The following is a 54,249-nucleotide window of genomic DNA, read 5'->3' as shown; positions in this document are numbered from 1 at the left end:
CGCCTGCAGCCGATCGTTACGGACGACGCCGGTGACGCTGGTCTTTGCCGAGATGGTCTTGATGAGATCGGCAAGGCCGGCGGACTTGATATCACCCGCAATCTTGTAAGAGTGATCGTCCTCGATCTGAGTCAGGAACGCGGCACGCGCGATCGGCAGGCCGGCCAGCGTTACCCGGTATACCGTCTGATGCTGGACCTCGGCCGCCGATGCCGGTATGGCAAGGAGTGCGGCGATAGCCGAAATGAAAATGCGTCTGCCCGAATGAGCCATGAGTGAAGCCTTGTCTTGCCGCGGTCGGCAGCCTTGCCGAGTGCTCTATACTCCTGCCGCAAAGGGAAGAAAACAGCAGCTTTTTGACAGAATTGCGGGAAAGGCCAAGGATTGGCTTGACGCGCGCAGGCTCTCTGACTATAGAACCGCAACTTTCCAATCATGCCTGTTGGATTGCGAGCCCGGTTTTGCCGGGGATGGCAATTCGGTGGCCCGAGAAAAACAAGAATAGGTGTTCCATGTCCCGCGTGTGCGAATTGACCGGCAAGGCCGTCCTGACTGGTAACAATGTCAGCCATGCCAACAACAAGACCAAGCGCCGGTTCCTGCCGAACCTGTGCCAGGTAACGCTGATTTCGGACGCTCTCAACCAGCGTTATCGTCTTCGCGTTTCGGCTGCTGCTCTTCGCTCTGTCGAGCATCGTGGCGGCCTCGATGCCTTCCTGATCAAGGCAAGCGAAAACGAACTGTCGATGCGCGCGCGCCTGCTGCGTCGTCAGATCGTCAAGAAGACCGCCGAAGCCGCTGCTGCGTAAGCTTCTGCACTTCTTTCATACGGCTTCAAAAGGCTTGCACGGATAATACCGGTCAAGCCTTTTGCTTTGTCGGTCCGTCTCTCCAACTGGTGGCATCACCCAGGATAAAAAAATGCTGACGACGCGCTATACCGTTGCCTATGTCGCTCTGATGACGCTTGTCGTCGTCGCGTCAAACTTCCTCGTCCAGTTCCCGCTGAACGTTGAAGTCGCCGGCATCAATCTCGCAGACATCCTGACCTGGGGCGCCTTTTCCTATCCAGTCGCCTTCCTGATCACCGATCTGACCAACCGCCAGTTTGGTCCGCAGGCTGCGCGTAAGGTCGTCTTTGCCGGCTTTGTCGTCGGCGTGACGCTGTCCTTCTTCACTTCGGTGCCACGCATCGCCATCGCCTCCGGCTCCGCCTACCTTGCAGGACAATTGCTCGATATCGCCGTCTTCAACCGCCTGCGCCGCCAGGCCTGGTGGCGCGCGCCGCTCTTGGGCTCGCTGGTCGGCTCGGCGCTCGACACGGTGATGTTCTTCTCGCTGTCCTTTGCCGCGTTTTTCGTCTTCCTCGGTCCGAACGAACCCTTTGCGCTGGAAGCAGCTCCTGTCCTCGGCATCTTCGCCGCTGAGGCGCCACGCTGGATTTCCTGGGCGATCGGCGATTTCGCCGTCAAGATGATCGTCGGCCTCGTCATGCTGCTGCCCTATGGCGCGCTGATGAACGTGCTGCGGCCGATGCAGCCCGCACGCGTCAGCTAAAGCCTTCAACGCTGCCGGACCGCGCCGGTGGCGATTGCAGGATGCAGCAGAACCTCTGCAACCAGATCATCGATATCCCTTGACGAATCGAGCCGCAAAACCGGGGCCTTCTGCGTTTCCAGCCATTGCTCATGCGCTGCAAGACTGCGGCGTTCCGGACCGGCCGTATCGTAACTTGCCGCCCATTCCATGAATTCCCCGCTTTTGATTTCCATATCGCCGCCTGGGCCGATCCTGTCTCCGTAGCGGGCGATCTCCCGCGCGCGGATCCGCGCCATCCGCAGCTCCGGCTCGCTCCTGAGGAACACGATCAGATTGTAGAACGGCTCGATCTGCCTCGCCCATTTGAGCGCCGATCCGGAGAGGACCCAGCCGTCATGCCGTGCCGCTTCCGCAAGCAGCAGCCGAATGCGTTCGTCGGCATCCCGCGGCGTCGTGAATGGCGGGTCGGTCGGCAGCCAAAAGAAATCGTCTGTATCGAGGTGGGCAAGATCGAGCCGTTCGGCAAGTGTATGGCCGAGTGACGTTGTGCCGGAACCGGACGCGCCTGTGATATGAATATGCACCATGATTGTCCCTCCGAAGGCTCCTCTCGATGCGACAATGGGATAGTCGAGGCATGTGACGTCAATCTGACGCCGCGCTGACCATACGGCTATCGGAGAGACGGAATTCCAGCATCAGATTGCGCTGCAGGATCGAGTGGTTGTCGTCCGACACCATAATGATGTGGGTCGTGCCGTCGGCGGCCTGAAACACGTCCAGCCCTTCCATGTTGTCGATCTGCGAGTTGAAATTACCTTCAAGCAGCAATTGGCCATCAACGACGGCACCCGGCCGGATATCGGCGCCTTTGATGCGCCGAAGCCGCATGCCTATGCCTTCGGCCATATTGAACCGCCGCTCCAGGAGCAGCAGATCGCCATTCGGCAGGAAGGCGCCGTCGGTGACGTCGAAGCTGCCGTCGCGTTTGATCGAGAATAGCCCTTTCAGCGGCCCGTTGAGAATTGCCGCCGCGCGGTTGCCCTCGCTGTCGAGGCCGCGCTCGGAGACGATGACCACGCCACTCTTCAACGGACTGGAGGCGGGCGAAACCGCAATGGTTTCGATACCGCGATTGTCTCTCAGCATCTTGCGCGGGACGAGGATGGGCAGGGTAGTAATCGCACGCGAGTCGGCAAAGCCGGGATCGGGATAGACGTCGACCCGATGGGCCTGCTCGAAAGAGACCAATATCCTGTCGCCGTCGAGCGCCACCCCCTCGGCATCCATATGTCCTTTGCCCTCAAGGCTACGACCGGCGCGGTCCTTCAACGGGGTGATCTCGACGGCCGAAAGGCCCGAAAGTCTGCCCCTGCCGTCGCGCTCGATTCTGCCGGTCAGCCACTGGCCGGTATCGAGCACGACAATGAAGTGTTTCTGGTCCTGCCGGAAACGAATGGAGGAAAGCGATCCGAACAGCGCGCGGCTGGAAACCATCTCCAGCCCGCCGAGAAATTCCAGCGATCCGAACTTCGTCTCCGATGACCCGATCCTGAAATCGGTAATTTGCCGGCTAATGACGGGGATCTCGTCGCCAGCGAGGGACGCGGAAACACTCCCCGCGAGGCAGAGCAAAACCGATGCCGCGTGGCAGAGGCGCTTCACCATCATTCCGCGTTTTTCCTTCCAGGAGCGTCAGCCGGCACGGCGTAACCGGCCGCCGCGGGGCTGGGCGGATTGATCTTCGAAGAGTGAGGCAAGCTGTTCGGTCATCGCGCCGGCAAGCTCGTCCGCATCCACGATCGTCACAGCGCGGCGATAGTAGCGCGTCACGTCGTGACCGATGCCGATCGCGAGCAATTCCACAGGCGAGCGCGTCTCTATCTGCTCGATGACGGCACGCAGATGCCGCTCGAGATAGTTGCCCGGATTGACCGACAGCGTTGAATCGTCGACCGGCGCGCCGTCCGAGATCATCATCAGAATGCGGCGCTGCTCGCGACGGGCAAGCAGACGATTATGCGCCCAGATCAGCGCCTCGCCGTCGATATTTTCCTTGAGCAGGCCCTCACGCATCATCAGACCGAGATTAGCGCGCGCCCGCCGCCACGGTGCGTCGGCCGACTTGTAGATGATATGTCGCAGGTCGTTCAGACGGCCCGGCGTCTGCGGTTTGCCGCCGGCAAGCCAGGTTTCGCGTGCTTGGCCGCCTTTCCAGGCTTTCGTGGTGAAGCCGAGAATTTCGACCTTGACGCCGCAACGCTCCAGCGTGCGGGCGAGAATGTCGGCGCAGGTCGCGGCAACCGTGATCGGCCGGCCGCGCATCGAGCCAGAATTGTCGATGAGCAGGGTGACGACAGTGTCTCGGAACTGCGTGTCGCGCTCCATCTTGAAGGAGAGCGGCTGCATCGGATCGATGATGATACGTTGCAGTCGGGCCGTGTCGAGATAGCCCTCCTCCAGGTCGAAATCCCAGGAGCGATTCTGCTGCGCCATCAGGCGACGCTGCAGCCGGTTGGCGAGACGCCCGACCGCGCCCTGCAGATGCGCCAGTTGCTTGTCGAGGAAGGCGCGCAGGCGCTCCAGTTCGGCGGCGTCGCAGAGTTCCTCGGCGGTGATGATCTCGTCGAACTCTTCCGTATAGACGTGATAATCGACTTTCTCGTTGAAATCGGCGAAAGGCGTGTTCGGACGGCGGGTCTCGCCCGGCGTTTCCGAATCGTCCTCACCTTCTTCCATCATGTCGTCGTCGGAGATCTCCGCGCCTTCGGTCTCGCCGTCCTCCATCTGCTCATCGGCGACCTCGCTGTCTTCCACAGGGGCGGCATCGGTGCCGGCATCCTCGTCGACCTCGTCCTGGTCCTGCTCATCGCCGCTCGGCTGGTCTTCCTGCTCCGACTGATCGTCATTGTCGGCTTCGCTGTCGTCGTCGCCGTACTCCTCCGCCATTTCCATGGCCGACAGCATATTGCGGATAACCCTGGCGAAAGCCTGCTGGTCATTAATCGCCTCCGACAGGTTGTCGAGCTCGGAGCCCGCCTTGTCCTCGATGAAGCCGCGCCATAGATCGAGCACCTTGCCGGCGGATGCCGGTGGCCGCTGGCCGGTCAGTTTCTCACGCACCATCATCGCAACGGCTTCGCCGATCGGCGCATCTTCCTGGCGTTCGATACCCGTGAAGTTTGCCTTGGAATATTTCTCCTCTGTCATGGAGCGCAGGTTCGACGCCATGCCCTCCATGCGCAGTGCGCCGATCGATTCGACGCGCGCCTGCTCGACCGCATCGAAAATCGCCCGCGCATCCGAGCCCTGCGGCGCCATCGTCGCATGCACCTTCTCGTCATGGCAGGCAAGACGCAAAGCCATGGAGTCGCCGAGCCCGCGGGTGACCGCCAGCTCATGCGCCGTCGGCCGTTTGGAAAGCTCCGGCAGCCGGATGCGCTCGCCGGTCATGCCCGGCCGTTCATTGGCGAAGGTCACCTCGACGTCGCCGTCGCCGGCGATCGAGCGCACGCAGCCGGTTATCGCCCGGCGCAAAGGCTCCACGTCGACCGGCGCGCCTGGCTTTGCTTTCGAATTGTCACCGCGAGCTGCCATGATCGGTCGGTCTCAGGCTCCGAGAACGATGTTCGCGGCACTTTCCTTCAGCTCGACGCCGAAGGCGCGCTGATAGTGCTCGGCGACCAGCGGGCGCTCCAGCTCGTCGCACTTGTTGAGGAAGGTGACGCGGAAGGCGAAGGCGAGATCGCCAAAGATCTCGGCATTCTCGGCCCAGGTGATGACCGTGCGCGGGCTCATGACGGTCGAAAGATCGCCGTTCATGAAGGCGGCGCGCGTGAGATCGGCAACACGGACCATCTTCGACACGATCTCGCGCCCGTCCTTGTCCTTGCCAAAGCTCTTCACCTTGGCGGCGACAATGTTGACTTCGTGGTCATGCGGCAGGTAGTTCAGCGTCGTCACGATCGACCAGCGGTCCATCTGCGCCTGGTTGATCTGCTGCGTGCCGTGATAGAGGCCTGTCGTATCGCCGAGGCCGATCGTGTTGGCGGTGGCAAATAGGCGGAAGGCCGGGTGCGGCCGGATGACGCGGCTCTGGTCGAGCAGCGTCAGGCGGCCTGAGGATTCCAGCACGCGCTGGATGACGAACATCACGTCGGGACGGCCGGCGTCATATTCGTCGAAGACCAGCGCGACATTGTGCTGATAGGCCCAGGGCAGGATGCCATCCTTGAATTCCGTGACCTGCAGCCCGTCCTTGACGACGATCGCGTCCTTGCCGACGAGATCGATACGGCTGACATGGCTGTCGAGGTTGATGCGCACACAAGGCCAGTTGAGACGCGCCGCCACCTGCTCGATATGCGAGGATTTGCCCGTGCCGTGGTAGCCGGAGATCATCACGCGGCGGTTATGCGCGAAGCCCGCGAGAATGGCGAGCGTCGTCTCGCGGTCGAACAGGTAATCAGGATCGAGATCCGGCACATAGGCGTCACCCTTGCTGTAGGCGGGAACGCGGATGTCGGAATCAATGCCGAAGGTCTCGCGGACCGAAACGGTGGTGTCGGGCAGTTCTGAAATATCGAGGTCGATCTTGCTCATCATGTCTCCAAGGCGGGTGAAGCCACCCGGCCAAACTGTCTCAGGCCATGTCGCAACCGTGACGCCGCGATTTTATTCCGCGCCCGTCCAGGTCGGAACGTCGGCGATACTTCTCCGGGACTGAAACGAAACCTCGGCGGGATGATGACCGCTTGCGAGCATTCTTGAAAGAGTCCCGGACAAGAAACGCCGCGTCCGGAAGGTCGGCCGAGGCGATGTCGGAAAAACACGCAGATAGGAGCCGCGTTTGCCTGCGGCCTCAGCCGATTTGGACCATACCCGATTGAAGCCCAAGAGCAAGGACGGGAACTAACAAAAACCGTTCTGCTTCAACAATTGATAGGCCTGGATGACCGCGCGGAAACGCTCTTCCGAGCCGCGATCGCCGCCATTGGCATCCGGATGGTGCTTCTTGACCAGTTCCTTGTAGCGACTTTTGATCTCCGCCGAGGTCGCATTGGCGTTGAGGCCCATCGTATCGAAGGCTTTGCTTTCGAGCGATTTCAGCTTGCGCGCCTGGGGAAAGCGCGGGCCGCTGCTCTTGCCGCCTTCCTTGACGAAGCCGAAGGGATCGCGAACACGTGTATAGGCACCGGAGCGGACTTCCGAATGCAGCGGACTGTCCTTGGCCGACTTGTTGACGCCGACGGTCCATGTCGGACGATGGCCGGTGATCGCCTCTTTCTGGTAGCGCGCGATCTCGCCGTCCGAAAGGCCGGAGAAATAATTGTAGCCCTTGTTGTATTCCTTGACGTGCTCGAAGCAGAACAAAAAGAACTGGCCTTCCGCATTGCGTCCCACAGGCGCGCGGTGCGAACCTTTTTTGTCGCAGCCGTCCCACTGGCAGGTAGGCGGTGCCTGCTCTGCCTCCTGCTCGCGTTTGCGGCGTGTCCGGATGCGATCGAAATATTTGGAATCAAGTCTCATGACGGCGCTAATTATGGGGCTGTCGCGAGGTGACAACAAGAATTGACAAACGCGAATGTTGCTGGCTTGGTGGGAACCCTTTTCGCGAAGCAGCAAGACCGGATGATGACCCTGCGGACCCGCATCGAAGAAAAACTTGTCGAAGCCTTCGCGCCCGAACGCTTGAGCGTCATCGACGAGAGCCATCTGCATGCTGGCCACCAGCCTGGCATCACGGGCACCGGCGAAACCCACATGCGGGTGCGGATCGTTTCGGCAAGATTTACCGGCCTCTCCCGCCTGGCGCGCCACCGGGCGATCACCGACCTCTTGAAACCGGAGCTCGATGCCGGCCTGCACGCGCTGGCCGTCGAACCGGCGGCGCCCGGTGAACCCACCCGCTGGTAGCGGCACAACAGCCTATATGGATATAGGAAGCAGACAATCCAAGCCGGATCAGGCTGGTTTCTTATCGTCCTCCTGCGCGGGGCGGATGCGCAGCTTGGTGATACGGTTTTTTTCCCGCTTCATGACGACGAAACGCTTGCCGTGGAAGGTGAAGGCCTGGCGCTCTTCCGGGATGGTCATCGATTCATGGATGACGAGGCCGGCGATCGTCGTCGCCTCCTCGTCGGGCAGGTTCCAGTCGAGCGCCCGGTTGAGGTCGCGGATCGGCACGCTGCCATCGACAACGACCGAGCCGTCCGCTTCCTGACGCACGCCCTGCACGTCGATATCGTGCTCGTCGGAAATGTCCCCGACGATTTCCTCCAGAATATCCTCCAGCGTAACGATGCCCTGGACCTCGCCATATTCGTCGACGACAACGGCGAAATGCTGCTTGCGCCGCAGGAAGGCATTGAGCTGGTCCTCGAGATTGGTGCTGTCGGGCACGAACCACGGCTTCTGGGCGATCTTCACGATATCGAGGTTCTGCGGCTCCATGTTCGGCTCGGCAAGCGCCCGCAGGAGATCCTTGGCATGGACGACGCCGATGATGTTGTCGATCGTGCCGCGCCACAGCGGCATGCGCGTGTAGGGGCTTTCGAGGATGCCCCGCACCACCGCTTCCGGCGGATCGTCGGCATTGATCGCCCGCATCTTGGTGCGATGGACCATGATGTCGGATAGTTCCAGCTGGCTGAGGTCGAGCACGCCGCCGAGGCGGTCGCGGTCGGCCTTAACAACCGATCCTTCGCGGTGCAGGAGATCAACGGCGCCACGCAGCTCCTCATGCGCCGTCAGCATCGATACTTCCCGCGACAGATTGATGCCGAAGAGCGCCAGGATCTGCCGCACAACAGCATTGACGAAGGAGGACGCCGGGCCGACGACGGCGACGAAGAGTCTGGCGGGAAGTGCGACAGCAAGCGCGAAGCGTTCCGGCGTCGAGATCGCCCAGCTCTTCGGCAGCACTTCCGCGAAGATGACGAGGATGATGGTCATGGCGAGCGTCGCCAGCGCCACGCCCGAACTGCCGAACAGCCCGAGCAACAGGCTGGTGGCGATAGAGGAGGAGAGGATGTTGGCGAGATTGTTGCCGATCAGCAACGCGCCGATCAGCCGGTCGCGCCGTTCGATCATCTGCCGGACCAGGCCGGCGCGTTCGTCGCCGTTGACCTCGAGCGTATGAATGCGGCTGCGCGAAACGGCGGTGAGCGCGGTCTCCGAGCCGGAGAAGAAGGCAGACAGGAGCACGAGCGCGGTGATCGAAAGAATCTCCGGCCAATAGGCCGCGAGAAATGTCAGAACGCCGTCGATCGTCGTCAAGGATGTTTTTCCCGCAGAAAGCTGATTACTTCGGACGCCGGAACGTCATCGGCGACGAAGGACTGACCGATACCGCGTGTCAAAATGAAGGTGAGCTTGCCGCTTTTGACCTTCTTGTCCTGTGCAATCGCATCCATCAGCGATTCCGCCGGCGGCAGCTCGCCCGGAATATCCGCCATGCGAGTCGGGAGGCCGACCTCCTTGAGGTGCCTTTCGACGCGTTGCGCATCGTCTGGGCTAGCAAGATTCATTCGTGCGGAAAACTCGTGCGCCAGCACCATGCCGATCGCGACACCCTCGCCATGTACCAGGCGGCGGCTGTCATAGCTGGTCGCCGCCTCCAGCGCGTGGCCGAACGTGTGGCCGAGGTTGAGCAGCGCCCGCTGACCGGTCTCACGCTCGTCGGCAACGACGACGTCGGCTTTGGCCCGGCAGCTGGCGGCAATCGCCTCGATGCGGGCGGAGCCGCCGGTAAACACCGACTTCCAGTTCGCTTCCAGCCAGGCGAAGAAACCCGGTTTGTCGATGAGCCCATACTTTGCGACCTCGGCGTAACCTGCGCGGAATTCTCGCTCGCTCAGTGTATTCAGCACATCCGTATCGGCCAGAACCAGGTCCGGCTGATGAAAGACGCCGATCAGGTTCTTGCCATGTCGGGGGGAATTGATGCCGGTCTTGCCGCCGACCGAGGAATCGACCTGCGACAGCAGCGAAGTCGGCACCTGGACGAAGCGCACGCCGCGGCGGACGATTCCCGCCGCGAATCCCGAAAGGTCCCCAATAACGCCGCCGCCGAGCGCGATGACATAGTCGTTGCGTTCGACGCGGGCTTCCAGCACCCTGTCGCAGACATCGATGAGATGTTCGAAGCTCTTCGTCTTTTCACCTGCGGGCAGCACGATCTCTGCCGAGACAATGCCCGCCGCATCGAGGCTCGCGACGAGGGCGCCGAGATAGAGCGGAGCGATATTTTCGTCGGTGACAATAGCCGCCTTGCGGCCCTTGAGGCGCGAGGCGATCTCAGCGCCGGCCCGCGCAATCAGCCCCGGTCCGATAAGGATATCGTAGGCGCGCTCGCCGAGCGGCACATGCACCGTCTGGACGGCGGTGGTGGAGCTTATCGCATTCATGATGCTGCACTTTCTTTCTGTTCGACCACAGCCTTCAGCACCTCGTCTGCCATGATTTCCTTGCGCACATCACGCGAGAGTACGGTGAGGTCTGCCTGCGCATAGATCGGATAACGCGCGTTCATTAGGTTTTCGAGCGTCTGTTTCGGGTTTTCGGTTTTGAGCAACGGCCGCGTGTCACGCTTGTTGACCCGCTCCCACAGCACGTCGATATCCGCCTTCAACCAGATCGAAAGGCCACCCTTCTTGATATGCCTGCGCGTGCGCTCGTTGATGAAGGCGCCGCCGCCGGTGGAGACGACGCGCGGTCCGCTCTTCAAGAGCCGTTTCATCACCCGCGTTTCCAGTGCCCGGAACTCTTCCTCGCCGTAGGCTGCGAAAAGTTCGGCGATCGTCATGCGCGACACCCGTTCGATTTCATGATCGCTGTCGATGAAGGGAATGCCGAGTTGACTGGCGACGATGCGCCCGACGGAGGATTTTCCGGCGCCCATCAGGCCGACGAGGATCAGATTGCGTGAACCGAGCGCGGCGCGAGCTCTGTCTTTCAGGCTGTCAGCAACGGTCAGCAGTGGTTCACTCATCGGTCCATTCACACTTTGTTTGCAAACCGTATCGACAAATGCAGGTGGAGCGTCAAGTCGCGGACAAGGGAATCATTGCTTGAATGGCGCTTCTTGCACTTGCGAATACGCTCTTATAACAGAAGCAGAGCATGAAGGAGTTGCCGGATGCCGACCCTGTTCCGTTTCCTGTTCTTCTGCGCGATCCTCGCCGGGACGGTTTACGGAGCGATGTGGGCGCTCGTGACCTTCGTCGAGCCCGAGCCGCGTGACGTGACGATCCGTATCCCCTCCGAGCGAGTGAACCCGCCGGCGACGGGCACGATCGACACGACGGGGAAGTGAGTGAGATGATGGATCTAAGCCGGGCGCACGTGGAATCCTTCCTGGAAATGATGAGCGCCGAACGCGGTGCTGCCGCCAACACTCTGCAATCCTACCAGCGCGACCTCGACGACATCAGCGCTTTCCTGAAGGGCCGCAGCATAAGGTTGACCGAGGCCGCCTCCACCGATCTGGCCGCCTATCTCGCCTCGCTCGCGCGCCAAGGTTTCAAGCCCTCCTCGCAGGCGCGCCGGCTCGCCGCCATGCGGCAATTCTACAAGTTCCTCTACGCCGAGGGTCTGCGGACCGACGACCCCACGGGCGTGCTTGACGCGCCGAAGAAGGGGCGTCCGCTGCCGAAGACGATGGGGGTCGAGGAGGTCGGCAGGCTGCTGTCGCAAGCGCAGGCCGAAGCCGACGACCCGGCCCCGGGCCAACTGCAGCGCCTGCGCATGCTGGCGCTGCTGGAACTGCTATATGCCACCGGTATGCGCGTCACCGAACTCGTCTCGCTTCCCGCCCGCGTGCTCGACCAGGAGGGCCGCTTCCTGATGATCCGCGGCAAGGGCAACAAGGAGCGCCTGGTGCCGCTGTCGCACTCGGCGATTGCAGCCCTGAAGTCCTATGGATGCCTGCTGTCGGCCGAAAACGCGGCGGCGAAGGAGCCGCAGGAAAGCCCGTGGCTCTTTCCCGCCGCCTCCAAGGAGGGATATCTGCCGCGCCAGGTTTTCGCGCGCGACCTCAAGAACCTGGCGATCCGCGCCGGCCTGACGCCGTCGCTGATCTCGCCGCACGTCATGCGCCACGCCTTTGCCAGCCACCTGCTTGCCAACGGCGCCGATCTGCGCGTCGTGCAGGAACTCCTCGGCCATTCGGACATTTCGACCACACAGATCTACACGCATGTCCTCGAAGAGCGGCTGCAGCAGCTCGTCCAGACTCATCACCCCCTTGCCAAACAGGCGAAAAAGCACGAATAGGACCGGCGACAAGGGGCGGAACCAGGAAAACGCCCTGGGCACAAGGAACGGAAACGCACCTCATGCACAATTATCTCGACTTCGAAAAGCCGATCTCCGACCTCGAAGGCAAGATCATCGAGCTGAAGAAGCTCGCAACGGAAGACGAGAGCATCGACACCACCGATGAGATCGGCAGGCTGGAGGTTCGCGTCCGCGAAGCGATCGTCGAAATCTATTCCAAGCTCAATCCCTGGCAGAAAACGCAGGTGGCCCGGCATCCGCAGCGGCCGCATTTCGTCGATTACGCCAAGACGCTGTTCCAGGAATTCACGCCGCTCGCCGGCGACCGCAAATTTTCCGAGGATGCCGCGATCCAGGCGGGCCTTGCCCGCTTTCGCGGCCAGCCGGTCGCCGTCATTGGCCAGGAAAAAGGCAACGACACCAAGACGCGCCTGAAGCACAATTTCGGCAGCCCCCGCCCCGAAGGCTACCGCAAGGCGATCCGCATCCTTGAAATGGCCGACCGTTTCGGCCTGCCTGTCATTTCGCTGGTGGATACGGCCGGCGCCTATCCTGGCGTCGGCGCTGAAGAACGCGGCCAGGCCGAGGCGATCGCTCGCTCGACGGAGATGTGTCTCGGCGTAAAGGTTCCCCTCGTTTCCGTCGTTATCGGCGAGGGGGGTTCGGGCGGCGCGATCGCGATCGCCACCGGCAATCGGGTCTATATGCTCGAGCATTCGATCTACAGCGTCATCTCGCCGGAAGGGGCGGCCTCCATCCTCTGGCGCGATTCCACCCGCGCCCGCGAGGCGGCAACCAACATGAAGATCACCGCCGAAGACCTGAAATCGCTCGGCGTCATCGACGGCATCATTTCCGAGCCGCTCGGCGGCGCGCATCGCGATCCCGACAGCGTGATAGCGGCAACCGGGGATGTCATCGCCAATGCACTGGGCGAAATGGCATCGCGTTCGGGCGAGCAGCTGCGCAACGAGCGGCGTCAAAAATTCTTGAATATGGGCCGCAATCTCTAAAGCAAGACTTGGCACCGCGTCGATTGCGGCCAAACCTTGGCCACATTAATGTTATCTGTGACATTTGCGCTTGCGGGGGTATTCCGGGCAAGTCATAGGCTGTTAAGAATTTGTGAAGTATAAGCCACTTATGATTCCGCGTCGTGCCCGGACTCGATAGGCGGACCGGGTCGCATCATCTTTATGGGCTAGTTTGAATGCGCATACGTCATTTTGCCTATGTTTCCCTCATGGCGCTGGCTCTGTCCGGCTGCAATGACGCGTTGGAAACCGCGCAGGTCGATCTCTCCAAGGTCAAGAACAAGGTCGAGCAGCCGCTTCCCCCCCATATCCTCGCCCAGATGTCCGCCAAGAGCATGGATCGCAATTCGCCGATCATGATCCGCATCTTCAAGGAAGAAGGGGCGCTCGAGATATGGAAGGCGAAGACCGACAACCGTTTCGACAAGATCGCCGATTACAAGATCTGCGCCTGGTCCGGGCGTCTCGGTCCGAAGATCAAGACCGGCGACCGGCAGGCGCCGGAAGGCTTCTACGAGCTCACACGCGCCAACCTCAATCCCAACTCGAAATATTATCTGGCGATCAACACCGGCTTTCCGAACCGCTACGACGCGGTGAACGGCCGCACCGGCTCCGATCTGATGATCCACGGCGCCTGCTCGTCCTCCGGCTGCTATTCGATGACCGACCAGCAGGTGCTGGAGATCTATGCATTTGCCCGCGATGCCTTCAAGGGCGGCCAGTCGACGGTGCAGCTGCAGGCGTTCCCCTTCCGCATGACCGCGGAAAACATGGTCAAGCATCGCCTCGACCCGAACTACGACTTCTGGAAGATGCTGAAGGTCGGCTACGACAATTTCGAAGTGACGAAGCGTCCGCCAGAGGTGAACGTCTGCGAAAAGAAATACGTCTTCAATCAGCAGGCGACCGATGGCGGCGCCTTCAATGCCGCGGGCAAATGCCCTGCCATGTCGACGCCGCCGGCACTGACGGCAGCGCTTGCCTCCTATGGCAAGACCTATGAAGCCGACTATGCCAAGGCGATGAGCAAATATGAAGGCCTTGCCTGGTACGACCCGTCCGAGGCCGAGCGCAAGGCCGTGGTCGCCAAGCTGCGCAAGGGCCGCGAACTTGCGTTCGCGCCGACCGGCACGTCGCTCGAAGCCGGCCGCATGGTCAAGATCGCGGAACTCGAAGACCTGATGGCCAAGCGCACCGCCCAGAGCCTCACCGCCAACTCCGCTGCAGGCGCGACACCTGCAGCGCCGGCCCAGCCCCAAGCAACGACCCAGTCCCAGGCAACGGCCGTCGCCGCCGCAACACCTGCAGTCGTGCCGGTGCCGATGCAGAATCCGCTCGCCTATACCGCGCCCGAACCGCAGGAAACGGCCGACGCCGCGGCAAAGAAGCCATTCTGGAAGTTCTGGGCGCGGAACTGAACGGCTTGAACCCCGTTCTCTACGATCTTCGCGGCCTGAAATGCCCGCTGCCCGTGATGAAGACACGCAGGAAGCTTGCCGCCATGGCAAGCGGCGCGCTCATCCTAGTCGATACCAGCGATCCCTTAGCAGTGATCGACATGCCGCATTTCTGCAATGAGGATGGCCACGAGCTGGTCGAGACCGAAAAAACTGAAAGCGGCCACCGCTTTCTGATCCGCAAGCGCTAGATATCCATCCCAAAGCGGCTGCCGCCGTGGCGCACCTACAATTTTTCCCGGTCGTGCTCCCGCCGCCGACCATCGCTCGATCGACCTTGAAAATTCATCATACAACTTTCCAGCTTTTGTATGTTGACATTATGTCATGGTGGTTTTAGCCATAATGAGCCGGTTGGAGGAGCGGCAGGATAGGGGAGGCTGGTCGATCCAAGTCTTCTGTTTCCACGGGAAGAGCGAAAGCACCTGCATGTAGATGAAAACAGCCGTGCCATCGGTTCGATGGGCACGATCGATCCGCATCGGCATGCCCGGTTGGCCTCTTCCCACACGCCTTTTCAATCGTACCGACGCCAGTGCCTGATTGTGGAATGGCCGGAAAAGGCGGCGTGTGCAGGGTTCTGTCCTTGTATTCGCAAAGCTGGTGTGCCGATTATGAAAAGTGAATTGTCATGCAATACGGGAGGATAGCATGAAAAACTTCGTTAAGCTGGCAGCAGGTCTGATGGTCGCTGCCGCGTTCATGAGCAGCGCCGCCAGCGCTCAAACCGTGCTGAAATCATCCGATACCCATCCTGACGGTTATCCCACAGTCGAGGGCGTCAAATATTTTGGCGAGCTGGTCAAGGAGCGCACCAAGGGCCGCTATTCGGTCGAAGTGTACCATTCCGCCCAGCTCGGCGAGGAGAAGGACACGATCGAGCAGGTGCGCTCGGGCGTGATCGAATTGAATCGTGTGTCGATGGCGCCTTTCAACGGCACGGTGAAGGAATCGATCGTTCCCGCACTGCCCTATATCTTCCGTTCGGAAGACCACATGCACAAGGTCATGGACGGAGCCATCGGCGATCAGATCAAGAAGGCGTTCGAACCTGCCGGCCTCGTCGTGCTGGCCTTCTACGATGCCGGCGCTCGGTCGTTCTACAATAAGACCAAGCCGATCAATTCGGTTGCCGACATGAAGGGTCTGAAGTTCCGCGTTATCCAGTCCGATATCTTCGTCGACATGGTGGCGGCCCTCGGCGCCAATGCCACGCCCATGCCCTACGGCGAAGTCTATTCGGCGATCGAGACCGGCGTCATCGACGGCGCGGAAAACAATTTCCCGAGCTACGACACGGCCAAGCACGCCGAAGTGGCAAAGAATTACTCGCTCGACGAGCACACGATCCTGCCGGAGGTGTTCGTCATGAACAAGGCTGCCTTCGAAAAGCTGACGCCGGAGGATCAGGAGATCTTCAGGCAGGCGGCGAAGGACAGTGTTGCCAAGCAGCGCGAGCTCTGGGCAGCCAAGGTGGCTGAATCGCGCGCCAATGTCGAAAAGCTCGGCGCGCAGATCACAACGCCGGAGAAGCAGGGCTTCATCGACGCCATGGCCCCAGTTTACGAGAAGCACGTCAAGGACGACGTGCTGAAGAAGATGGTCGAGGATGTAAAGGCTGTGCAGTAACAGCAGCCTGCCTTGCGGACTGCGAGTAAGCTATCGGGGTGGAGCCATCTCCACTCCGGTTCTCCGCCGTTCGTGCCCATCTCTCGATCCGCCCGTTAAGGGCGAGTGAGCGACCAATTTCGACGAGGCCCTTATGTCGAATAACCTGACCCCCGTCGCCAATTTCCTGACGCGCCTGAGCAACGCCGCCCTGTGGCTCGCCGGCATCGGCCTGGTACTGATGACCGTCTTCGTCGCCTGGCAGGTATTTTGCCGTTACGTGCTGAACGACTCGCCGAGCTGGACGGAGCCTGGCTCGGTCATGCTGATGAGCTGGTTCATCTTTCTCGGCGCCGCCGTCGGCATCCGCGAGAACAATCATCTTGGGTTCGACGTGCTGCTCTATGTGCTGCCGAAATCCGGTAAGCGCGTTCTGCGCATGATCTCGGACGTGGTCATTCTCGCCTTCGGCGCCGGCATGATCTGGTACGGCGGCGCGCTCGTGAGCCTGACTTGGAACACCACCTTGCCGTCGCTCGGCATCTCAGGTGCGTTCGACTATCTACCGCTCTGCGCCGGTGGCGTACTTGCCGTGATCTTCTCCCTGGAGCGCATTGTGCTGCGCCTCGCCGGCGAACCGATTGACGATGCGCTGGATGAAGCCCTGCCGACGGAAATCGCTGTCGAGATGGAGCACATCAATGCTGACCCGAACATCAAATTGAAAGTGTAGCGCGATGGAACTCTGGATCCTGTTCGGTGTTTTCACCACCCTGATGCTGATCGGTACGCCCATCGCCTTCTGTCTCGGTGTCGCCAGCTTCGCCACGGTGCTCTACATGGGCCTGCCGCCGCTGGTCGTCTTTCAGCGGCTGAATTCCGGCATGAGCGTGTTTTCGCTGCTTGCCATCCCCTTCTTTATCTATGCCGGCGATCTGATGGTCCGCGGCGGCATCGCAAGCCGCATCGTCGCCTTCGCGGCGTCGCTGGTCGGCCACGTGCGCGGCGGCCTCGGCCAGGTCAACATTGTCACCGCGACGCTGTTCGGCGGCATTTCCGGTTCGGCGGTGGCGGAAGCCGCAGCCGTCGGCGGCCTGATGATCCCGCAGATGAAGCAACGCGGCTACGGCGCTGACTACGCGGTCAACGTCACTTCAATGGCGGCGCTGATCGCGCTGCTGCTGCCGCCCTCCCACAACATGATCATCTATTCGATCTCCGCCGGCGGCAAGATATCCGTCGCGGACCTGTTCACCGCCGGCGTGCTGCCCGGTCTGCTCCTCGCCGTTGCGCTGATGGCGACCGCCTACGTCGTGGCACGCTCGCGCGGTTACCCGACCGAGTCCTTCCCCGGCTTTGCGGTGGCCGCTCATCTGCTCGCTGTCGCTGTGCCCGGGCTGCTGCTGATCGCCATCATCTTTGGCGGCGTGAGGTCCGGCATCTTCACCGCAACTGAAAGCTCGTGCATCGCGGTTATCTATGCGCTGCTGGTAACCCTCTTCGTCTATCGACAGATGGGCTGGAAGGATTTTGTCCACGCCACTCAAGGCGCCGTGCGTACGACGGCGATGGTGCTTCTGATCATCGGCACGGCTGCCGCCTTCTCGTGGCTGATGGCCTTCCTCAAGGTGCCGGCTTCGCTGGTCATCTGGATGAAGTCCGTCGCCGACGACCCGCTGACAGTGCTGCTCCTGCTCAATGTCCTCATGCTCGTGCTTGGCACCTTCATGGACATGGGGCCGACCATCATTATCTGCACGCCGATCTTCCTGCCTGTGGCGCAGGCCTATGGTGTCGATCCGGTGCATTTTGGCGTGATCATGATCCTGAATTTCGGTATCGGGTTGAACACGCCTCCGGTCGGCGCAGTGCAATTCGTGGCTTGCGCAGTCGGCAAGATTTCAGTCTGGGAAGCTATGCGTTCGATCTGGCCGTTCTATGGTGCAGGCCTCGTCGTCCTCGGCTTAGTTACGTATATCCCGGCAATCTCGCTGTGGCTGCCGGCCATGTTCAAATAGGAGACCGACATGGCGGCCGATACAGCCGTTGATCTCAGGATCGAGCGGAAGCCGAAACTTTCCGAAAGCGTGGTTTCGGCCATCCGCACACAGGTCTTGTCCGGGGGTTACGCGCCCGGCGAGAAGCTGCCGACGGAAACGCGGATGGGTGAGCTTTTCGGCGTCAGCCGCACTGTTGTCCGCGAGGCGATTGCAACCCTTGCCGCCGACGGCCTCGTCGAGGCCCGCCAGGGCGCCGGCGTATTCGTCAAAAATCATCCAACGATCGCCTTCGGCGCGATCAGCCTCGATGTCGGCAACAAGATTTCCCATGCACTCAACGTCATCGAAGTGCGCATGGGTCTAGAGATCGAAAGCGCGGGCCTCGCCGCGCTGCGGCGCAATGCCGCCCAGGAGGCGCAGATCCAGGAAGCCTTCTTCGAGTTCGACCGTTTGCTCGAGCGCGGCGAAGCAACGGGCAAGAGCGACTTCGCTTTCCACCGGGAAATTGCTGCTGCCACCAACAATTCATATTATGTCGAAGTTCTCGATGCGCTCGGCATGCGGGCGATCCCCTGCGACATCGCCTCGCCCTGGGGCACGGACAGCACGCTGTCGCGCGACTATCAGGAAGGGCTGCAGCGCGAACATCTGGCCATTCTGAAGGCGATTTCTGCCGGCGACCCGGAAGCCGCCCGCGCCGCCATGCGCGCTCACCTGACCGCAAGCCAGGAGCGCTACCGCACCCTGCTGAGCGGCCAGCAGGCCAGATGGCTTTCAAGCGCCCCTAAACGCAAGGCCTGAAGAAGATCACGTAAAGTTCAGGGCGCTTTAGATCCGCATGCCGGGAATGGCGAGCGGATTGTCGGAGAGCGCCGCACGGTCGGGCGTATCGATGCGCGGCTTGCCGAGGAAGGCGTCGAAGAGATCCTTCACGAAGGCTTCGGGCAGATCCTTGGTGATCAGCACCATGCGCGTGCGCCTGTCGTTCGGGTCAGGCCAGGCGGGAAGCCGCACCGGCGGATGGAAGATGCTTTGCACGCCGTGCAGCACCAGCGGCCGGTCCGGACGGTCCGAAACGGAAACGATCGCCTTCATTCTCAGCAGCTTGTCGCCGTGGGCCGATCGCAGAAGATCGATGAACATGTCGAGCGCCATCGGATCGATCGGCTTCTCCTCGACGATCGAGAAGGATCGGATCGAGGCGTCATGACGGTTGACGTCGTGCGCCTCCTGATGGCCGCGGCCGTGATGATGATGGCCATGGCCAACGTGGTCATGATCATGATGGTGCGCCTCGTGCGCATCCTCGTCCTGCAGCCAGCGGCCGACATCGGCGATTTTCGTCGCCGGATCGTAGAGCCCGTTCACCAACACGGCAGCGCTGCCGGCTTCGGCGCCGTCGGCATCCATCATCGCCGCGCGCGGATTGAGCACCCGCAGGCGCTGCTCTAGCTCCGCCATTGCGCCGGCCATCGATCTCTTCGAAACGATCAGCCGGTCGGCGACGGCCGCCTGCTTGCGCGCTTCCTCGTGATTGTCGAGCGTCTGCAGCCCGTTGACCGCATCGACGACCGTGACGACGCCATCGAGCTCGAAATTGGTGGCGATGATCGGATTGCCCATGATCGCCTGCATGACCGGCGCCGGATCGGCAAGGCCGGTCGTTTCGATGACGACGCGCTTCACCGGCTTGACGCGGCCTGTCTGCACGGCGTCCATCAGGTTCGCCAGCGTATCAACCAGCTCGCCGCGCACGGTGCAGCAGAGGCAGCCGTCGGACAATTCGATGATCGAATCGCCGGAACTTTCGACCAGCAGATGATCGATGCCGACATCGCCGAATTCATTGATGATGACGGCTGCATCCTTCATCATCGGATCTTTCAGGATGCGGTTCAGCAGCGTCGATTTGCCGGCGCCGAGAAAGCCGGTCAGGATGGTGACCGGAATCCTGTTGTTGAGCGCGCTCATCGATCAGACCTTAAAAAGCTGTCGGGCGCGGCATCGGCACCGGCACGTTGGCGATTGCTCCGGCCGTATCGCCCCTCGCCATCTTTTCCGGCTGCTCGGCCGGCTGCGGATCCTGACCCGGGATCAGGCCGGCAAACACGAATCGCGGGTCGTGGTCCATCTCCAGGATATAGGGCGAGTGCACCTTCATGCGGCCGACCTCATCGCGGGTTTCACTGCGCACCTTGGCGCCCTTGGCGCTGCAGATATCGGCGGTCATGTCGGTCACCTGGTCTTGCCCCGGCCCATACGGCTTCAGCGAACCGAGCGTGTCGTTGCCAGAGAACTGCGTGGTGAAGCCCTTCTGCAAAAGGTTCGCCGTCGCATCGGCGCGCGCCGCCAGGCTGTCGGTGCCGAGCACGACGGAGACGAGGGTGCGGCCGTTGCGCGTCGCCGAACCGATCTGGTTGAAGCCCGAGGCGCAGATGAAGCCGGTCTTCATACCATCGGCGCCGGCGAAGCGGCCGATCAGCATGTTGAGGCTCGGCACGTTCTGCTGGCCGGTGGTGAAGCCCTCGAGCGCGAAATAACTGGCATATTGCGGAAAATCGCGGCGCAGCGCCACCGTCAGCACAGCAAGGTCACGCGCCGTCGTATACTGCCCCTTGCCCGGCAGACCATTTGGATTGACGAAATGCGAATCCGTCATGCCGAGCTTCAGCGCGTCGCCGTTCATCCGGTTCACGAAGCCCTCCTGCGTGCCGCCGATGGCTTCGGCAACCGCGACCGCGACGTCGTTGGCCGATTTCACCAGCAGGATCTTCAGTGCGCTGTCGAGCGTCAGCTTCTGGCCCGGCTTGAAATACATCTTGGCGGCCGGCTGCGCGGCAGCGCGCTTGCTGATGACGATTGGCGTATCGAGGCTGATCTGACCGGCGCGGATCGCGTCGAAGACCGTATAGACGGTCATCAGCTTGGTGAGCGAGGCCGGATACCATTTGCGGAAGGCTTCTTCATGCTCCAGCACGCGGCCGGTCTGCACATCGACGAGAATATGCGGATTTGCCTGGGCAAGCGGAACGGAAGCAAGAAAACCGGCAGTCGCGGCGACCAGGAAGCTAAGCGGCCGCACTGCGGCAAATAAACCAAAGTGGCTCGTCGACACGGCTCATCCTTCAGATATCAGGAAATCTCGAAAGCTTCATCTATCTAGCCTATATGGCTATGACATGGCAAAGGTCATTGACGAAGTAATTTGCATGAGCCTCACGCCCTTGTGAAGCGATCAACGATTGTCAGGTTTGATAACAGGAACGCCAGTATGCCGATTTTGAACAGAGCCGCCGAATTGCAGGACGAAGTCGCCGAATGGCGTCGGCATATCCATGCCCGGCCCGAGCTTCTCTTCGCGGTGGAAAACACGGCCGCCTTCGTGGCCGAAAAGCTCAAGGAATTCGGCGTCGACGAGATCGTCACCGGCATCGGCCGCACCGGCGTCGTCGGCCTGATCAAGGGCAAGGGCGAAGGCCGCCGTACGATCGGCCTGCGCGCCGACATGGATGCCCTGCCGCTGACCGAGATATCCGGTAAGCCCTGGGCTTCGAAGACGCCGGGAAAGATGCATGCCTGCGGCCACGACGGCCATACCGCCATGCTGCTCGGCGCGGCGAAATACCTCGCCGAGACCCGCAACTTCAACGGCAATGTCGCCGTCATCTTCCAGCCCGCCGAAGAGGGCGGCGGCGGCGGCAACCTGATGGTGAAGGACGGCATGATGGAGCGCTTCGGAATCGAAGAGGTCTACGGCATGCATAACCTGCCGGGACTGCCTGTCGGCCAGTTCGCCATCCGAAAGGGCGCGATCATGGCGGCGACCGACGAATTCACCGTCACCATCAAGGGTCGCGGCGGCCACGCCGCCCAGCCGCACCGGACGATCGACCCGATCGCGATCGGCGCCCAGATCGTCGGCAACCTGCAGATGATCGCCTCGCGCACCGCCGATCCGATCAGTTCCGTCGTCGTCTCGGTGACCAAGTTCAATGCCGGTTTCGCCCATAACGTCATTCCCAATGACGCGATCTTCGCGGGCACGGTCCGCACCCTGGACGACGAGATGCGCACCCTCGCCGAAACACGCTTCCGGCAGATCGTCGAAGGCGTGGTCGCAGCCCATGGCGCCGAAGCCGAGATCAGCTTCAACCGAAATTATCCCGTCACCGTCAACCACCCCGATGAGACCGAGCACGCGGTCGCCACCGCCAGCGCCATTGCCGGCGACGCGAACGTCAACGCCGAAATCGATCCGATGATGGGCGGGGAGGATTTTTCCTACATGCTGAACGCCCGCCCCGGCGCCTTCATCTTCATCGGCAACGGAGACAGCGCCGGCCTGCACAATCCGGCCTACGACTTCAACGACGAAGCCATCGCCCACGGCATCTCCTACTGGGTCCGCCTCGCCGAACAACGCCTTGGCCTCTGACAAGAATTAAGGCTTGGCTTCGCGCCAAGCCTTTTGTATGCATGGCGTGCAAGTGGTCCCGTAGCTCAGCAGGATAGAGCACCAGATTCCTAATCTGGGGGTCACGCGTTCGAATCGCGTCGGGATCACCACTAATTTCAAGCACTTAGATGTCTTTCGGAGACGGAAAGTCGGAGACAAAAGCGGCTTCGGCTAACGTCGGGCTAACGGAACGGCATTATTACGGTAGCGCGTAATAGTGACGATTCGGCCCCGCTATGGCATTCTTCCCCCATGCCCGTTACCTCGAAAAGAACGCCGTCCTCCGATCCGCATCGCTCATTGCGAGCGGTGACCATCGCGAATCCCTACTACAGCCTTGCGCATGACGGGGAGGCGGGTAACCCCCGAACCATTCCAGCGATCGTCAACATCCGGGAAAGCGCCATCACGATGCTGGCCTCGCGCGGGCGGATCGACGCCGCTCAGCTCGCCGCCGCGACGAGGTTTCGCGCCTTGTGGGAAGCGATGTGCCGGAGCACGCGGGCGATCGACTACGGTCGTGAGCCGGTAGATGGCGGCGGTCATGCGGACCCGATCGGCCATAGGCAGATGCAGGCGGCCGAGGAGCTTAGGCGCGTCCGACCTCTGCTCGGGGAGAAGGGGTATTGGCTGGTGTCGCGGATATGCGGCGAGGGCTACTCCCTCGGTGAGATCGTCGGCCCAGGCGCCAGCAAGCGGGCCAAGCTCAGAGCCGCCCGTGATCTCCGTGAATACCTCGATCTGCTCTGTGAGGTCTGGAACCTGTCCACCCGCCGTTGATGCCCCGCCTTGCCTCCCACAGGGCCGCCAGCGCGGGCCGTCGATCCGGCCGGGGGATTATGCTCCGGACAGAACATCGCGCGTGTGTGGTTCTCTTTTGCCGGCGCCCAGGGAGCTGTTCAAGTATAAGCGGGACGAAGGCGGCTTTACTGGATGGCTTGCAAGCCGCTTGCCGCATCTATCAAAAACGACCGCGTATCGCTGTATCGAGACGTTCAAGGGTATCGATCCTCAAGTGTTTCCGAATTTCGGACACATGAAGACCGGAACTCTTGTCGAGGTCGTCAAGGCCGAGCCGGATGTCCAGGCGCTTATCGCAGAGCGCATCGAGGCCGGCGAAATCTTCACCTCCGCCAAGGTGAAAGAGATGCATGACAGACCGCGCGGTGGCGCTAGCCTTGGGTCTCCGCTCCGTTCATGACGGACTGAGCAAGAGCTTCATCCTGGCGGAGGACGAATCGGGCGCGTCGAACTGATCGTTCAGCAACATCGGCCAATTGGCCGAGGTCTTCTTCGGCCAAGTCTGTTCGACTACCCTGCTTGACATCTCTCGTCAGCATCGCCCGCGCCATAGCCCGTTGACCGGCGGATAGGTTCCGGCGCTCAATCGGTCAAAGATCAGGGGATAATCAAGGGATACACCGTTGCGCGAATCATGCCGGTCACTCAACCTCATGCCGAGGGTGTTGGGTGATCTGAGGCATGGCTGACTTCTACGAATTAGACTTTTTTCCCGTGCACACTTCCAAGAGTGGCGACGCGATCTCCATAAAATATCAACTGGGTAATCGCTGGTCGGTACACGTTATTGACGGCGGCTATACCAGCACTGCCGACGCCTTCGCGAAGCACATACGCTCAAACTACGGCACAAACCGAATCAATAGGATGATTGTAACCCATCCAGATAAGGACCACGCCGAGGGATTGGCTCCATTGTTGGAGACCTTTGAAGTTGAGCAACTCTGGATGCTGCGGCCATGGCAGTACATCGACGAGGTGATGCCGCACTTCGCAAGGTATACCAACCCTGACAACCTCAGGAGGACTTTAAAGGAGGCATACCCTTATATCGATCGATTGGAGCAAATAGCTAATAGACGTGGGATTCCGATTTTCGAGCCCTTCCAAGGAGCGGCTATGGGTCCCTTCACCGTGTTAGCACCTTCTCGATCGCGATATCTGCAGCTGGTCGTGGAGTCAGCAAAGACACCCCAGCAATCTCAAGCTTCGAAATTGTCGTTCGGACTTGACGCCTTCCTGGAGGCGGCCCGAACCTTTATCAAGGCTGGTTGGGGACATGAGAAATTCTCGGACGAACCGACGAGCAATGAAAATGAAATGAGCGTTGTTCAATACGCGCACATTTGCGATCGTAAGATACTGCTAACCGGAGATGCGGGCAGAGACGGATTGGAGGAGGCTGCAAATTATGCACCTTTCGTCGGCTTGCATCTGCCCGGCGTTGATCTGTTCCAGGTGCCCCATCACGGCGGTCGCCGAAACTTATCTACGGCGCTGCTAAATAGATTGCTGGGGCCGACGCTTCCCGGTCTATTGCCAGCGGGCCACGAGCGGTTCGTTGCAATGATTAGCTCTGCCAAAGAAGACATTGTTCACCCGCGAAAGGCAGTGGTCAGAGGCCTTTTGCATCGCGGCGCGATGGTTAGAACGACCGAAGAGTACGCATTCTGCCTCACGGCCGGCGTGACACCTCAAAGGCCGGGCTGGGGCCCCCTTGGTGGAAATGTTCCCTATCCCGACGAAAACGAAGATTAGATGCTCAGGTTTCTGGACTATTACACGCTCAGGGCTCGCCTGTTCCCAGCGCTGATAGGGGTCGCACCGGCTCTTGCCGCTTTCTTTTTGCTTATTTCGTGGCGCGAACTCGCACTTTCGAACATCGCGGCGACCGTCGGTCTACTGGTGCTCGTGTTCGCCTTGGCGGACCTAGCGCGGCGGCAAGGCCTAAAAATAGAGAATGAGCTTTTCAAACTAACCGGTGGAAAACCGTCAATCGTTATGTTTCGAAGAAACGACACTACCTTCGACGAAGTGACGAAAGATCGATATCGAACATTCATCGGGGGGAAAATTCCCAGGAAAATTCCCACCGCCGCCGAAGAGCAATCGGATCAGCGGTCTGCTGACGAGTTTTACGAAGCCTGCGGGATATGGCTCAGAACCAACACCAGAGACACAAAGCGCTTTCCGATTCTTTTCGGCGAACTGATCACGTACGGCTTTCGAAGGAATCTCTTGGGACTGAAGTGGATTGGTCTAGCGTTGAACGTCTCGGTCCTCCTCATCGTGGCAGCAATTTTGTGGTCCCAGGGCGGCATTTCGCTCGCAAGCGATCTCGATGATCGTCAGCTAGTTGTTCTTTGCGTGTCGGCCATACACGCCGCATATCTGTTATTGGCAGTAACCAGAGATGGCGTGGTTGAAGCCTCAAGGCGATATGCTCGGGAACTCATCCTTTCAACGGAAACGCTTATGCTCCCTGCTAAGCGCAAGGTTGCGGCGAAAAGCGCTACCTAGCTTAAGGAGCCGCCTATCTGAAACGAGACACATTTTAGGTGTGCCGGGGAAGATATGGCGACCACCCGAACCGTGCTCGGAGCAGGAAAGTGATCGCCTTTAACGCCACGGCGCCGTTGCCGTTCGCGATGCGGAATAGATGCGACGCGAGTGCCGCCTCAAGGCGGGCTGCTCCACGATCCAGCTCCGCCCGATAGTGCTTGAAGAGCGTCTTTGGGGAGATGCCCAGGAGTTCCGCGATCTGGATCGTAGGAACGGCATAGCTGGCGGCCAGTTCGACAATCCGCCTGTCCGTGTCGGACGGGGTATGTGCCGGGCGACCGCCTTTACGTATTCCTGTCGAAGGTCCCTTCATGGCGGACTGGAAAAACCTATTGTAGTGGGCTCATGCGTCAAGAGCTTTGATCGTCTTGAATTTCCCATGGCCAGCATGAAAGACAGGTGACACCGCTAACCAGCGTAATCCGATTTTGCTATTCGACTCAAAGCGGTGGGCGCCTTTATCATTCAGTCCTCAATGGGGGATTCGAGATGAAGGGTACAACAAAGGCTTTTCTAATGTCAGCTATGGCCAGTGGCGTCGTTGCGGGCGGTCTGTACTGGCTGGGCTGTAACGGGGCGCTTTCTATTATCATCTGGGTCGTTGGCACTGTAGTCGCCTATCCAAAGGTGGTGCAGGACATGGCATACGAGAAAATTCTTAATCATGATTGGCCGACAAAGGACGGCACAGATAAGCGTTAAGAGCCGCTGTTTTTCGCGGTCATAAAAAAATCCGGGCGTGGTAGGCGCGCGGGTCTTTTGACGGCGGCCATTTTGGCATTGGCCCACCCCCCCGGTGTCTTCGCTGACGGCTCACAGATGACGCACATGTGCGTCATTTTCACCAGCGCAGCAACGTTATTGCAATCGCGTCGAGGGCGCGTCGGGCTCGTTGAAATAACGATAAACTGCTCCGGCAAGCATCGCGCTCTCCTTCTCCGTCGGCGCGCGGCGGAATGTGCGGAAGAATGCCTCGACGACATTCTTGCAGGTAGCTTCGATCTCCGAGCGGGTCATGGTCATTCCCTCTGCTGCCGCGCCGCGATGCGGACAATCGGCCTGGACTTTGTGCCGGTCTGAGCTTCGAGAAGCGCGATGCGGCCTTCCAGTTGCTCGATCCTAGCCGCCACGGGTGACAGGTTCCGCTCAAGGTGATCCTTCACGATCTGGACGATTTCGGCGCCGAATGCTTTTCCATCGAAGCCCATCGGCTTGATCTCCTCTACCGCATGTTTCTTGTTTACCACTCGATGCCGGTGATTTCGGCGACCGCATCCTCGCGGGTTTTCTCAGCCGCAAAACTGACTTCTGCCTTCAGCGCGACGCTGTTGGTTTGGAACATTGAGGTGAGCGCGGCCGCGCCTTCTGGATCGTCCCGCATGAGCAGATCAGTTTGGTTCGACACGTCAAGGCTGATTGCGTCCGCATTCGCGGCGACGGCGGCGGCATTGATCAGCCGCAAGGTGCCGGCCGGGATTGTGCTCGATACCAAAGCCGGCAAGTTGAGGAACTCGCCGCCGAGAGGCGACATCGCGCCCTTGCCATCATTGATAAGGCTGATGCGGTTGGCCACATCGGCGGCCATCGCAAAAAATAAAGAACCGGCTGCACTTGTGTTGACGCTATCGAGCAGCACCTTAAGGTCAGCCGCCATTGCATCGCTGCCGGCGCCAGACGACGGCGTGCTTGGCATACCCGGCATCATGGCGGCGAAAAACGCCTCGTCAGTGGTATCGGCAACGGCGCCGCGTAATTCTTGCGCGATCAACGACTGACCGGCCGCGCTTGTGTCGGCTGCAACCTCGGCCGTGGCGACGATAATGGCCGCCACTTTCTTCGGCGTTAATGCTGGATTTGAAAGCGTCAACCGGCTCAGCGGCTTTAGTGCGCCCTCGCCGACGACGTACGCGGTGGCAGAGGCGGAGACGAGGCCAAGATGAGTCCGCAGAGGCACCCTCCGAAAACCTTGGTCAAGCATGCGGAAGAAGACGCTTCTGTTCCGCAATGAACCGAAGAACGCGGATTGAGCTATGGCAACATCGACGAGAACCTCACCGAAGTTTCCATCGGTCGAGACGGCGCCGCCAACGGCGGCCTTGCTGAGAATGTTCAAGGTGCGTTGGGAAGCCCGGTTGTTGACAGCAAGGGTGTGCGCAAGAGACGCATTGCCCTTGGCTGCGAGCAGGTATTTTGCGATCTGCGGCAAATCGATCGAGGCGTTTTCCATGATGGTGCGGGCTCTTCCGTGTGGATGTTCTCAGCAACGATGAAAGCCGAAACGCGCACCGGCAAACGCGCAAGAAGCGCAAAACGCGCATTTTCAGAGTTTCAGCTTTCGGATACGGCTGATCGAGACATGCCATCTTCCGCCTCTTTTGATGCCTATTGCTTCCGCGTGCCCCTTTGTCTCTCGACACCACCGGGTAATGGTATCTCGCGGGATGCCGAAGCGCTCACTGGCCGTCGCGGTGTCGATGAGATCATGTGCCGGGAACTCCTCATCGAGGTTCGGTTCCGTCTCCGGTTCCGATTCGCTGGCCACGGAGGATCGCAGGGCGACCAGCCCGTCGAGGTGACGTCGTGCATCTTCAATTAAGCGGTCGAGAGTGGCGATGTCATCCGTCGTCATGCCCGGCCTCGGTCCCCGACTCCGATCGAAGCGCATCGTGCCGACGATCCTGCCGCGACATGAAATCTGTAACCGCATCGGCCGGCGTCCGTTGCGCTCGCTGATCTTTGTCTGCGTAGAGCGCCCGATCGACGGGAGCGCCTGCCGACTTTGCGGCTGCCTCCGCCCTCTCGACCGCCCGCCGGGCGCGCCACTTCGCGACGGCCTCCGGGTCGCCGGCCGGCGCCGGCAGGGCGCGGGGCTCCTCGGGCCACTGGTAGAGCCTCCGCTCTTGGGCGGCCCGCCTTTCTCTTTCGCGAAACGGTTCCATCACGCGGTCGATTTCGGCCCGCAATTCGGCCGGCGTCGGCAGGAAGGGGTGGCCGAGCGAATTCTGGTTGATCCGACGTTCCGCCTCCATCAGCGCCCACGAGCCAACGTCTTCAAGCGCCTGCATGTAGGCGGGTTTCATTAGTCTGAAATCGCTCGGCGCCCGGCACGGGTAAACCGCAAGCAGGCGAGTAAGCACGGTCAGCTTTTCAGTGTCGGTGGCCGCCCGAGATATATCCGGGCGGACCGCCGGTGTCGTCTTCGGCGTTGTCATCGAACAATCCTTCTTGCTTCAGAAAGGCGCGACGGGTTTCCTCGAACGCTTGCTCGGCGATGTGGGGTGGACGCTGCCGGCGATCCGTTCCCTTTCGATCTGCGTCGGCGGCATCCTTCCGCGCCCATATCCTCCATGCTGCCTCCCAATCGAGTTTGCGGCCTCCGGCACCGGGTCTGTTTTTCCAGTAGTCGACGAAGTTGAGCGCGCTTCGCCTCGCCCCTTCGGTCGTCATACCCTCCGCCAGGGCAATGGAGATGTTCGGGCTGAAGTTTTCGGGGATGCGGGTGCCGCGCTCGGGGGCGAGGTCGCGCTTGCGCAACACCCTCCCAGTTCTTTCTAGTTCCCCTTTCGGTTCCTCTTTATAAGGAGGTGCACCACGTGCCGGTTTAGGGGTGCACGACGTGCCGGATAGACCGGCGCCGGTGCCGGTTAAATTGAGTTCCGGGGCTTCGTTATCCGGCACCTCGTGCCGGTTAAAATCGCCCGAAAGCTGATAGCTGTTCCCCGCCTTGCCGCCACCTTCGACCCGGATGAGGCCGGCCTGCTTTAGCTTGGTCAGGGCCTTGCGGACCGCACGTTCAGAAAAGTCGGTCTCTAGGCAGATCGTCGCAACCTTCGGGTTGCATTGCCCTGTCTTGGAATTGTGGTGCTCGGCAAGGGCAACCAAAACATTCTTGGCGACCGGGTCACCCAGACGCAGTCTACGTGCCCATTGGACGAGGTCGTGGCTCATGGCGCGCCACCCACGGTACGGGCGATCAATGCCGCAAACGCCTCGTGGGCGGCCTCACGGTGGCGCGCGAGCCTGTCGGCATGAAATGCCGGCCAGTACCGAGGAATGTATTGATTGATCGCGCGCTCGATCAATTCCTGCGCAGCCGCCGGATTTCGGGCCAGCGCATTCGCCTCAACCTTTCGCGAGCCATGGGTAGCAATATAATTTTGAACATATGGCTTCCGATGATCGGGATGGCGTGGATCGGAGAGGTTCCTTTTGGAGCCAGTTTGGAGGTTGTTAATCCACGGAAGATCGAGGGCGCCGATCTGGTCGACGGTAAGGCCGAGGCGCACGACCATAATAGGGGACGGATCGAAATTAACATCGCGAATGTTGGCGCATTCCAGGAGGTTTGACTTGATAACGCGGGCAATGTCTAACCCCGCTGGGTCGTGGTCGCCGAAGTACAGCAGAACAAGGTTCCGTCCGGCCTCGGCATGCGCTCGGTAACGCTGCAACATTCGCCGTCTGGAATTGATGTCGGATGAACCCTTGCCGTTGGTCAGTGGCACCCTGTAGCGCGAGCAAACCCGGCCGAAAAGGACCTTAAGGTCAACCTTCTCGACCAGCACCTCTACATAAGTGCTCAGCCCCTCCCAGATGCTGACCGGTGAATAAATAGAGAGCCATGCATTCGCCCTGTCGAGGGCCTCAGCCGCGTAGTCCTCGGGATCGTCCTCATCGACAAATTCGCCGTGCTCGGCTCGCCGGGCGTCATCGTCGGCGACGGCGTCGGGGTTCAGAAGCCCCTCCTTGCGGACGCGGCCAAGCCAAGCCTCGAACGCCGCAAATTCCCCCTTGGCAATGAACCCCTCATTTTCGCAGACATATGCCCACCCACGGGTGCCGAATGCGAGGCCGGTCGTTTGCCAGCGAGCCTCAATCCATTCGCAAAATTTGAGGTCGGCATCGCGTTCGGCGGCCTCGCACGCGGCGCTCTTGCGCCCGGGCATGCGCCTCGGAAAGACGATTGCTTCATCGGTCATTTTGAGCGGTTCCTTGCTGGAAGCCGTCCGGAGGTTGACGCGAGGGGCCATGGAGAACATATTCCGGGCGATCTGATTGCCCTGAACCTCCGGAAGCCGCCGCGTCCCCGTCGCGAGCGGCTTCTTTAGGTTTCGGTTTCAGCGGAATTCTCAGCGATAGTTCGCGGGTCCGGCTTGGACGCAGTTGGCCGTTTGGCCAACCAGTCTTCGATCTCGTCCTCACGCCAGGCTCGGGTGTTTGGACCGATCAAAATACCGGGCGGAAACTCGTGATCGCGGATCAGACGGCCGAGCTGCGGCCAATTGTTCACAAGCCCCCGTGCTTTGAGATGCGGAAATCTAACGAGAATGGGGATGGACATTTTAGGTGCTCCACGCTGTTGTTAGCGGTGGACACCTCAATTAAGCGACTTTACGCTCCCCGTCTTAGGATAAAAAATGGCGTTATTTTTTTTCCGCTTTTTCCCGAAGGTGACGAAGCGCTTTACAGCCCCGACGGTAGCGGTGGCTTAGGACATTGGGCGCGGCGCCGAACTCGGTGGCCAACGCCTCCAGCGCTGCTGCTATAGGATCAGCCACCCCGCGTCGCCGCAGCTCCTCCGCCTTTTCATTCACGCGAGATGCCAATCGTGCTTCCGTCTCGCGCAACTGCCGTGTTCCCTCGCGATAATATCTCCGAAGCGTGGCTTGCGTGATGAGAACGTTACGCCGTTCTTCGTGTTCGAGGATTTCAGCCTCGGCAAAGGCGGCTCGCTTGGGGTAGCGGTCACCGCGCTGTCTGTAGAATTCCACCAGTTCGTCGATAAACCAGACTAACGATTCGTTAGCGACAGAATTGCGTATCAGGAGCTGGGGACGTCCTCTCCCGCGCGGAAGTGGTTCACTTTGGGTGAGCTGTTCGAGGTAACCGGCGAGTCTTGTCCGGTCGGATTGCGTAAGTTCGCGCCCCGATCTCAGGGCCACGATCATCTCTTTGCGCCAATCTCGAAACTCCGTCATCGTGATTTCCGGAACCGAACGATCTTTCCGGGAGACGGACTGATAATTGTCTCGATCAAGGCCGAAAGTCGTTTCAGCGCGTCCGCCTTCTCCTCACGGTAACTGTGCCGGTCATAAACTCCCTCAACGCCCGAAATGACGTGACCCATGACGCGCTCGGCGATATCTGGTCGGACTCCGGCACGGGACATCAGCGAACGGGCTGTACGGCGCAGATCGTGAACAACCCAACGCTCCATCTTTACCTTCTCTGGATCGTCACCTCGCTCGGCCACTTCTTTGCGCAAAGCGGCAAGCAGCTTTTCATCGAATCGGCGCTTGCAGGGGCTCCAGCCCTGAAAATGACCATCGCCGCGTCCGGGAAACACGTATGGGTTCTCACCAACGCGGCTTTGTTCGGCGATGATCTTCCGCGCCGCCTCCGGTAATTGCAGGGCTCCTCCCACGCCTTTCTGGCGAGCCTCACTTGGAACATTCCAGACTCCGTCAGATGAAATAGCGTCCCATCTCATCGAACCGATCTTCTCGCGCCTTTGTGCAGTCAGTAGCGCCAACTGAATGATCGCGCCGAAGGTGCCGTTATTCTCCGCCTGTTTCCAGACGGCGCGGATTTCGTCATCATCGAGGATACGGTCACGCTTGCGACTATTTGGATCAGTGCGCCGCATGCCGCGCGCGATTGGGGGATGATAGTCGTCGTGCCGCGCTGCGTACCAATTCATAATCCCCCGGACGATCGCCAGCACATAGTCCGCCTGTCGCGCGCCGTGATCGTCCTCCACCTCATCGAGCAGCGCCGCCACATCGCTACGTCGGATCGCGTGAAACAGGCGATCCTTCCAAGTCGAGAGCAAGTGAGCGTTGAGCAAACGGGTCACTTCTGCTTCTGAGCGAAGGCCCTTCTGCCGGACATGCCGCTTCAACCAGTCATCAGCGACGTCCTTAAAAGTCTCTGCCTTGACCCTTTCCTCGAACGGAGAGAGACCGGCCCGGATGCGCTTGATCGCCGCGCGTGCAAGTTCACGGGCCTTTTCGATCTCATAGAGATCGGTCGCACCGATTGTGGCCCAGACCTGTTTTCCATTCGGATCACGGGCAAGTGCCACGAAGCTCTTGCTGCCGGTTGGCATTACGCGAACGTAGTGCCCGCCTAGTTCTGGATCGGCGAAGACGTAACGAGCCGGCCTTGCTTTGAGGTTCTGGACGCCGAGGTCCGAAAGGGTTTTCCGCCGTGTCAATTTGACCTCCAAGCGTTAGCCCGGCTAACTTTAGGCTAACAAAATCGGGCATGAACGCCGGCTAACATCCGGCTAACACGACTAAATAATAAAAGCATATCAGGCAATTAGCAATAACGGAATTAAGCGGATTTTAGCGGGCGTAAGCCGATTTCTTCCGATTCCTAATCTGGGGGTCGCGCGTTCGAATCGCGCCGGGATCACCAACAAAATCAAACACTTTGCATCAAAATACATGCTCCGCATGTTGCAGCCGTGTTGCAGCTACTTCCCCTTGTTTCCAAGGATTTCAACTGGACAGCGGCGAATCCATGCGACATGTCATGCAACATGAGGCACTACCTGAAGACACTTATGGAATGCCGTTGCCACTGGAGGGGAAGCAAATGATCAACGACGAAAGTGAACCACCGCCGAGTGTTCGCCTCGATCAGAAAAGCGGGAGGGCAGAATACACTTTCCGAGGACAAAGCTATCCATTACCCGGCACGTTCACAGCGTTGGGAGACGCAATGAAGATGGCCTATGAACAATGCCGCTCAATGGGATGGCGCGGGCGGTGATTGGAGAGGGCGATGGCCAATTTACGCGACATTTTTGATAGGCCGTTTGCCGGTCCGGAGATGCGGCAGAAGTACGAAGCCGCTTTAGGCGAGTTCCTGGTGACCTTCAACGCGACAGAGAACTATATGCGGTTCACCGCGGAAGAGATTTGCAAGTCCCTGGACCAGAGCGAGCTTTGGAAAAAGCACTTGGCTTCTGACGATTTTTCAAGGCAGCTCAAAAATCTTCGTCTTTTGATTCTCGTTGAACCGTTTTTCTCGGATACACCTTTCGACCGTTTGGAAAAATTGAACACCACCAGGAACAAGCTTGCTCATGGTCACTACGACCAAGATCTGTTCAGCGATGACTTTGAGATTGTCGGCAAAAAGGATCGCACGAGGATTAGCATTGAGGAGATCAAAAAAGCCACCGCAGAAGCCGGCGATCTCTGGAACGAACTTGGATGGAACCTCAGTCGTTTCTGGGAAAGTCAGCACGGCGGCTACAGCGTTGATGGCACTGGATGATGCCGGCGAGGCGGCTCCAAGACCGCCTCGGTCACATCGCCCTCAGGCGACGTTTGACAGGATCTGTCGCCGCTTCTTGCACTTCCTGAACCAGGTGATCCCGAGAGCTCTCCAAAATGGCACCTTATGCGTGGCGGCAAAGAGCTTGGCCTCATCCTCCGCCGTGAATAGCAAGTCGACGATGGCGTCAGTCAGGTCTTCTGGCGTGATCTTGTCGCAGTATTCCTCATCTGTGAGGAGCAGTTCTACAGCCTTGATTTGGGAGCCGTTAGCGGGCCACGTTCCGCGTTTGCCAGCACCTCCAATATTTCACGTGCCAGTTTTGGACCGCGCCGGCTGATCATGGCCTCGATCTGCTTGATCGCGATTGTCTGGCGAGTGCCTGTTCCAGTGTAGGCGTTGGTTGTTTTCAGCACCTTGACACCTGCCCGGCTGCAGACCAGCTCCAAGGTTTGAGCGTCTTCGTCCGCGGCCGCCAGTGCGGCCTGGTGCAATTGCAGTGTCGTCACTCCAAGACGCTCGATGTTCTGGCCAATGAAAGCTTTCGCCTGGGCGATGGTACTATCGGCCTCCACGATCATCACCGGAATTTTGCCGATGTGCGGGTTGGACGCCGCGGCAAAAGCGGTGTGTTGACCGTCCAGCACCTTCAAGATGGTCTTGCCATCATGCTCCGCATAAGCGCAGATCGGCGGCTTGTATTTCGCCCAGTCAAAGCCTTCGATAATTCGCCTAATTTGACGGGAGCCCTTCTCACTGATGTTCCGCTGATATGCAGGATCTATATAAAGGTCAGTCGGTACGACCAGTTCGAAAATTGGCATCCCCGTGGGCGGGGCTTGCGGTACCAAGCCAGAGATACCGATGGGCGCTATTGGGCGAATGTTTTCCTGCATCTGTGTTCCTCGCTTCTGTCAGGGTGAGCCTGAGAGAGGAGCGATGAGAAGAAAACGGATAGCCAGCGCTTATCGTTTCGCGAATGCTAACGTCCACAGGCACCAGCACCCTTTTGATGCGACATGTGGATAACTTGGTTACAGCACACTGCGGTCGAGGGATTCCACGAAAGATCCACGCCGGGACTCGACTCATCCGCGAGATTTGCAATTAAATGCACTCCACTCAGATTGTTCAAATATGGGCCGCGTGGGATTTTGGCTGATCGCCTGAATTCAACATACTCAGGCACCGAGGGAATGACTCATTAATGCCAATCGTCTCGGCTGATGAAGAAGAAGCGATCATTTCACGATTAGCTGAAATAGCCGCAGCTCCAAAATCCCTAGACAGCTTTCCGGACTGGAATCTTGTAATGAGTAGACCGGCTGGCAAGCTCTATTGGACAGCCGCCGCCCGTATCTCAGGAATATTGGGCGGCGGAGTATCGATTAGATTCGCTACTCCTGCGGATTCCTGGGATAAAGATATCTACGGGCACATTGAAGTTGCCTTCCCCGCGCTAGGACCCCGAAGGCTGAGGGTTAATCCGGCCGAATGGCGACCACGTAGCGAGCATCGAAATCCGGCATGGGTTCCTCATCCTCACGCTTTGGCGACTTATCGAGACAGATGGCATCCGTTTGATTTGAATAGAGATCGAGGCATCTCCATATTCATGCAGGGTGTTTCTGGAGCTGCAGTTCCTCTACCGGATGACACGGTCTCGTTTTCAGACTATCTTCATTTTTGCGGGGGTATATGGAAGTGCCCCGATGTTGAAAAGGTCCCGCCGCCGCCATGGTCGCGTCGATTGGTCTAAACTCTGAAAGCCTTCAATCGATAGCCGATGAGGTTGCTCGATCCCTTTCGAATGCCATGGTGGATGGTCGATCAGCCTTCATCACCACAGCGGTAACCTATTCAAATGGCTCATCGGTCGTTGTCCGCTTAGACCACGATGGCGAATTCTTTTTTGTATCCGATGATGGACAGGCTAATCTCAACGCAGAGATGTTCGGCGGTCTCCATGTCTTCGCGCGGATCGCGGTAGATATCGCAAAGCGATTTTCGGTTGACTACGATCAGCGGTCGTTTTTTATCCTGCAAGTGCGCCGCCATCAGCTTCCCGCCGCTGTCGCCATCATCGCAAACGCTTCAGCCGCCGCTGTTGACAGGACAATACAGGCAATGGAGCGCCTGAAAATCAAAGCATCGAGAGACCTCTTCGTCAATCGTATTACAGAGGCGTTCGGCACAAAGGCCGTTTTCGATGTGAGTGTGCGCGGATCTTCTAAGGAATGGGAAGTGGACGCTGCAGTCGTGGCCGATAATCGCGTCGAAGCAGTTTTCGAATTTGTGACGCCTGCTCCCCCATCCATAGCTTTCGCGCATATGAAAATGGGCGACATCTCCGCTATGTTCGACCGTCCGCGTACGGTAATCGTCCTGTCGGATTACGACCGTACGGATGCACCGATGCGGCAGATCCTATCATCGTCGGCTGATAGCGTCGTTGCGGCGAAGGCCACGACAGAGGAATATCGCAAAGCCGCCTGACCCAGAGTCAAGCCCGCGTTCACAGCCCGCCCTCCGTGGACCTGGCTGCCTGACTTGGAGAGGCTTGCGCAGTGCCATGAAGCGGCTGGCATCCCGCAGACCTACCGCGCGGGCCCGGACACGAGTGAATGGATGTAGGGGAGTGAAGCTTTTGACTACACCCGACATAGCCTCCTCCTCGAGGAGGCCGCCGGTCGAATCGCCGATGTCTCCCGACCGGACCTTCAGATAATGCTCCGCCGCGCGGCGCTGCTGCTGCGCAACTCCGGATCGATCGCCTTCGACGACGACATTGAAGAAGCGCTTCGGGATCTGTCCGGCGAGTTCGGCAAGACGCGCAATGATACCGTCAGATTCATCGTCCGGGAGTGGATGGAGCAGAACACATATCTGCCGGTGCACGAGTAAATTGGCAGGTCAAGGAGACTTGTGAAAGGCATCAAATCTGATGACAAAGCGCGATGAGAACAAGAAGCCTTCGGAGAAAAAGCAGGAGATCAAATATATCTTCAGCTTAGGGGCGGCAGAGAAATCAAGGCAATCATAGATTTTTTCAAAATTATGAAGTCGCTTTTTGCACGAAAAGACTGAACCTACCCTCGCCCACGGTTCTAATTGATAGATGGCGGCATTGTCGGCCGCATCCCTCAGCCCCTTAAATGACGCATGCCGCAGCTTCCCGTCATGATTCCAAGCTCTGTATTCGATCTCAGCGACGAGTTTCGGTTTGATCCAGATCAGGTTCTTGCGCCCGCCGGAATATTTCACCGCAGGCGCTGTCACCTTGAGCTTGTCCATTGCAGCCCGAAGCTCCAGGGCCTGGTTTGCCTTAAAGCCAGTTCCGACCGATCCGACATAGACCAGCTGGCCCTCCCTCCTCGCCGCCAACAGCAGCGCACCGATGTTCCCGACGCCGAGCTGGACCTCTGATAGCCAACAATGGCGAAGCCGTCGCTCTGAATGCATTTGATCTTCTGCCATTCACCACCGCGCCCGCCGCGATACGTGCTGTTTCGATCTTTCGCTATGATGCCTTCAAGCCCATGCTCGCAGGCGATGCCCCTTAAAGTAGCAGACATCGATGTCGGATCTCATCCGCGAGCGATCAAGCGATTCCGTCGCTACCGACGCCTGTATTTTGGTCGTGTGATCGGTTGAGCTGTTGTGGCAGGACATCAGGGGCGAAAGATCGCTCAATGTGGGCGCTCTCGACGTCTGGCTTTGCGCGAGGTCGGCCGCTAGACGCCCCTAACGGATACGCGTCTCTATCGAGCACCTCCGAACGTAAGTATTTAGGGATCAGTTGCCCACCCAAAACACCCAGTGAACAACCTTGGCGTCTGTTCCTAAATAGTTGCAGGTAGGCACTAGCTCTCCACAAGCCGGAACGGACGAAAGTCTACTATCTCGCCTGAGGGGCGAACATTGTGAGTAAGTCGCCCGGACCGCTTGCGTTTCCGTCGGCCCGGGATATCCTACGCTCGCGCATGTGAGCATAAGGCGGCCGCCTGGCGTCATGGAATAACAGGCCGCGCAACTAAGAACCAGCATCGGTTGGCGACCCGAAAATGCTGATGACCCATTCCCGCCAAATCCTTAAAGGATGATCGACATGGATTCCCATGCCGTAATTGAAGCTCTGCCCCTCATTGGAGATCAAAGGGCCGCGCTCATAGAGACTGCCAACCGCGTGTTCGAAAAGGTCATCGATCGGATCGAACCCGAGAACGAAGGCCTGACCCGCAAACTGTGGGACCCCGGCGACTACATCGACAACCATTTCTTTCAAATGCTGCAAGCCAGCGGCCGAGACGGGATATTGCCGATGAAGTTGGATTATGCCGACTACCTCATCGATGCGTTCCTCTGGCACCATGTGGTGGACATCGCTGTTCAGGCCGATAAGCAGGCCGAATTAAACTGAAGACACCAAAAACCAGCCCCGGTTCTTCCGGGGCTTTTTCTCGGATGGCAGAGGGTCTTGTATTAGTCTTCTTTTCGGTGCCCGATAGGAATGGAAAGCGAACCCGGCAAGATAGGACGGAAAAACCGATGGCCCCCGATTTTTCGAAGACAGCCCATATGACCCCGGCCCTTGCAAGCGTTGTGGCAAGCCGTCGGAAGTTGTCCTCAAGATCGGCCAGCAAGTCGTGAACGGCGAGGACAAGTATCTGCCGGATCGTCGGCTTTGTCTCGCCTGCTGCGAGATCGAGAAAAAGGAGCTTTGGGCAGCAGGAGTAGGAACATGACGGCCGAAATCGTGCCTGCCGACTTCCCCGGGCTTGAGGCTCTGTGCTGGAATAGGAGCAAGACTGCTCCCATCGATCGAGAGACCGCATGGGCGCTGTATCGGGCCAACTGACGGTTTGTCTGGCAATACACCCTGACGGATGACGAGATCGCACTGATCGAAAGTCTTGAGGTCGAATTCGGCAATGGAGAACGGCTTCTTGGCACGGAAGGCCCGCCGCCGCCGATGGGTGTTCAAAATCTGCGAAGACATTGAAGATGCAGATGAGGAATGCGTCCCAAGCGGAAAACTAAGCCGCGCCCAATACGGATGCGTTCAGCTACATTCCGATAAAGCAAAGTGTGATTCGCCCCGCCCTTCGATAGCGAAACCGCGTGGCATCTGGGGTTGGGCAATGTCATTTTTCAGAAATTCGGTCGTTCAGGGTGGTTCTTGGTTAGCTTTTATTGGATGCGGCCTGTGGACCTTTTATGAGCCGGGCTTTGAACCCGCCATAGGCTTGATCCTTGGAGCTGTCGGCATTGCTTCCAACCCCATCCCTTTCTTCGGCAAGAAGGCCCGAAATCTGACGCCGGAAAAGAAGATCGCGCAACGCGACAAATGGCGGCCTATCTTCAAGGACTTCTTCCTGCGGGCTGCTCGCGACAAATACCGAACTGACGTCATCGTCCACGACGTCGCCCGCGTCGATGACTACCCGAACACCGAAGAGAAGGCCAAAGGCATTTCCTCGTGGTTTCGCGTGGGATTCATGGGGACCTATGATCGCGGCGTCCTGTTGGGTCTGCGATGGACCTACGTAAGGGAGGAAGCGAAAGGGTGGAAAGAATACACATCCAGTCCGCCCGCTGGAGCAACCAAGGTGATGCTTCTCGGAGCGGTCCCCTACGAGATGATCGAATCGTTCAACCCGGATGGCGACGAGTATTACAACAAGCCCCACCTCTACTGTCATTTTGATTTCGGCGGAGAACCTTACGAGAGGCTGTTTTACGGCGAACAAAATCAGCTACGCGAGGACTTCCCTTTCTACTACACCGAGATCGCGGAATATAAGAAGCCGGGTTTTTTCAAACGCATCAAATGGCGGCTCCAGAAACGTTAGGACAGCTGCGATGGACGCGGTCAACGAAATGACAACATCCGCCCGAATCCGTGCGCTCGCCTTGGAAGGGATGGAGACGGCCGAGATCGCCCGCCAACTGGGCATCCGCTATCAGCACGCCTATAACGTCCTCAAGGCCAGCGGAGGCTCGCCAACGCCCACGATAAAGGAAAAACGGGCCGCGACCACCCGTTCTCCTAAGCCACCACTGCCGCTTTCCGTGTTGACGGATGGTGGCTTCCTTCCTGCGGGTCGCTGGATGATCTCGGCTACCAATGAGCTGATCGTGGAAAACCCTCTCCCCAAAGAGGTGGGTGTTTATGCCTTCGTGAAAGACGGCGTTGCGCTGTATGTCGGGGTGGCGACGATGGGGATCGCCAAGCGTTTGTATTTCTATGGCAGGCCGGGGATCACGCAGCGCACCAGCCAACGACTGAATGCACTCATCAAGAATGAGCTGTCGGCGGCCGACGCTTCGATTGAAATCTACGTGGCGATCCCGCCCGACTTGGAGTGGAATGGGCTGCCCGTTCACGGTAGCGCTGGATTAGAACTCGGCCTGATCAAGAAATATGCTCTCCCGTGGAACATGCGGAGCGCGGGGTAGGAATATGACAACGCAAGGATCGCGCATGAATACCTTCAACAGAATGACGGTTGTCGCCGCATGTGAGGTGGCTGGCGATGGGAATTCGCATAACGACATGGAAGTCCTCGAAGCCCAATGGGGCATTTCAGGTCGTTGTAACGCATCGAGCAAGTCAGGGCGTGTCGCAGCGCTCGCTCGAATAGCAATAGATGAAGACCTCGAGGTGATGACGGAGAACGGCCGCGTCCCTCTCAGCCGAGCCGTCGTGGAATCGGCTCTCAAAGTCTCGGAACGAAGCCGCAGCGAGGATAGCTGGACAAAGCTGGTTGCTGGTTTGCGCTTCGACGGATTCGAAATCATCGAAACGGAGACCGAAGTGCCATCGCGTTTTCGCGGGTCATTTCCACGGACAACGACCGTAAGAACGCTTGCCCGAATGCTTCCGGAGGATGTTCCCGAGCTTGATTTTCGCGAGGCGGAAAGTGAAGTCGTCCAGCTTCTGGATCGGCACGGATTTACAGTGGCTAAGGGACACCTTCAATTGGCGCTTTCAGCCTTTGAGCGCGGAGCGTGGTCGTCGGCAAACGGAGAGCTTCGAAAACTCTACGAGAGCTATCTGGACGAGATTGCTGAAAGGCTTGGCTATCAGGGAAAAGATGACAGCAAAGCCAAGCGGGATTTTCTCGGAACAGTGCAGCCGCCCTTCCTGTTGGAGGACTACAACGAATGGAACTCCAACAATCAGAAACCCCAGTATATTCAGGGGTTGATGAGTAGGATGCACCCGCACGGAGGTCACGCTGGCCTCTCCGAAGAAGAGGACGCAACGTTCCGCCTTCAAATCACGTTGGTAACAGCGAGACTGCTTCTTCGCCGTTTCGACCAAAGAACGCGTTGAAGAGCGGGGGGCGTCGTGGAGATCGTCCCTGTCCAGATCAATTGGGGCAGCTTCGAAAAGCTGTCCTCGGTCCACGATCTCGCCAACTGCCTGATGGGCCAATGGCCCGCGCCAACCGATGGCGACGCCTACACGACCGCCCTGATGGTCTGTGAGGCCACCAGCAATCAATCACCTCGGATCGAAATATAGCCGCCGCATCTTGCAGTCGTGTTGCAACTACTTCCCTTGATTTACAAGGATTTCAACAGAACAGCGGCGAGTCGGTGCGACATGTCGTGCAACAACGACGCATCGGAAAGATTGCGTAGCGATCGGGCCCGATAATGGAGCGGCTAAGAAAAGGGTGTGGTTTTAGGGCTACCAAATCCTGGAACATAGTGAGGGCGCGGTGAAGCGCATCCACTAATTTAACAGCTACCTCGCACACTTCTGCAGAAGACCTGTCGTGATCTCCATCTGAGCGGCGTAGTCCTTCATCGCTGCATACGCTGCCTTTTCCTTGTCGCTGAGCTGCCGCATACTCTCCGCTTCCTTTCCATCAAAATGTGGGATGGCGACCCCGAAGGCAGTATCGGCCCGCTTCATTCCTTCTACGAATGCCTGCAGATCTGGCAAGAAGCTCGCCATCGGCGGAGCTACTACCTGACAAACGCTGGGTTCGGATGCGCGCGCTGAAATGGGGCAAACATCCAGCCAACAAGATAGCAAGAACAAGTTTGCCGGTGCGCATCACGATTTCCTTATTGCTGCGGAGTGTTAGCGGCGCCTTTACAATATTCCCGAGAGTCGTTGTAGTGCAGAGATGATGACGCGCTTCGTTTGCATATTTCTGTTGACGCCCCTCCTCGGTGGCTGCCTCTACAGGTACTATCCCGCTCCTCCGATAAAACATGTACCCGAATATCGTTCGGGCTGCGGCGACTGCAACAGGACATTATGGCCGGAGGAGAAACCATGACCACGCCCGACAGGGCCGTCTTGTGGCTGCCCTTCTGCCTTGTGGGAGGCATGTGTGGTTGGAGCTGGTATTGGTATATCAGGTCAATCATTTTTTACTATAAAAATGGCTTCGATTTTAGCGAAGATTTCGGCCCCAAATTCTCGGAATTCCCAGATGATGATCGCTTTACTGCGAAGCCGAAAGAAAAATTCTTGATAGCTTGGCCCGTTTTCGTAATTGTTAGCACAGCCAACTTGATCCCAATTAACTTAGGTCTGCTAGGTATCCTCAACTGAGGGGCGCTGGGCACAGCACAATCGCTGGCACAGGCCACTATCCCGCCGATCGCCAGGCCAGCGAAGGCGATGAGCCCTGAGATGCCGTAGCCCCAGGTTTTCCTCTTGTTGCGTGCTGCGCAAGTCGATCTCGCCTTGTAAATTGGGACCGAACCGCTTCGCCTCACTGCATCTGCTGAGAGGATCGTCGCCCGCTCACGATCCGTCGCGCACCCAATCCCAGCAACGCCGCCACGACCCACCCACCGATAAAACCGATCGCGCCCCATACAAGACCCGCAAAACTAACCGGCACACCCGGCACAAAATCTCGCCAGGTATTGGCGAAAACCACATCATCCGCATTCCTCAGCAACACAAAAGGTTTGGCGACGGGGGCGGCGGTGCCGAGTTTCAACTGCTGCGCCAGCAGCGTTTCATAACGGGTGATCGTGCTCTGCATGGAGACGCCGCGGTCGCGCAGGAAATCATCCGAAGATTGGGCATAGGCTCTCAACGCCTGCTGGCGGTCAAGTTGGTGCTGGGCAGCTTGGCGGTTGAAGTCCTCGACGATGACACGCAACTCATCGATCGCCCCGCCGATCCGCTGGCGATATTGTTGAGTGAATTCCGGCGCTTGCGAAAAGACCGCGCCGCCGGCTAGTCCAGCGACGATGGCGAAGATCCTTGCAATCGGTCCCATGATCCATGCCTCCGGCTGCTCCCTGCGCTAACGATCCGCAGCCGTAAAGGTTTCTGCCTTCACAATCAGCGGCGCAATGTGATCCAACCTGCGTGCTTCCGACGAGTTGATTGCGCGACCAAAAGGGAAGCTGGTCATGAAACAGTTATCCTCGCTTGCGCACTCGCGGCAGCGTCACTAAGCCATGCCGTCCGCGGCGGCCAGCATCACCATCACGACGGCAGCGCCCGTCCATATTGCCGCAATTCCGAACGACCATATTTATGGTCATTGCCCCTACTATCGCTGTCATATGATGTCGCAGCGCTTCTCGCGCGACTGCTTTACCCGGACGCAAAAGTCCACCCTCACGCCCATACGATCGTCAAGGAAAATCTGATCTGCCGGTAGGGTATCCGATTCTCCCAGTCCGGGCTTTTCATCTGATCTCGTCATCAGGAACTTCGCAATGTCAGCCGCGTTTATGGCGAAACGGGAGTATTGATCATGTATATCAGGATGGCTTTTCTTGCGATCGCCTATGTGGCCGTCAGCGCTCTGCTGCTCGCTATCGCCTATCAGCCGCAGGGGCCGATGACCACCGAGAAAACCGATCGGCTGGCCGGCTCATCGTTCCTCGTCGAGCGCTTCGCCGGCTGATCGGCCAAGCGCCGGTGTAACAGCGTGCGACCGCCGGCAAGACGGCGATCGCAAGCAAGGCAAGTTTCGATTATATCAATGCGGCTCGCCCACAGCAGACCCGCTGAGCAGGATTCGGTTCTGCACCGCAGTCACGCCTTCGACTGCCCTGGCGACGGCGGTTGCCCGTTCGATCTCCCCGACAGTACCGACGGTGCCGGTCAACACGACCTGATCTTCCTCCATCGTCACCTCCACATCCGACGCATCGATGCCGCCGGCGACCGCCAATGCGTTGGCGACAGCTGCCTCGAGGGATGCGCGGTTAGCGATCTCCCCTTCCACTTCAGGCGCAAGCCCATGAAATGTCGGCTCTTTGAAAACCATCTTCCGTTCCTCCGTCAAACCTGAGGAAGAAACGCCATCGGCCCCGTTTGGTTTCGTGCCGCTACCACTCCACGCGATAGCGAAGATTGACGCTGCCTGCCTCATCGGACGAAAACGGATTGCTTACCGAGGCGTCGAGGTTGAGGTTCGGCAGGATCGCCTGATTGACCCCCACCGTACTCGAGAAGTCGCCGCTCGCATTGCTGATGCCTGCGCCCGCCGAAAGCGAGGTTCCCGTCCAGGGATGGATCAATTTCAGCGCCTGCGACGCTGTCACCGAAGCCTGCTGAGCGTCGACTGCGTCATACTGGACGCTGATGGACCGGCTTGTTTGCATGTCGAGCGAATCCGACAGTATCCAACTGCGCGAGCGGCTGAGCGTCAGAGCGCCGCTGCCGCGCAGCGTGTCGACGCTGACCCGAGCGCCCTGCTGCGACTGGCCTGCCGGCGTAACAGCTGTTTTGCTGATCTTGCCCCAGAGCATAGCCTGTTCGGAATCGGGCAGCGGCGCGCCGCCGTTTGTCGCGGCCAATGCGACGTCGGCGCCGGCGCTCGTCTCCCATTCCGCCGGCAGACGAAAACCCATCGTCGCCCTGTACGATCGATCCGAAACCTTGGCAGGCGACCAGATCAGCAGGTCGTCCGCCTTTGCGGCCACGGCGAGCGAAGGAAGGATGGCGAAAAGGATGATGGCTATCTTGAATGTCGTCATGCTCTCAGATCGTCTAGATTTGACACCCGCTGCTCGCCGGACGATACCGCACGAAAGCGCTCACAACGGACGCGGATAGGCTGCCGGCCGAGCCATCCATCCGATGTCATCCTCGATTTAATGTCTGGCCGGAAAGGCCGGTGGCAGCTAAGTGCCTGTTTTTCGAATAGACGCCGCAGCGCCTCGAATATCCATGCGGCCATGAGCGCCGCATGGGGATCACGATCCCTTCCGGAATGTTATTAGCATCACATCCCGTCGCCGCTCTGTAAACCCCTTAGGGGTTGAAATCTGCTGCACCGCACACTTGCCGCCCCCTCCAAACCCTAGTAGAGCCTGAGCCTACGAGAGAAATTTTTCGCGAAATTCCATATGATGACCGGCAAAACCGCGCCGCGGCGCCTCAGCATTTTCGGCTCGACTGGGTCGATCGGCCGCAATACCCTCAATGTCGTCGAACATCTCGGCGGGCGCGAGAACTTCGAAATTTCCGTCCTGACGGGCAACGGCAATGTGAAGCTGCTCGCCCGACAGGCCAGAGCCTTCGGCGCACGGCTGGCGGTGACGGCGAATGATCGGCATTATGATGCGCTGAAAAACGAACTTTCCGGCAGCGGCATCACGGTTGCGTCGGGCAAATCCGGCCTTATGGAGGCGGCCGACCGCGAAGCCGACTGGGTGATGGCGGCAATCGTCGGCACCGCCGGTCTCGCACCGACACTGGCTGCCGCACGCCGTGGCGCCGATATCGCCCTTGCCAACAAGGAATGCCTGGTCTCGGCCGGCGATCTCTTCATCAAGGCGATCCAGGAAGGCGGCGGCAGGCTGCTTCCCGTCGACAGCGAACATAATGCGATTTTCCAGGTGCTGGAAGAGAGCCAGCGCCATGCCGTCGAGCGTGTCATCCTGACCGCCTCGGGCGGCCCCTTCCGTACCGCCTCGTTGAAGGAGATGGCCGACGTGACGGTGGAAACCGCGCGCGCCCATCCCAACTGGTCGATGGGCTTGAAGATCTCGATCGACAGTGCCTCAATGTTCAATAAGGCGCTGGAGATGATCGAAGCCCGTCACCTTTTTCGGCTGAAGCCCGAGCAGATCGAGGTGATCTTCCATCCGCAGTCGATCATTCATTCCATGGTCGGTTATGCCGACGGTTCGGTGCTGGCGCAGCTCGGCGCGCCCGATATGCGCACGGCCATCGGTTATGCGCTGTCTTTTCCGCGCCGGCCTAATCTGCCGGTCGAGCGGCTGGATTTCACCAGGCTCGCGAGATTGGATTTCGAGGCGCCCGATGAGGTCCGGTTTCCGGCGCTGCGGCTGGCGCGCCTCGCAATGACGCGAGGCGGCGTTCAGGGCGCGGTTCTGAACGGCGCCAAGGAAGTGGCGCTAGAGGCCTTCATCGAAGGGCGCCTGTCCTTCCTCGCCATGGCCGAGGTGACGGAGAGGGTTATGGACGATCTGGCCGGTCTGCCGCCGGCTGCCGGCATGGATGAGGTCTTTAGCGCCGACAGGCAAGCCCGGCAGCGGGCGGCGGAGCTGATGAAGCTTGATCTCGTTGGATAAGGGCTCGGCCGGCTGCAATCATCGTAGCCGCTTGCCGCCCTCGCCGAACAATCGGCAAGTCGACGGCTCGAACTGCAGGCTGATCTGCTCACCGGCCGCAATGCTGGTCGGCGACCGGTGCTCGACGGTGAGCGACTGGCCATCACCGAGCTGGCAATAGAGATACTGTGTTCCGCCGAGATATTCCGAAAAATCGACCCTTGCCGTCAGGCTACCTGTGAGCTCGGATGCCACCTGCAGGTGCTCCGGCCGCAGGCCGAGCGTCACGGCCGCACCGGCCGGCCTGTCTGCCGGTGGCAGGCCGCTTTCGATGCGCCCGCCGGCGACGTCGACCAGGCCGCCTTCGCCCCATCGGGCGTTCAGGAGATTCATCCTCGGCGAGCCAATAAAGCCCGCGACGAATGTATTGGCGGGATCTTCGTAGATTTCCCGCGGCGTTCCGGCCTGCTCGACGCGGCCGTCGCGCAGCACGACGATCTTGTCGGCGAGCGTCATCGCCTCAGTCTGATCGTGTGTGACATAGATCATCGTGTTGCCGAGCTCGCGGTGAAGTCGGGCGATCTCGATGCGCATGGACACGCGCAATTCAGCATCGAGATTGGAGAGCGGCTCGTCGAACAGGAAGACGTCGGGCTTGCGCACGATCGCCCGGCCGATCGCCACACGCTGGCGCTGGCCGCCGGAAAGCTGCCCTGGCCGCCGGTCGAGCAGGTGGTCGATCTTCAGGATCGCGGAGGCAGCCTTGACGCGCGTCTCGATCTCGGCGGCATTCGTACGCGCCATCTTCAAGCCGAAGGCCAGGTTGTCGCGCACGCTCATATGCGGATAGAGCGCGTAGGACTGGAAGACCATGGCGATGCCGCGCTCGGACGGATCGAGATCGGTGACGAGGCGCCCCTTGATCTCGATCTCGCCGTCGGTGACGTCCTCGAGGCCGGCGATCATGCGAAGCAGCGTCGATTTTCCGCAGCCGGAAGGACCGACGAAGACGACGAATTCGCCTTCCGCGATTGTCAGGTCGATTCCGTGGACCACGGGCAGACTGCCATAGCTTTTCCGCACGTCCTGGAGCACGACGCTCTTGTTACCCATACCGTTCGTCATCCCCAAGCGACCTATTTGCCCGACTGGACCCAGACGAGCATCTCTCCGGGCGCACGATTGTCCCAGAGATGATAGGGCACGAAACGCGCCGTGGCGACCTGCCTTTCGGCCGGCGCCTTGCGATAAAGCGGCGTGCCCCAGCCTGAGGTTTCCTCGCGCTCAACCTTGAGATCGAGGGCGACAGCATCGTTGAGCTCCCTCAGCACGACGGTTTCGGCGGCCGGGAGTTCGCGGGGCAGGACGATGGTGTTGAGATCGTCGCCATTATCCGTTGTTTCGACGCAGTAGACGAGCGGGCCGCGCATCAAGGCGACGCGGCCGGCATCCTGGCGCACTTTCGGATTGGCATATTGCGGCCGAAGCGCCAGCGGCAGGTAAAGGGCGACGCGGTCGCCGTCCGCCCACTCGCGGTCGATCCTCGCATATCCATCGCGAACATCGGCGCCGAGGTCGAGCATCGCCCCGTTGACGCTGAGTGTTGCGCCCTCCGCCCAATCCGGAATGCGTAGCGACAGCGCGAATCGGGCAGGCTTTGCCAACCTGGCAGTGAAGGCGACGGCGCCGTCCCACGGATAATTGGTGGCCTGCTCCAGCTCCACCTCGGCGCCGTTGGCAAGCCTTAGCCGGGCGGTGCTTTCGCCATAGAGATGCACGGCGATCTCGTCATCGGCAACGGCATACATGTATGAGCCGATCGACGTCACCAGGCGGGCGATATTCGGCGGGCAGCATGGGCAATGGTGCCATTTCCAGCGATGGTGCTTGCCCGCGCTTTCGAGCGGATTGTCGTAGAAGAAGGTCTTGCCGTCTGTGGAAAGGCCGGGCAGCGCGCCGTTATAGAGCGCCTGTTCCATGACGTCGGCATAACGCCGGTCCGGCCCGCGCCCGAGCATGCGGCTCGCCCAGAAGACCAGCCCGACTGAGGCGCAGGTCTCCGCATAGGCCGTATCATTGGGCAGGTCGTAATAGTCGGTAAAACCTTCATTGGATGCGGCCGGGCCGATACCGCCGGTGATGTACATCTGCTTGGTTGTCAGATCGTCCCAGAGCGTTTCGAGCGCCGCCGTTAGGCTGTCGTCCTTATATTCGGTGGCGATGTCGGCCATGCCGGAATAGAGATACATCGCGCGCACCGCATGGCCGACGACCTTCGTCTGTTCGCGCACCGGTAGGTGCGCCTGACCATATTCATAGGTCTTCTGATGGAAGTCGGCAGCGCTGCGGCCGTCGCGAGCAGCCTCGGCCGTGAAGAAGTGCGGCTCGGTGCCGCGTTCGTCGATGAAGAATTTCGAGAGGTCGAGATATTTATTCTCGCCGGTCACGCGGGCAAGCTTGACCAATGCCAGTTCGATTTCCTCATGGCCGCAATAGCCGGGGATCTGTCCCTCACCGTGGCCGAAAACCTTGATCATGTAATCGGCGTAACGGCACATGATGTCGAGCAGCTTGCGCTTGCCAGTCGCCTGATAATAGGCGACCGCGGCTTCCATCAGATGGCCGGCGCAATAGAGCTCGTGATGGTCGCGCAGGTTGGTCCAGCGGCGGGATGGCTCGACGCGCTGGAACCAGGCATTCAGATAGCCGTCCTTGTCCTGCATCTTCTCATACATGTCGATGATCTCGTCGGCGCGCGCCTCGAGCTGCGGGTTGGGCCGGCGATAGAGCGAATAGGCGATCGTCTCGATCGACTTGCCGAGGTCGGAATCCCAGAACATCTGCGTCGTCCCTCCCCATGGCTGAATTGGAATGACGATGCCCGGGCTCGGCTGGCTGACGTCGATCGCCTTGAGCATGCCGGCCTCGACGCAGCGGTCGAGCAGGGTCTCGGCGGTGGAATTGCAGACTGCATCCTGCCATTTGCCCCAGAAGCCGCCGAGCTCGACATCGGGAACGGCGACGGGACGAAACTGGCGGTCGTTGCTTGATTTGGTCATGGGCTCTACCTTCTTGGGATCATTTCACCGCGCCGGCCATCAGCCCGCGCATGTAGTAGCGTTGCAGCAGCAGGAAGACGATCAGGCAGGGGATCGTCATGACGACAACGCCAGCCTGGACCGCTCCCCAGTTAATGGCGCCGAGCCGCCCGGCACGAACCGCCGTCATCAGCACCGGCAAAGTGTATTTCTCATTGCTGGAGAGCAGCACGAGCGCGGCGAGAAACTCGTTCCAGGCATTGAGGAAGGCAAAGATCGCCACCGTCGCGACGCCGGGAAGCACCAGCGGCAGCAGAACACGCGCCAAGAGCCTCAGATCGCGCGCGCCGTCGATGCGGGCGGCCTCTTCGATTTCCTTCGGCACGGCGTCGAAGGCGTTGCGCATCATGAAGACGGAGAAAGGCAGCTGCAGCGTCACATAGACAAGCGTCAGCCCGAGCAGCGAATTGTTGAGACCGAGTTTTGCCAGGATGATGAAGAGCGGCGTCAGTATCGACTGGAACGGGATCATCAGCGTGGCGATGATCAGCACGAAGAGCACATTCTTCATCGGGAAGCGGTAACGCGAAAACCCGTAGCCGGCGAGCAGGCTGACGAGAACGGTGAGCACCACCGTGGCGACCGAAACGAATAGCGAATTGATCATGTGCCGCCAAATGCCGGCGCCGAAGGTATCGAGCAGCGCATAGGCATCGAAGCTGACGCCGGATGTCGGCCATGGCGGCAACGGCGGCAGGCTGGATTCGGTGCCCGGCCGGAAGGAGGCGAGAAGCGTGATCACGAAGGGGGCGAGAAAGAAGACCGAGATCGCGATGCCTGTGAGATGATAGGCCGACTTCGTACGGATGGCCTTGCGCGCGCGGCGCTCCCTTGACGTGCTCATGGGCGCTCCTCCCCGACGCGAAGCAGCCAGAGCTGCACGATGCTGATGGCGACCAGGATGGCGAGAAGCGCGATCGAGAGCGCTGCGCCATAGCCGAGGTTGAACGACACGAAGGACTGGTTGAAGATGTAATAGACGACCGAGATCATCTTGTTCTGCGGGCCACCCGCCGTCATGATGTAGAACTGGTCGAAAGCCAGGATCGAGCCGGTGACGGAGACGATCAGCGCCAGCGCGATCGTCTTGCGCATCAGCGGCAGCGTGAGATGCCTGAAACGCTGCCAGCGGCCGGCGCCGTCGATGCGGGCGGCCTCCGTCAGCTCGGACGGAATGGCCTGTAGCCCGGTCAGTAGAATGATCATGGTGAAGCCGGCGATCTTCCAGACGACCATCACCACGACAGTCAGGAAGGCGGTGTCGAAAGTCGCAAGCAGGTTGGGGCTCTTTTCCAGAAGACCGAGCGCTTTCAAGGCCGGGCCGATGAAGCCGCTATCGACATTGGCGAGCCAGACCCAGAGCAGCGAGGCTGTGGCAAGGCCGACGACGACCGGCAGGAAGATGATGGTGCGATAGGTGCTGACGAACTGCCGTTCCTTCTCGACGAAGATTGCCAGCGGGAAGGCAACGGCGAAGATCGCGATGGTGACGATGAGAGTATAATAGGCCGTGAAATTCAGCGCCGCCATGAAGCGGGTGTCGTTGACCATGCGGAAATAGTTGTTGAAGCCGATCCAGCGCGATGCCCCCATCAGCGGCCAGTTGTGAAGGCTCATCCATCCCGTAAGGAGAACCGGCATGACGAAGAAGACGATGACCAGCGCCATGGCCGGCGCGATGTAGAGAGGGCCGCGCCAGTTCGATCTGCGCCGCCGCTTTCGCCGAGGCAATAGGGTATTCGAACCGGGACCGGTCATCGAAACGCTCCGCATCTGTCAATGAAGTTGGCCGGGAAGCTGCCACCGCTCCCCGGCCGCGGCCTTGGGAGAGTTATTGGCCGCTGTCGATGATCGACTGCATTTCCGACTGGGCGCTCGAGAACGCACCGTCGACGTCGTCGCCGAAGATCGCGGCGTTGGTGAACGTCGCCCATGGGCCGTTGGCGCTGTTGATCAGGTCGTTGAACTGAAGCGTATAGGGCGTCTTGGCCACACTGATCGCGTTGAGGCCAATCTGCATGCGTGGATCGAGGCCCTCGAGCACCTTATCGGCGATATCGCCGCGCGTCGGCAGGCTGCCATATTTAGCCATGACCTTCTGGCCGTCTTCCGAATAGATATAGCCGAGGAAGTCCTTTACCGTATCAATCTTCTTCGTGCCCTTGGTGATGACGAAGTTGTCGCCGCCGGCAAAGGAGGACGGCTTGCCGTCGACCCCGGGGATGAGAGTCACGCCGAAATTGATCTCGGGATGCTGGGTCACCAGTGTGCCGATGGCGAAGGCGCCGAGGCTTTGCTGGCCGATCTTGCCATTTGTGAAAGTCAGGAAGTTCGTGCCGTTGTCGCTGGCCGCACCCGCGGGTACAAGGTCCTTCTTGACCATGTTGCGGTAGATGTCGACGGCCTTGCGCATCTGAGGCGTATCGAGCGTCGCCGTCTTGCTGTCGGCCGAGAGAATATCGGCGCCCGCACCCCAGACGAGCGGCGTGAAGGTGAAGATCATGCAGCCGCCGCAGCCGCCGCCGGAGAAATAGAAACCGTATGTGTCTTCACCCAATGCCCTTATCCTCTCCGCATTGGCGGTGATTTCGTCCCAGCTCACCGGCGCCTTTTCCGGGTCGAGACCGGCCTTCTTGTAGAGATCCTTGTTCCAGGCGAAGACCGAGGTCTCGACCGAAAGCGGCAGGCCGTAAATCTTGTCCTCGTATGTGCCGAGGCGGACATGCGATGGCGAAAGCGAGTTGAAATAGGGCAGCGACTTCGCCCAGTCCGTCAGGTCTTCCAACTGCCCGGCGGCGGCAAAGGCAGGGTTATAGATGAGATCCATCGAAAGCGCGTCGGGCGCCTGTCCGCCGGCAATCGCCGTCGCATATTTCTGCACCAGCTCGGAGAACGGCACTTCGGTCATCACGACCTTGTTCTCATGGCTCGAATTATAGGCCTCGACAACCTTCTTGAAGGCGTCGCCGATCCCCGAGCGAACCCACATTTCGACGTTCTCGGCGGCCGATGCAGCCGACACCAGGCACAAGGTAGCGATGCCGGTAGCCGCCAATAGACGCTTGATCATGACATTCCTCCCAATATGGCGCATCTCCTCGCGCCTTTGCTCATTTCCCTGATTTCATTCCTCGGGAGCCTTGCCCCCGCATGACTGCCGGATGATCAGCCGGCAGGGCAATTTCCTCACTCCCGGCTCGACAGGCCGTCCTTCCGCAAGCGCGAGCACCGTCAATCCGGCCTGCCGCCCGAGCTCCTTCAACTCCATATCAACCGTCGTCAGCGGCGGCCGTGTCTGGGCCGCGACAATCTCCCAATTGTCGAAGCCGATCACCGAGACGTCCTGCGGCACCTTGACGCCGCGCTCGCGCAACGCATCCGTGGCACCCCGGGCGATCTGGTCGTTGCCGCAGAAGAGCGCATCCGGTTTTTCTCCGGGTCTCTCCCAAAGCTGCTCCACCGCCTCATGGCCCCAGCTTTCAGACCAGACGCCATAGAGCACCGGCTCGCGGTGGCCGGCCACCTGATGATAGGCGCCGGCCCGCTCCCGCACCGAAAAGAAGTCCTTCGGCCCGGTGATATGCGCAATCCGCCGCCGCCCGATCTTCGCGAGCCACTGGACTGCAAGCCTCGCACCTTGTTCGTCATCCGAACGAAACGTAACGCTGTTCTGCGTCCCCTCCGTGAAGGCGTAGACGACAGGCACGTGCAAATTCGACAGGTCGACAGGCAGACGCCTGTCCAGCCGCTTGCCGGTCGCGATAATGCCGTCCACCTGCTTGTCCAGCATCGCGTCCACATGGATCTGGGCGAGCGCCGGATCGTCCTCAATGGCGCAGAGGAAAACCGAAACGCCGTGATCGACCAGAGCGTCCGAAATGCCGGCCATCACAGGCAGCGTAAAACGGCCGTAAGTATCATTCGTCAGCAGTCCGATGGTGAAGCTGCGTTTGCTGAGAAGACCCCTCGCCAGCGCATTCGGCCGATATCCGATTTCACCGGCAATCCGCTTCACCCGCTCGCGCGTTTCCGCTCCCATACGGCCGGTGTCGTTGAGCGCCTTCGACGCCGTCGAAATGCTCACCCCGGCAGCAGACGCCACCTCGTGGATGGTGATCCTGCCCCTTTTTCCTCCCGATATGTTCAGACCTTCCTCCTTCCGAAGTGGCCTGAGAAAAGCTTTTACCAATCCAACTGTCAAGTGAGAAAAGGTTTTCTCATCCAAATCGAAAAGCCATAATGGAAAGACGATGCTCGGGTGAAAGTAAGTGCAACCGGAACCAATGGGTCTTCGAGACAGAGGGCATGTTCCAATGCACCAGCACCGGATGACACTGTTCAGGCAGTGAGAGGTTTAGGGCGCAAAACAATCCGGCCAGAACCTCCGACGGAGATTCTGGCCGCGATTCGAACCACGCGATGTTAAAAGTTTCAGGCCACGTGCCTAGCCAGCGCGCAGCGCGACCAGAGCGAATGCAGGGCGTCGACGAGATGGGCGATGTCGGCGTCGGAATGCAGCGGCGTCGGCGTGATGCGCAGCCGCTCGGTCTTCTTCGGCACGGTGGGATAGTTGATCGGCTGGACGTAGACGCCGCAATTGTCAAG

General features: G+C 59.6%; 60 protein-coding genes, 1 tRNA gene and 3 pseudogenes (1 of these 64 only partly in view). 30 read left to right on the top strand and 34 right to left on the bottom strand.

Features of this window, described 5'->3' with window-relative positions; translation table 11 throughout:
• Positions 1 to 273: the 5' end (the start) of a DUF3108 domain-containing protein gene (locus FFR93_RS36160; protein WP_064707907.1), read on the bottom strand. Its footprint begins 507 nt before the window's first position; the window shows 273 of its 780 coding nt (coding positions 1-273); it begins with the start codon at positions 271 to 273; its stop codon lies off the left edge, out of view.
• A 239-nt stretch (positions 274 to 512) separates the two neighbouring features.
• On the opposite strand from FFR93_RS36160, the gene rpmB reads away from it, so the two are divergent.
• Positions 513 to 809 (top strand): 50S ribosomal protein L28, encoded by a 297-nt coding sequence (rpmB, locus tag FFR93_RS36155; RefSeq protein WP_008527777.1) that lies wholly within the window; start codon positions 513 to 515, stop codon positions 807 to 809.
• 112 nt (positions 810 to 921) lie between these two features.
• Positions 922 to 1,557, top strand: coding sequence for a VUT family protein (locus tag FFR93_RS36150; RefSeq protein WP_064707908.1), 636 nt, complete (start codon positions 922 to 924; stop codon positions 1,555 to 1,557).
• A 5-nt stretch (positions 1,558 to 1,562) separates the two neighbouring features.
• Here the strand turns inward: FFR93_RS36150 and FFR93_RS36145 are convergent, their stop codons facing one another.
• The 5 genes from FFR93_RS36145 to FFR93_RS36125 form a co-directional block, all read right to left on the bottom strand.
• Positions 1,563 to 2,126 carry an AAA family ATPase gene (locus tag FFR93_RS36145; RefSeq protein WP_138396712.1) on the bottom strand — a complete coding sequence of 188 codons (564 nt, stop codon included), beginning with the start codon at positions 2,124 to 2,126 and terminating at the stop codon, positions 1,563 to 1,565.
• Positions 2,127 to 2,184: 58 nt separating this feature from the next.
• On the bottom strand, positions 2,185 to 3,210 hold the full coding sequence (locus FFR93_RS36140) for an esterase-like activity of phytase family protein (protein ID WP_138396711.1): 1,026 nt from the start codon (positions 3,208 to 3,210) through the stop codon (positions 2,185 to 2,187).
• 24 nt (positions 3,211 to 3,234) lie between these two features.
• Positions 3,235 to 5,136, bottom strand: a complete 1,902-nt coding sequence (gene cobT, locus FFR93_RS36135; protein WP_064707910.1) for a cobaltochelatase subunit CobT — start codon at positions 5,134 to 5,136, stop codon at positions 3,235 to 3,237.
• Between the two features lie 12 nt (positions 5,137 to 5,148).
• A complete protein-coding gene (gene cobS / locus FFR93_RS36130; RefSeq protein WP_064707911.1) occupies positions 5,149 to 6,141 on the bottom strand; it encodes a cobaltochelatase subunit CobS in 993 nt (330 codons plus the stop codon).
• A gap of 309 nt (positions 6,142 to 6,450) precedes the next feature.
• Positions 6,451 to 7,068, bottom strand: a complete 618-nt coding sequence (locus FFR93_RS36125) for a J domain-containing protein (protein WP_064707912.1) — start codon at positions 7,066 to 7,068, stop codon at positions 6,451 to 6,453.
• 102 nt (positions 7,069 to 7,170) lie between these two features.
• On the opposite strand from FFR93_RS36125, the gene FFR93_RS36120 reads away from it, so the two are divergent.
• Complete coding sequence (locus FFR93_RS36120; RefSeq protein WP_171049319.1) at positions 7,171 to 7,455, top strand: BolA family transcriptional regulator; 285 nt, start codon at positions 7,171 to 7,173, stop codon at positions 7,453 to 7,455.
• A gap of 48 nt (positions 7,456 to 7,503) precedes the next feature.
• Here FFR93_RS36120 and FFR93_RS36115 read toward each other — a convergent pair whose 3' ends face one another.
• Genes FFR93_RS36115 through FFR93_RS36105 form a run of 3 tightly spaced genes read right to left on the bottom strand, consistent with a single transcriptional unit; the run spans position 7,504 to position 10,531 of the window.
• On the bottom strand, positions 7,504 to 8,817 hold the full coding sequence (locus tag FFR93_RS36115) for an HlyC/CorC family transporter (RefSeq protein WP_138396710.1): 1,314 nt from the start codon (positions 8,815 to 8,817) through the stop codon (positions 7,504 to 7,506).
• Positions 8,814 to 9,947, bottom strand: coding sequence for a 3-dehydroquinate synthase (gene aroB, locus FFR93_RS36110; protein WP_138396709.1), 1,134 nt, complete (start codon positions 9,945 to 9,947; stop codon positions 8,814 to 8,816). Before aroB ends, FFR93_RS36115 begins: the two co-directional genes overlap by 4 nt.
• A complete protein-coding gene (locus tag FFR93_RS36105; RefSeq protein ID WP_064707915.1) occupies positions 9,944 to 10,531 on the bottom strand; it encodes a shikimate kinase in 588 nt (195 codons plus the stop codon). Before FFR93_RS36105 ends, aroB begins: the two co-directional genes overlap by 4 nt.
• Before the next feature lie 147 nt (positions 10,532 to 10,678).
• On the opposite strand from FFR93_RS36105, the gene FFR93_RS41145 reads away from it, so the two are divergent.
• The 9 genes from FFR93_RS41145 to FFR93_RS36065 all read left to right on the top strand — a co-directional run bounded on the left by FFR93_RS41145 (position 10,679) and on the right by FFR93_RS36065 (position 18,720).
• Positions 10,679 to 10,855 (top strand): hypothetical protein, encoded by a 177-nt coding sequence (locus tag FFR93_RS41145; RefSeq protein ID WP_088390814.1) that lies wholly within the window; start codon positions 10,679 to 10,681, stop codon positions 10,853 to 10,855.
• A gap of 5 nt (positions 10,856 to 10,860) precedes the next feature.
• Positions 10,861 to 11,814, top strand: coding sequence for a site-specific tyrosine recombinase XerD (xerD, locus tag FFR93_RS36100; RefSeq protein ID WP_138396708.1), 954 nt, complete (start codon positions 10,861 to 10,863; stop codon positions 11,812 to 11,814).
• A 62-nt stretch (positions 11,815 to 11,876) separates the two neighbouring features.
• Positions 11,877 to 12,830, top strand: a complete 954-nt coding sequence (locus tag FFR93_RS36095; RefSeq protein WP_064707917.1) for an acetyl-CoA carboxylase carboxyltransferase subunit alpha — start codon at positions 11,877 to 11,879, stop codon at positions 12,828 to 12,830.
• Positions 12,831 to 13,027: 197 nt separating this feature from the next.
• Positions 13,028 to 14,272, top strand: a complete 1,245-nt coding sequence (locus tag FFR93_RS36090) for a murein L,D-transpeptidase family protein (protein WP_138396707.1) — start codon at positions 13,028 to 13,030, stop codon at positions 14,270 to 14,272.
• A gap of 5 nt (positions 14,273 to 14,277) precedes the next feature.
• Positions 14,278 to 14,502, top strand: coding sequence for a sulfurtransferase TusA family protein (locus tag FFR93_RS36085; RefSeq protein WP_012485421.1), 225 nt, complete (start codon positions 14,278 to 14,280; stop codon positions 14,500 to 14,502).
• Between the two features lie 460 nt (positions 14,503 to 14,962).
• Entirely contained in the window at positions 14,963 to 15,940 is a 978-nt protein-coding gene (locus FFR93_RS36080) for a TRAP transporter substrate-binding protein (protein ID WP_064707919.1), read from the top strand.
• Between the two features lie 133 nt (positions 15,941 to 16,073).
• Positions 16,074 to 16,652: a TRAP transporter small permease gene (locus tag FFR93_RS36075; protein ID WP_138396706.1), complete on the top strand. Its 579-nt coding sequence runs from the start codon at positions 16,074 to 16,076 to the stop codon at positions 16,650 to 16,652.
• Between the two features lie 4 nt (positions 16,653 to 16,656).
• The gene (locus FFR93_RS36070; RefSeq protein ID WP_138396705.1) at positions 16,657 to 17,937 is read left to right on the top strand and encodes a TRAP transporter large permease; all 1,281 of its coding nucleotides are present in this window, start codon (positions 16,657 to 16,659) and stop codon (positions 17,935 to 17,937) included.
• 9 nt (positions 17,938 to 17,946) lie between these two features.
• Complete coding sequence (locus tag FFR93_RS36065) at positions 17,947 to 18,720, top strand: FadR/GntR family transcriptional regulator (protein WP_138396704.1); 774 nt, start codon at positions 17,947 to 17,949, stop codon at positions 18,718 to 18,720.
• Positions 18,721 to 18,747: 27 nt separating this feature from the next.
• On the opposite strand, the gene FFR93_RS36060 is transcribed toward FFR93_RS36065, so the two are convergent.
• Together FFR93_RS36060 and FFR93_RS36055 are read right to left on the bottom strand one after the other, a co-directional pair.
• Positions 18,748 to 19,890, bottom strand: a complete 1,143-nt coding sequence (locus FFR93_RS36060; RefSeq protein WP_138396703.1) for a GTP-binding protein — start codon at positions 19,888 to 19,890, stop codon at positions 18,748 to 18,750.
• A gap of 10 nt (positions 19,891 to 19,900) precedes the next feature.
• Complete coding sequence (locus FFR93_RS36055) at positions 19,901 to 21,034, bottom strand: D-alanyl-D-alanine carboxypeptidase family protein (RefSeq protein ID WP_064707924.1); 1,134 nt, start codon at positions 21,032 to 21,034, stop codon at positions 19,901 to 19,903.
• Between the two features lie 156 nt (positions 21,035 to 21,190).
• Between FFR93_RS36055 and FFR93_RS36050 the strand changes: the two genes are divergently transcribed.
• The 7 genes from FFR93_RS36050 to FFR93_RS36020 all read left to right on the top strand — a co-directional run bounded on the left by FFR93_RS36050 (position 21,191) and on the right by FFR93_RS36020 (position 26,440).
• Positions 21,191 to 22,354, top strand: a complete 1,164-nt coding sequence (locus tag FFR93_RS36050; RefSeq protein WP_064707925.1) for a M20 aminoacylase family protein — start codon at positions 21,191 to 21,193, stop codon at positions 22,352 to 22,354.
• A gap of 54 nt (positions 22,355 to 22,408) precedes the next feature.
• Positions 22,409 to 22,485: transfer RNA gene (locus tag FFR93_RS36045), tRNA-Arg, on the top strand.
• 142 nt (positions 22,486 to 22,627) lie between these two features.
• Positions 22,628 to 23,155, top strand: coding sequence for a hypothetical protein (locus tag FFR93_RS36040; protein ID WP_138396702.1), 528 nt, complete (start codon positions 22,628 to 22,630; stop codon positions 23,153 to 23,155).
• Positions 23,156 to 23,411: 256 nt separating this feature from the next.
• Positions 23,412 to 23,576 carry a hypothetical protein gene (locus tag FFR93_RS41140; RefSeq protein WP_171049318.1) on the top strand — a complete coding sequence of 55 codons (165 nt, stop codon included), beginning with the start codon at positions 23,412 to 23,414 and terminating at the stop codon, positions 23,574 to 23,576.
• A gap of 281 nt (positions 23,577 to 23,857) precedes the next feature.
• Positions 23,858 to 24,934 (top strand): competence protein ComEC, encoded by a 1,077-nt coding sequence (locus tag FFR93_RS36035; protein ID WP_138396701.1) that lies wholly within the window; start codon positions 23,858 to 23,860, stop codon positions 24,932 to 24,934.
• Entirely contained in the window at positions 24,935 to 25,696 is a 762-nt protein-coding gene (locus tag FFR93_RS36030) for a hypothetical protein (protein WP_138396700.1), read from the top strand.
• A gap of 531 nt (positions 25,697 to 26,227) precedes the next feature.
• Positions 26,228 to 26,440, top strand: coding sequence for a hypothetical protein (locus FFR93_RS36020; protein ID WP_138396698.1), 213 nt, complete (start codon positions 26,228 to 26,230; stop codon positions 26,438 to 26,440).
• A 156-nt stretch (positions 26,441 to 26,596) separates the two neighbouring features.
• Here FFR93_RS36020 and FFR93_RS41135 read toward each other — a convergent pair whose 3' ends face one another.
• The 9 genes from FFR93_RS41135 to FFR93_RS35975 all read right to left on the bottom strand — a co-directional run bounded on the left by FFR93_RS41135 (position 26,597) and on the right by FFR93_RS35975 (position 32,954).
• Positions 26,597 to 26,761, bottom strand: coding sequence for a hypothetical protein (locus tag FFR93_RS41135; protein ID WP_171049317.1), 165 nt, complete (start codon positions 26,759 to 26,761; stop codon positions 26,597 to 26,599).
• A complete protein-coding gene (locus FFR93_RS36015) occupies positions 26,758 to 26,946 on the bottom strand; it encodes a hypothetical protein (RefSeq protein ID WP_138396697.1) in 189 nt (62 codons plus the stop codon). Before FFR93_RS36015 ends, FFR93_RS41135 begins: the two co-directional genes overlap by 4 nt.
• Before the next feature lie 32 nt (positions 26,947 to 26,978).
• On the bottom strand, positions 26,979 to 27,965 hold the full coding sequence (locus FFR93_RS36010) for a phage major capsid protein (protein ID WP_246661390.1): 987 nt from the start codon (positions 27,963 to 27,965) through the stop codon (positions 26,979 to 26,981).
• Positions 27,966 to 28,058: 93 nt separating this feature from the next.
• Positions 28,059 to 28,367, bottom strand: a complete 309-nt coding sequence (locus FFR93_RS36005) for a hypothetical protein (RefSeq protein ID WP_138396695.1) — start codon at positions 28,365 to 28,367, stop codon at positions 28,059 to 28,061.
• A complete protein-coding gene (locus FFR93_RS41130; protein WP_171049316.1) occupies positions 28,354 to 28,950 on the bottom strand; it encodes a hypothetical protein in 597 nt (198 codons plus the stop codon). Before FFR93_RS41130 ends, FFR93_RS36005 begins: the two co-directional genes overlap by 14 nt.
• Positions 28,886 to 29,686, bottom strand: coding sequence for a helix-turn-helix domain-containing protein (locus FFR93_RS35995; RefSeq protein ID WP_138396693.1), 801 nt, complete (start codon positions 29,684 to 29,686; stop codon positions 28,886 to 28,888). Before FFR93_RS35995 ends, FFR93_RS41130 begins: the two co-directional genes overlap by 65 nt.
• The gene (locus FFR93_RS35990; protein ID WP_138396692.1) at positions 29,683 to 30,684 is read right to left on the bottom strand and encodes a hypothetical protein; all 1,002 of its coding nucleotides are present in this window, start codon (positions 30,682 to 30,684) and stop codon (positions 29,683 to 29,685) included. The genes FFR93_RS35995 and FFR93_RS35990 overlap by 4 nt, the downstream gene beginning before the upstream one ends.
• 477 nt (positions 30,685 to 31,161) lie before the next feature.
• Positions 31,162 to 31,716: a hypothetical protein gene (locus tag FFR93_RS35980; protein WP_138396690.1), complete on the bottom strand. Its 555-nt coding sequence runs from the start codon at positions 31,714 to 31,716 to the stop codon at positions 31,162 to 31,164.
• A complete protein-coding gene (locus FFR93_RS35975) occupies positions 31,713 to 32,954 on the bottom strand; it encodes an integrase family protein (RefSeq protein WP_171049315.1) in 1,242 nt (413 codons plus the stop codon). Before FFR93_RS35975 ends, FFR93_RS35980 begins: the two co-directional genes overlap by 4 nt.
• 575 nt (positions 32,955 to 33,529) lie before the next feature.
• Here FFR93_RS35975 and FFR93_RS35970 point away from each other — a divergent pair.
• A complete protein-coding gene (locus tag FFR93_RS35970; protein ID WP_138396688.1) occupies positions 33,530 to 34,027 on the top strand; it encodes a hypothetical protein in 498 nt (165 codons plus the stop codon).
• Between the two features lie 245 nt (positions 34,028 to 34,272).
• Here the strand turns inward: FFR93_RS35970 and FFR93_RS35965 are convergent, their stop codons facing one another.
• The gene (locus FFR93_RS35965) at positions 34,273 to 34,923 is read right to left on the bottom strand and encodes a hypothetical protein (protein WP_138396687.1); all 651 of its coding nucleotides are present in this window, start codon (positions 34,921 to 34,923) and stop codon (positions 34,273 to 34,275) included.
• A gap of 841 nt (positions 34,924 to 35,764) precedes the next feature.
• On the opposite strand from FFR93_RS35965, the gene FFR93_RS35960 reads away from it, so the two are divergent.
• Both FFR93_RS35960 and FFR93_RS35955 read left to right on the top strand, forming a co-directional pair.
• Positions 35,765 to 36,523 (top strand): hypothetical protein, encoded by a 759-nt coding sequence (locus FFR93_RS35960; RefSeq protein WP_138396686.1) that lies wholly within the window; start codon positions 35,765 to 35,767, stop codon positions 36,521 to 36,523.
• Between the two features lie 151 nt (positions 36,524 to 36,674).
• A pseudogene (locus FFR93_RS35955) lies at positions 36,675 to 36,931 on the top strand (CopG family transcriptional regulator).
• A 9-nt stretch (positions 36,932 to 36,940) separates the two neighbouring features.
• On the opposite strand, the pseudogene FFR93_RS35950 reads toward FFR93_RS35955, so the two are convergent.
• Positions 36,941 to 37,581 (bottom strand): annotated as a pseudogene (locus FFR93_RS35950) (hypothetical protein); the annotation flags it as partial.
• Positions 37,582 to 38,135: 554 nt separating this feature from the next.
• Here FFR93_RS35950 and FFR93_RS35945 point away from each other — a divergent pair.
• From FFR93_RS35945 to FFR93_RS35915, 5 genes are all read left to right on the top strand, one after another.
• Positions 38,136 to 38,447: a hypothetical protein gene (locus FFR93_RS35945; protein WP_138396684.1), complete on the top strand. Its 312-nt coding sequence runs from the start codon at positions 38,136 to 38,138 to the stop codon at positions 38,445 to 38,447.
• A 721-nt stretch (positions 38,448 to 39,168) separates the two neighbouring features.
• Positions 39,169 to 39,879 carry a hypothetical protein gene (locus tag FFR93_RS35930; protein WP_138396683.1) on the top strand — a complete coding sequence of 237 codons (711 nt, stop codon included), beginning with the start codon at positions 39,169 to 39,171 and terminating at the stop codon, positions 39,877 to 39,879.
• Between the two features lie 10 nt (positions 39,880 to 39,889).
• Positions 39,890 to 40,486: a GIY-YIG nuclease family protein gene (locus tag FFR93_RS35925; protein WP_138396682.1), complete on the top strand. Its 597-nt coding sequence runs from the start codon at positions 39,890 to 39,892 to the stop codon at positions 40,484 to 40,486.
• 25 nt (positions 40,487 to 40,511) lie between these two features.
• Positions 40,512 to 41,366, top strand: a complete 855-nt coding sequence (locus tag FFR93_RS35920) for a hypothetical protein (protein ID WP_138396681.1) — start codon at positions 40,512 to 40,514, stop codon at positions 41,364 to 41,366.
• A gap of 15 nt (positions 41,367 to 41,381) precedes the next feature.
• Positions 41,382 to 41,558, top strand: coding sequence for a DUF982 domain-containing protein (locus tag FFR93_RS35915; protein ID WP_138396680.1), 177 nt, complete (start codon positions 41,382 to 41,384; stop codon positions 41,556 to 41,558).
• A 225-nt stretch (positions 41,559 to 41,783) separates the two neighbouring features.
• Here the strand turns inward: FFR93_RS35915 and FFR93_RS35910 are convergent, their stop codons facing one another.
• Positions 41,784 to 41,984 (bottom strand): hypothetical protein, encoded by a 201-nt coding sequence (locus tag FFR93_RS35910; protein WP_138396679.1) that lies wholly within the window; start codon positions 41,982 to 41,984, stop codon positions 41,784 to 41,786.
• 339 nt (positions 41,985 to 42,323) lie between these two features.
• Here FFR93_RS35910 and FFR93_RS35905 point away from each other — a divergent pair, with 339 nt between their 5' ends.
• Complete coding sequence (locus tag FFR93_RS35905) at positions 42,324 to 42,605, top strand: hypothetical protein (protein WP_138396731.1); 282 nt, start codon at positions 42,324 to 42,326, stop codon at positions 42,603 to 42,605.
• Positions 42,606 to 42,610: 5 nt separating this feature from the next.
• On the opposite strand, the pseudogene FFR93_RS41685 reads toward FFR93_RS35905, so the two are convergent.
• Together FFR93_RS41685 and FFR93_RS35895 are read right to left on the bottom strand one after the other, a co-directional pair.
• A pseudogene (locus FFR93_RS41685) lies at positions 42,611 to 42,712 on the bottom strand (DUF1515 domain-containing protein); the annotation flags it as partial.
• A gap of 56 nt (positions 42,713 to 42,768) precedes the next feature.
• Complete coding sequence (locus FFR93_RS35895) at positions 42,769 to 43,287, bottom strand: DUF2937 family protein (RefSeq protein WP_138396678.1); 519 nt, start codon at positions 43,285 to 43,287, stop codon at positions 42,769 to 42,771.
• A 486-nt stretch (positions 43,288 to 43,773) separates the two neighbouring features.
• Here FFR93_RS35895 and FFR93_RS41125 point away from each other — a divergent pair, with 486 nt between their 5' ends.
• Positions 43,774 to 43,926 carry a hypothetical protein gene (locus tag FFR93_RS41125; RefSeq protein ID WP_171049314.1) on the top strand — a complete coding sequence of 51 codons (153 nt, stop codon included), beginning with the start codon at positions 43,774 to 43,776 and terminating at the stop codon, positions 43,924 to 43,926.
• A 75-nt stretch (positions 43,927 to 44,001) separates the two neighbouring features.
• On the opposite strand, the gene FFR93_RS35885 is transcribed toward FFR93_RS41125, so the two are convergent.
• Positions 44,002 to 44,292, bottom strand: coding sequence for a BON domain-containing protein (locus FFR93_RS35885; RefSeq protein ID WP_138396677.1), 291 nt, complete (start codon positions 44,290 to 44,292; stop codon positions 44,002 to 44,004).
• A gap of 61 nt (positions 44,293 to 44,353) precedes the next feature.
• A complete protein-coding gene (locus tag FFR93_RS35880) occupies positions 44,354 to 45,004 on the bottom strand; it encodes a hypothetical protein (RefSeq protein ID WP_064707928.1) in 651 nt (216 codons plus the stop codon).
• 372 nt (positions 45,005 to 45,376) lie between these two features.
• Here FFR93_RS35880 and dxr point away from each other — a divergent pair, with 372 nt between their 5' ends.
• A complete protein-coding gene (gene dxr, locus FFR93_RS35875) occupies positions 45,377 to 46,567 on the top strand; it encodes a 1-deoxy-D-xylulose-5-phosphate reductoisomerase (RefSeq protein ID WP_138396676.1) in 1,191 nt (396 codons plus the stop codon).
• Between the two features lie 18 nt (positions 46,568 to 46,585).
• On the opposite strand, the gene ugpC is transcribed toward dxr, so the two are convergent.
• From ugpC to FFR93_RS35840, 7 genes are all read right to left on the bottom strand, one after another.
• Complete coding sequence (gene ugpC / locus FFR93_RS35870; protein ID WP_138396675.1) at positions 46,586 to 47,671, bottom strand: sn-glycerol-3-phosphate ABC transporter ATP-binding protein UgpC; 1,086 nt, start codon at positions 47,669 to 47,671, stop codon at positions 46,586 to 46,588.
• Between the two features lie 11 nt (positions 47,672 to 47,682).
• Positions 47,683 to 49,605 (bottom strand): glycoside hydrolase family 127 protein, encoded by a 1,923-nt coding sequence (locus FFR93_RS35865; protein ID WP_064707931.1) that lies wholly within the window; start codon positions 49,603 to 49,605, stop codon positions 47,683 to 47,685.
• A gap of 19 nt (positions 49,606 to 49,624) precedes the next feature.
• Positions 49,625 to 50,488 (bottom strand): carbohydrate ABC transporter permease, encoded by an 864-nt coding sequence (locus tag FFR93_RS35860; RefSeq protein WP_092752699.1) that lies wholly within the window; start codon positions 50,486 to 50,488, stop codon positions 49,625 to 49,627.
• Complete coding sequence (locus FFR93_RS35855; protein ID WP_138396674.1) at positions 50,485 to 51,402, bottom strand: sugar ABC transporter permease; 918 nt, start codon at positions 51,400 to 51,402, stop codon at positions 50,485 to 50,487. The genes FFR93_RS35860 and FFR93_RS35855 overlap by 4 nt, the downstream gene beginning before the upstream one ends.
• Before the next feature lie 73 nt (positions 51,403 to 51,475).
• Positions 51,476 to 52,714, bottom strand: a complete 1,239-nt coding sequence (locus tag FFR93_RS35850) for a sugar ABC transporter substrate-binding protein (protein WP_138396673.1) — start codon at positions 52,712 to 52,714, stop codon at positions 51,476 to 51,478.
• A gap of 54 nt (positions 52,715 to 52,768) precedes the next feature.
• Complete coding sequence (locus FFR93_RS35845; RefSeq protein ID WP_138396730.1) at positions 52,769 to 53,746, bottom strand: LacI family DNA-binding transcriptional regulator; 978 nt, start codon at positions 53,744 to 53,746, stop codon at positions 52,769 to 52,771.
• 329 nt (positions 53,747 to 54,075) lie between these two features.
• Positions 54,076 to 54,249 (bottom strand): aminotransferase class I/II-fold pyridoxal phosphate-dependent enzyme (locus tag FFR93_RS35840; RefSeq protein WP_138396672.1); only part of this gene is annotated, 174 nt, incomplete at its 5' end.

The sequence above is a fragment of the Rhizobium sp. MHM7A genome, assembly GCF_005862215.1.
GTDB classification, from domain to species: Bacteria; Pseudomonadota; Alphaproteobacteria; order Rhizobiales; family Rhizobiaceae; genus Rhizobium; species Rhizobium bangladeshense.
The sequence above is the reverse complement of the archived record's forward strand: the minus strand, read 5'-3'. Positions and strand labels throughout refer to the sequence as shown.

What these genes read in the sequence shown, in the direction of transcription:
- FFR93_RS36050 (WP_064707925.1), top strand. Translation starts at nt 21,191, where the DNA reads ATGCCGATTTTGAACAGAGCCGCCGAATTGCAGGACGAAGTCGCCGAA.
- FFR93_RS41140 (WP_171049318.1), top strand. Translation starts at nt 23,412, where the DNA reads ATGAAGACCGGAACTCTTGTCGAGGTCGTCAAGGCCGAGCCGGATGTC.
- cobS (WP_064707911.1), bottom strand. Translation starts at nt 6,141, where the DNA reads ATGAGCAAGATCGACCTCGATATTTCAGAACTGCCCGACACCACCGTT.
- FFR93_RS36010 (WP_246661390.1), bottom strand. Translation starts at nt 27,965, where the DNA reads ATGGAAAACGCCTCGATCGATTTGCCGCAGATCGCAAAATACCTGCTC.
- FFR93_RS36080 (WP_064707919.1), top strand. Translation starts at nt 14,963, where the DNA reads ATGAAAAACTTCGTTAAGCTGGCAGCAGGTCTGATGGTCGCTGCCGCG.
- rpmB (WP_008527777.1), top strand. Translation starts at nt 513, where the DNA reads ATGTCCCGCGTGTGCGAATTGACCGGCAAGGCCGTCCTGACTGGTAAC.
- FFR93_RS36040 (WP_138396702.1), top strand. Translation starts at nt 22,628, where the DNA reads ATGCCCGTTACCTCGAAAAGAACGCCGTCCTCCGATCCGCATCGCTCA.
- FFR93_RS35895 (WP_138396678.1), bottom strand. Translation starts at nt 43,287, where the DNA reads ATGGGACCGATTGCAAGGATCTTCGCCATCGTCGCTGGACTAGCCGGC.
- FFR93_RS35930 (WP_138396683.1), top strand. Translation starts at nt 39,169, where the DNA reads ATGTCATTTTTCAGAAATTCGGTCGTTCAGGGTGGTTCTTGGTTAGCT.
- FFR93_RS36140 (WP_138396711.1), bottom strand. Translation starts at nt 3,210, where the DNA reads ATGATGGTGAAGCGCCTCTGCCACGCGGCATCGGTTTTGCTCTGCCTC.
- FFR93_RS35860 (WP_092752699.1), bottom strand. Translation starts at nt 50,488, where the DNA reads ATGAGCACGTCAAGGGAGCGCCGCGCGCGCAAGGCCATCCGTACGAAG.
- FFR93_RS35990 (WP_138396692.1), bottom strand. Translation starts at nt 30,684, where the DNA reads ATGCCCGGGCGCAAGAGCGCCGCGTGCGAGGCCGCCGAACGCGATGCC.
- FFR93_RS35980 (WP_138396690.1), bottom strand. Translation starts at nt 31,716, where the DNA reads ATGACGGAGTTTCGAGATTGGCGCAAAGAGATGATCGTGGCCCTGAGA.
- FFR93_RS36145 (WP_138396712.1), bottom strand. Translation starts at nt 2,126, where the DNA reads ATGGTGCATATTCATATCACAGGCGCGTCCGGTTCCGGCACAACGTCA.
- FFR93_RS41135 (WP_171049317.1), bottom strand. Translation starts at nt 26,761, where the DNA reads ATGACCATGACCCGCTCGGAGATCGAAGCTACCTGCAAGAATGTCGTC.
- FFR93_RS36015 (WP_138396697.1), bottom strand. Translation starts at nt 26,946, where the DNA reads ATGGGCTTCGATGGAAAAGCATTCGGCGCCGAAATCGTCCAGATCGTG.
- aroB (WP_138396709.1), bottom strand. Translation starts at nt 9,947, where the DNA reads ATGAATGCGATAAGCTCCACCACCGCCGTCCAGACGGTGCATGTGCCG.
- FFR93_RS41125 (WP_171049314.1), top strand. Translation starts at nt 43,774, where the DNA reads ATGTATATCAGGATGGCTTTTCTTGCGATCGCCTATGTGGCCGTCAGC.
- cobT (WP_064707910.1), bottom strand. Translation starts at nt 5,136, where the DNA reads ATGGCAGCTCGCGGTGACAATTCGAAAGCAAAGCCAGGCGCGCCGGTC.
- FFR93_RS36120 (WP_171049319.1), top strand. Translation starts at nt 7,171, where the DNA reads ATGATGACCCTGCGGACCCGCATCGAAGAAAAACTTGTCGAAGCCTTC.
- FFR93_RS36125 (WP_064707912.1), bottom strand. Translation starts at nt 7,068, where the DNA reads ATGAGACTTGATTCCAAATATTTCGATCGCATCCGGACACGCCGCAAA.
- FFR93_RS35965 (WP_138396687.1), bottom strand. Translation starts at nt 34,923, where the DNA reads ATGCAGGAAAACATTCGCCCAATAGCGCCCATCGGTATCTCTGGCTTG.
- FFR93_RS36095 (WP_064707917.1), top strand. Translation starts at nt 11,877, where the DNA reads ATGCACAATTATCTCGACTTCGAAAAGCCGATCTCCGACCTCGAAGGC.
- FFR93_RS35880 (WP_064707928.1), bottom strand. Translation starts at nt 45,004, where the DNA reads ATGACGACATTCAAGATAGCCATCATCCTTTTCGCCATCCTTCCTTCG.
- FFR93_RS36150 (WP_064707908.1), top strand. Translation starts at nt 922, where the DNA reads ATGCTGACGACGCGCTATACCGTTGCCTATGTCGCTCTGATGACGCTT.
- FFR93_RS36065 (WP_138396704.1), top strand. Translation starts at nt 17,947, where the DNA reads ATGGCGGCCGATACAGCCGTTGATCTCAGGATCGAGCGGAAGCCGAAA.
- FFR93_RS36030 (WP_138396700.1), top strand. Translation starts at nt 24,935, where the DNA reads ATGCTCAGGTTTCTGGACTATTACACGCTCAGGGCTCGCCTGTTCCCA.
- FFR93_RS35960 (WP_138396686.1), top strand. Translation starts at nt 35,765, where the DNA reads ATGGTCGCGTCGATTGGTCTAAACTCTGAAAGCCTTCAATCGATAGCC.
- FFR93_RS35850 (WP_138396673.1), bottom strand. Translation starts at nt 52,714, where the DNA reads ATGATCAAGCGTCTATTGGCGGCTACCGGCATCGCTACCTTGTGCCTG.
- dxr (WP_138396676.1), top strand. Translation starts at nt 45,377, where the DNA reads ATGATGACCGGCAAAACCGCGCCGCGGCGCCTCAGCATTTTCGGCTCG.
- FFR93_RS36020 (WP_138396698.1), top strand. Translation starts at nt 26,228, where the DNA reads ATGAAGGGTACAACAAAGGCTTTTCTAATGTCAGCTATGGCCAGTGGC.
- FFR93_RS35905 (WP_138396731.1), top strand. Translation starts at nt 42,324, where the DNA reads ATGACCACGCCCGACAGGGCCGTCTTGTGGCTGCCCTTCTGCCTTGTG.
- FFR93_RS35945 (WP_138396684.1), top strand. Translation starts at nt 38,136, where the DNA reads ATGGATTCCCATGCCGTAATTGAAGCTCTGCCCCTCATTGGAGATCAA.
- FFR93_RS35970 (WP_138396688.1), top strand. Translation starts at nt 33,530, where the DNA reads ATGGCCAATTTACGCGACATTTTTGATAGGCCGTTTGCCGGTCCGGAG.
- FFR93_RS36060 (WP_138396703.1), bottom strand. Translation starts at nt 19,890, where the DNA reads ATGAGCGCGCTCAACAACAGGATTCCGGTCACCATCCTGACCGGCTTT.
- FFR93_RS36075 (WP_138396706.1), top strand. Translation starts at nt 16,074, where the DNA reads ATGTCGAATAACCTGACCCCCGTCGCCAATTTCCTGACGCGCCTGAGC.
- FFR93_RS41130 (WP_171049316.1), bottom strand. Translation starts at nt 28,950, where the DNA reads ATGACAACGCCGAAGACGACACCGGCGGTCCGCCCGGATATATCTCGG.
- FFR93_RS36090 (WP_138396707.1), top strand. Translation starts at nt 13,028, where the DNA reads ATGCGCATACGTCATTTTGCCTATGTTTCCCTCATGGCGCTGGCTCTG.
- FFR93_RS35995 (WP_138396693.1), bottom strand. Translation starts at nt 29,686, where the DNA reads ATGAGCCACGACCTCGTCCAATGGGCACGTAGACTGCGTCTGGGTGAC.
- FFR93_RS35885 (WP_138396677.1), bottom strand. Translation starts at nt 44,292, where the DNA reads ATGGTTTTCAAAGAGCCGACATTTCATGGGCTTGCGCCTGAAGTGGAA.
- FFR93_RS36035 (WP_138396701.1), top strand. Translation starts at nt 23,858, where the DNA reads ATGGCTGACTTCTACGAATTAGACTTTTTTCCCGTGCACACTTCCAAG.
- FFR93_RS35865 (WP_064707931.1), bottom strand. Translation starts at nt 49,605, where the DNA reads ATGACCAAATCAAGCAACGACCGCCAGTTTCGTCCCGTCGCCGTTCCC.
- FFR93_RS35925 (WP_138396682.1), top strand. Translation starts at nt 39,890, where the DNA reads ATGGACGCGGTCAACGAAATGACAACATCCGCCCGAATCCGTGCGCTC.
- FFR93_RS36070 (WP_138396705.1), top strand. Translation starts at nt 16,657, where the DNA reads ATGGAACTCTGGATCCTGTTCGGTGTTTTCACCACCCTGATGCTGATC.
- ugpC (WP_138396675.1), bottom strand. Translation starts at nt 47,671, where the DNA reads ATGACGAACGGTATGGGTAACAAGAGCGTCGTGCTCCAGGACGTGCGG.
- FFR93_RS35920 (WP_138396681.1), top strand. Translation starts at nt 40,512, where the DNA reads ATGAATACCTTCAACAGAATGACGGTTGTCGCCGCATGTGAGGTGGCT.
- FFR93_RS36005 (WP_138396695.1), bottom strand. Translation starts at nt 28,367, where the DNA reads ATGACGACGGATGACATCGCCACTCTCGACCGCTTAATTGAAGATGCA.
- FFR93_RS41145 (WP_088390814.1), top strand. Translation starts at nt 10,679, where the DNA reads ATGCCGACCCTGTTCCGTTTCCTGTTCTTCTGCGCGATCCTCGCCGGG.
- FFR93_RS36105 (WP_064707915.1), bottom strand. Translation starts at nt 10,531, where the DNA reads ATGAGTGAACCACTGCTGACCGTTGCTGACAGCCTGAAAGACAGAGCT.
- xerD (WP_138396708.1), top strand. Translation starts at nt 10,861, where the DNA reads ATGATGGATCTAAGCCGGGCGCACGTGGAATCCTTCCTGGAAATGATG.
- FFR93_RS35855 (WP_138396674.1), bottom strand. Translation starts at nt 51,402, where the DNA reads ATGACCGGTCCCGGTTCGAATACCCTATTGCCTCGGCGAAAGCGGCGG.